The organism is Yaniella soli (assembly GCF_054782375.1).
In genome coordinates, this window is record NZ_BAAGSP010000011.1 from 1 (window position 1) to 56,928 (window position 56,928).

Consider the following 56,928-nt stretch of genomic DNA (forward strand, 5'->3'; position numbering starts at 1 on the left):
TCACGATGCAGCAGTTGCCATCGGCTAGGAGTTAAACCATCTTCTCCTCCAGAGGACTTCCACCTCCAAGTAAGTGCCCATGCCGGGCGTACAACAACGGATCCGCACCAGCCGGGCTGATGCGGATCCGTTGTACGTTTTGAGACGCGGTATCGTCGTTTACTTAGCGCGTTCGACGATGTCTGTCAGACGCCAGTGCTTTCCTTTGGAAAGTGGGCGGGTCTCGGCGAGACGAACGCTATCGCCGATGCCGGCGGTATTGTCTTCGTCGTGTGCTTTGACGCGCTTGGTCCGACGCATGATTTTGCCGTACAGGGCGTGCTGTTTGAAGTATTCGATTTCAACAACTATGGTTTTTTCCATCTTGTCGGAGACGACTACTCCGCGCAATGTTTTGCGGTAGTTACGCTCTGGAGCGGCTGTGGTGTCAACAGACTCAGTCACTGTGATTCCTCCTCAGCCTACTTGCGGCTTTTCTTTTTGTCTTTGAGGTCTTCTTCGCTGGCTTCGATTTCTTCACGGATGCCAAGATCGCGTTCGCGCAGCACGGTCATCACACGTGCGATGTCGCGCTTGACGACCTTGATGCGACCGGTGTTTTCAATTTGACCGGTAGCCGCTTGGAAGCGCAAGTTGAACAACTCGGCCTTGGCCTTTTCGAGTTCTTCACGCAGACGTGCGTTGTTGAAACCGTCCAAAGCATCGGTTGATAGTTCAGGTGTACCAAGTGCCATGTTTATTCACCACCCTCTCGGCGTACAACGCGGGCTTTGAGTGGCAGCTTGTGTGCGGCCAGACGCAGAGCTTCGCGGGCGACGTCATCACTCACGCCGGACAGTTCGAACATGACGCGACCAGGTTTGACGTTGGCTACCCAGAATTCTGGAGAGCCTTTACCTGAACCCATGCGAACTTCGGCTGGTTTCTTGGTGAGTGGACGATCTGGGAAAATGTTGATCCAAACGTGACCACCGCGTTTGATGTAACGTGTCATCGCGATACGAGCTGCCTCGATCTGACGGTTCGTTACGTATGCACGGCCGGTTGCTTGCAGACCCCATTCACCGAAGGCTACTTCGGTGCCACCTTTGGCCATACCTTTACGGCCTGGGCGGTGTTGTTTGCGGTATTTTACGCGACGTGGGATAAGCATTAGGCGTTGCCTCCTTGAGCGCCTGCGCGTGCACCCTGTGGTGCGCCACCGCGACGACGGCGGTTACCACCACGTCCACCGCGGCCACCACGACCGGATGGCTGGGCTGCTTCCTGAGCTGCCAATTCTTTATCGGTCAGGTCGCCTTTGTATACCCATACTTTGACGCCGATGCGTCCGTATGTGGTCTTGGCTTCGAACTGACCGTAGTCGATGTTGGCGCGCAAGGTGTGCAGCGGTACACGACCTTCACGGTAGAACTCGGTACGGCTCATGTCGGCACCACCAAGACGGCCGGATACCTGAATACGGATACCCTCTGCGCCTGCACGCATGCCGGACTGGATGGAGCGACGCATTGCGCGACGGAATGCCACACGTGCGGTGAGCTGTTCGGCAACACCTTGTGCTACCAATTGTGCATCGAGTTCTGGTTTCTTGACTTCTAGAATATTGAGCTGAATCTGCTTGCCAGTGAGCTTTTCGAGTTCACGGCGAATGCGATCAGCTTCCGCACCACGGCGACCGATGACGATACCTGGGCGAGCTGTGTGCACGTCTACGCGAACACGGTCACGGGTACGTTCGATCTCAACATTGGAAATACCGGCACGTTCCATGCCATCCTGCAGCAGGCTGCGAATGCGCACGTCTTCTTTGACGAAGTCCTTGTAACGCTGACCATCTACGTTGGAGTCAGCGAACCAGCGGGAAACGTGGTCTTTGGTAATGCCGAGGCGGAATCCGTGCGGGTGAATTTTCTGACCCATTTAGTTGGTCCCACCTTTCTGATCTTCATCGATCGCAACAACTACGGTGACGTGGCTGGTGCGTTTTTTGATTTCGAAGGCACGTCCTTGAGCGCGTGGCTGGAAACGCTTCATGGTTGGTCCTTCATCAACGAAGGCTGCACTGACGAACAGTTCTTCCTCGTTGAAGGCCAGTCCTTCGCGGTCGGCTTTGTCCCGTGCGTTGGATACTGCAGATGCAAGTACCTTGTAGACGGGATCTGAAGCGCCCTGTTGGGCGAACTTCAAGATGGCCAGGGCTTCATTCGCTTGCTTACCACGAACAAGGTCGACGACGCGCCGGGCCTTCATTGGCGTAACACGCAAATAGCGTGCAATTGCCTTGGCTTCCATTGCTTAATCCTCTCTAACGATCAGCCGTCCGCTACTAGCGGCGGCCTTTCTGGTCGTCCTTGGAGTGGCCGCGGAAGGTACGCGTTGGCGCGAATTCTCCCAGTTTATGTCCGACCATGGATTCGGTGATGAACACCGGCACGTGCTTGCGACCATCGTGGACTGCAATGGTGTGACCAAGCATGTCCGGGATGATCATCGAGCGACGAGACCAGGTGCGGATAACGTTTTTGGAGCCCTTTTCGTTCTCAGCAAGAACCTTCAGGTACAAGTGCTGATCTACGTAGGGGCCCTTCTTCAGGCTGCGTGGCATAAAGAGATCAGCTCCTATCGATTCTTCTTGCTTTTCGGACGACGACGCACAATGTACTGGTCGCTGGCCTTCTTCGGGCGGCGTGTACGGCCTTCCCTCTTACCATTCGGGTTGGACGGGTGACGTCCACCGGACGTACGACCTTCACCACCACCGTGTGGGTGATCCACAGGGTTCATTGCGGCACCGCGGGTCTGTGGACGGACGCCTTTGTGGCGCATACGTCCAGCTTTACCCCATGAGATGTTGATCTGTTCTGCGTTGCCGACTTCACCGATGGTGGCACGGCAGCGGATGTCAACGTTACGGATTTCGCCGGATGGTAAACGGAGTTGTGCGAATTTGCCTTCACGAGCAACGAGCTGGATGGATGCACCAGCTGAACGTGCCATTTTCGCGCCGCCGCCTGGACGGAGTTCCACAGCGTGGATCACGGTACCCAGCGGGATGTTGCGCATTGGCAAGTTGTTGCCCGGTTTGATGTCGGCGTTTGGGCCAGACTCCACCATGTCGCCCTGTTTCAAACGAGCAGGAGCGAGGATGTAGCGTTTGGCTCCATCGACGTAGTGCAACAGTGCAATGTTGGCAGTGCGGTTCGGGTCGTATTCAATTTCTGCGACCTTGGCAGCAATGCCATCTTTGTCGTGACGACGGAAGTCAACCAAACGGTATTGACGTTTATGTCCGCCACCACGGTGACGTGATGTGATGCGTCCGAGGTTGTTACGGCCACCGGATTTCGACAGTGGACGAAGCAACGATTTCTCGGGCTCATTTCGGGTGATTTGATCAAAGTCGGATACTGACGAGCCACGTTGGCCCGGGGTAACCGGCCTGTATTTACGAATTGCCATAGATATATTCCTCGATTAAGTGGTCTCCGGCCTTATAGGGCCGGACCTCCGAAGATGTCGATGGAACCTTCTTTGAGTGTCACGACTGCACGCTTGATGTCCTTGCGTGCGCCGTATCCAAAGCGGGTCCGCTGACGCTTACCCGGACGGTTCATGGTGTTGACTGAAGCCACTTTGACGTCGAAAATCTTTTCGATAGCCAGCTTGATTTCAGACTTGTTGGAGCGTGGATCAACGACGAACGTGTAACGTCCTTCGTCCATGTCCGCGTAGCTCTTTTCGCTCACGACGGGTGCAAAGATCACGTCGCGGGGATTCTTATCGATGTTGGTTGACATGTGGTCTCCTCCTACTTGGCGCTTGCAGCGGCCACGAAGGCGTCGTATGCAGGCTTGGTAAAGACCACGTCGTCAGCCTTGAGCACGTCGTACGTGTTGAGCTGATCAGCATACAGCGTGTGAACATGCTGCAGGTTACGGGTTGACAGTGCCACGACATCGTCGGAACGCTCGATGACAACTAGGAAGTTGCGACGTTCGTTCTGAACTTCTGCCAGGGCAGCCTTTGCAGCCTGAGTGGACGGGGTGTCCTGTGCCACGAGTGCTTCCACAACATGAATGCGGCCGTTGCGGGCACGATCAGAAAGTGCACCGCGCAGGGCTGCTGCTTTCATTTTCTTAGGGGTACGCTGCGAGTAATCGCGCGACTGTGGACCGTGTGCAATACCGCCGCCGGTCATCTGTGGTTCACGGATGGAACCCTGACGAGCGCGACCGGTACCTTTTTGACGAAACGGTTTACGTCCACCGCCGGAAACTTCAGCGCGAGTTTTTGTCGCGTGGGTGCCTTGACGTGCAGCAGCAAGTTGTGCATTGACAACCTGGTGCATGAGGGAAACGTTTGTTTCGACATCAAAGAGTTCAGCTGGTAGATCCACCGATACTTTCTTGACAGCCATGGGCTAGGCTCCCTTCACTGCATCGCGAACCAACACAACACGGCCACGAGGACCAGGTACTGCACCTTTGATGAGCAGCAGGTTGTTCTCTACATCGATACCGTGCAGAGTGAGGTTCTGGGTGGTTGTCTTGACGTTGCCCATACGACCGGGCAGCTTTTTGCCTTTGAAAACGCGGCCTGGAGTGGCGGCGCCACCAACAGAACCTGGTTTCCTGTGGTTCTTGTGCTGACCGTGCGATGCACCTGCACCACCGAAGTTGTGGCGTTTCATAGCACCGGCGAAGCCTTTACCCTTGGAGTTCGCAGTGACATCAATCTTCTGTCCTGTTTCGAACTGCTCAACGGTCAGATCTTGGCCGAGTTCGTATTCAGCTACGTCCGCGGAACGGAGTTCGACGATGTGGCGGCGTGGTGTAACACCGGCTTTGTCGAAGTGTCCGACCAATGGTTTGGAGACCTTGCGAGGGTCAATTGCACCGTATGCAATCTGGACGGCAGTGTAACCGTCAACTTCTTCGTTGCGCAGCTGGGTCACTACGTTAGGCTCAGCCTGAACCACAGTCACGGGAATGAGGTTATTGTTCTCGTCCCATACCTGGGTCATGCCGAGCTTCGTGCCCATCAGTCCCTTAGTTTTTGGGGATGTGGTCATAGTTCTCTCAGCACCTCCCTAGCTTAAAGTTTGATTTCAATATTGACGTCCGCTGGCAGGTCGAGGCGCATAAGCGAGTCAACAGCCTTTGGAGTTGGATCTACGATGTCGATAAGACGCTTGTGAGTCCGCATTTCGAAGTGCTCACGGCTATCCTTGTATTTGTGCGGAGAACGGATCACGGCGAACACATTCTTCTCAGTAGGTAGTGGAACCGGGCCAACTACCTGTGCGCCTGCGCGTGTGACCGTATCGACGATCTTCCGCGCTGAAGTGTCGATCACTTCGTGATCGTATGACTTCAGCCGGATGCGGATTTTCTGTCCCGCCATGGCGTCTGCCTCATTTCCGTACTAGTTGAGTACCTGTCCCTGTGTACATATCCACAGCATGATGCTGTCGTATGTGTTGTTTTCGCTCATATGGTCGAATCCGTGCAACCGGGTTCCTCGGCCGTATGAGACCATCAAGTATTCGTCACCAAGCTATGTAATGTTCATAGGTTGGAAAGATGATGTTTGCTCATCCAATACGCGCCTGAGGCCAACGAGGTCAGCAGTCCAGGCACAGCTGTTTTGAGCAACCTGTCTATTATGACAGAAAAGTATGTATAACGCGAATCCGAGCATGCTCTGTGTTTATGACCACAGACCCGGATTCGGAATGCTCACTTAGCCTAACAATATTCTGCGTGTTGTGCATCCGGGTCTTCAAGAAGGGTCCGCCGCTAAGCCGTCTGACCAAGAACTTTTGAGCATAACAAAACCCCCGCACATGGCGGGGGTTTTGCGTGATGAGACTAGCTCGTCGCAAGTATATGAGTACTTACTTGATAATGCTGGTTACACGACCGGAACCAACGGTGCGGCCGCCTTCGCGAACAGCAAAGCCGAGACCGTCTTCCATCGCGACTGGCTGGATCAGTTCAACAGTCATTTCGGTGGTGTCACCTGGCATGACCATTTCGGTACCCTCTGGCAGTGTGATAACACCGGTTACGTCAGTGGTACGGAAGTAGAACTGTGGACGGTAGTTCGAATAGAACGGGTTGTGACGTCCGCCTTCATCTTTCGACAAAATGTAGACGTTCGCTTCGAACTGGGTGTGTGGTGTGATCGAGCCTGGTTTTACGACAACCTGGCCACGTTCCACGTCATCACGCTTCAGACCGCGCAGCAGCAGACCACAGTTTTCGCCTGCCCATGCTTCGTCGAGCTGCTTGTGGAACATCTCGATACCGGTGACGGTGGTCTTCTGTGAGCCTTCTTTGATACCGACGATTTCAACATCGGAGTTGATTGCCAGGGTACCGCGCTCTGCACGACCGGTCACAACGGTACCGCGACCGGTAATGGTGAAGACGTCCTCGATCGGCATCAGGAATGGCTTGTCTCGGTCACGTACAGGCTCTGGGATGTAGCTATCTACAGCTTCCATGAGCTCTTCAACGGCCTTGACCCACTGCTCGTCACCTTCGATGGCCTTGAGAGCGGAGACGCGGATAACTGGAGCGTCGTCACCGTCGAATTCCTGGGAAGACAGCAGTTCGCGTACTTCCATTTCGACCAGTTCCAGCAGGTCTTCGTCTTCGACCATGTCGGATTTGTTGAGTGCAACGAGCAGGCTTGGGACACCAACCTGCTTGGCCAGCAGAACGTGCTCACGAGTCTGAGCCATTGGGCCGTCAGTGGCAGCAACAACGAGAATTGCGCCGTCCATCTGAGCAGCACCAGTGATCATGTTCTTGATGTAGTCCGCGTGACCTGGGGCGTCAACGTGTGCATAGTGACGCTTGTCGGTTTCGTACTCAACGTGGGAAACGTTAATAGTAATACCGCGCTGGCGCTCTTCTGGCGCACCGTCGATATCGGAGTAGTCGCGCTGTTCGTTGAACTCTGGGAACTTATCGGCGAGTACCTTAGAGATCGCAGCGGTCAGGGTGGTTTTACCGTGGTCAACGTGACCAATGGTACCGATGTTAATGTGCGGCTTTGTCCGCTCGAACTTTGCCTTCGACACAGATTCCTCCTAGAACCGTTCGACTGGAGAAGGACATGCAGCCGCTTGTGGCGGTCTGACTTTGGTCCAGTCTACGTCAGATGTTGTTTTGGTAATGTCCCCCGGTGGTTAGGACCGGTCCGTAGATTGTTACACAACCTTGGCCGCAAGTGCGGACCGGACCCTTGTCCTGGACCAAACCTCATGTTCGGGGATACATGGAGCTTGGTAGATGGTGAGGCTAAGGAGCTAGCCCCACCATCATAAATCTAGCCAGCAAACTATTCTAAATTATTCGCCAGAGTGTTTCTGAATGATTTCTTCAGAAACGGCGGCTGGTACCTCACCGTATGAGTTGAAGGCCATCGAGTAAACTGCACGACCCTGTGTGCGGGAACGCAGGTCACCAATGTAACCGAACATTTCAGACAGTGGGACCTGTGCCTTGATGACCTTCACACCGGTTGCGTCTTCCATCGTTTCGATGGTGCCTCGGCGGGAGTTGATGTCACCAATGACATCGCCCATGTACTCTTCTGGGGTACGGACTTCAACGGCCATGATCGGTTCCAGTAGAACCGGCTTAGCGCGTTTGATGCCTTCCTTGAATACCTGTGACCCTGCGAGTTTGAACGCCATTTCGGACGAGTCAACATCGTGGTACGCACCATCTTCCAGGGTGGCCTTGACCCCTACCATTGGGTAGCCAGCCAGGACACCAAATTGCATGGAAGCCTGAATACCTTGGTCAACAGATGGGATGTATTCGCGAGGAATACGTCCACCGGTGACAGCGTTTTTGAATTCGTAAATTTCGCCGTCTTCGGTATCCAGTGGCTCGAAGGTCACGATGACCTTCGCGAACTGGCCGGAGCCACCGGTCTGTTTCTTGTGCGTGTAGTCTACAGACTCAACCTTGCGACGAATGGTTTCGCGGTAGGAGACCTGGGGTTTACCCACGCTCGCTTCAACCTTGAATTCGCGCTTCATACGGTCGACCAGCACGTCGAGGTGGAGTTCGCCCATGCCACCGATTTCGGTTTGGCCGGTCTCTTCGTTCTGGCTGACGGTGAAGGTTGGATCCTCTGCCGAAAGACGCTGAATCGCGGTCGACAGCTTCTCCTGGTCACCCTTGGAGTTCGGTTCGATCGCTACCGAGATCACTGGTTCGGGGAATTCCATGGATTCCAGGATGATCGGCGCATCTTTTGCAGAAATGCTGTCACCGGTGGTGACGTCTTTCAATCCAACAACAGCGTAGATGTGACCTGCCTGAGCTTCATCAACAGGGTTTTCCTTGTTGGAATGCATCTGGAAAATCTTCGAGACGCGTTCTTGGCGCTGCTTCGTGGCATTCATGACCTGGTCACCGGACTTAATCTTGCCGGAGTAAACCCGAATGTAGGTGAGCGTACCAAAGAATGGGTGCGCTGCGATCTTGAATGCGAGTGCCGAGAATGGCTCATCAAGACGTGGCTCACGAGTCATTGCTTTGTCAGGATCATTCAGCGCATGCCCTGAGACCGAGTCGACGTCGAGTGGTGATGGCAGGTAATCAACGACGGCGTCGATGATTGGCTGCACACCACGGTTCTTGAAAGCCGAACCACAAAAGACCGGGTAGGCTTCGTCTGCAACGGTCAAAGCACGAATACCGGCTTTGATCTCGTCATTGCTCAGGTCGCCTTCGTCCAGGTACTTCATCATGAGTTCTTCAGATGACTCGGCGGCTGATTCGATCAGTTCGTTACGGTACTCTTGCGCACGTTCCTGAAGCTCCGCTGGAATCTCTTCGATTTCGTAGGTCGCACCAAGTTTGGTGTCACCCTTGGCATCGGCAGGCCAGATGAACGCCTTCATGCTGAGCAGGTCGACGACACCAATGAAGTCGTTCTCTGCACCGATTGGCAACTGCATAACCAGTGGCTTGGCACCCAGACGACCCTTGATGGTGTCAATGGTATGGTAAAAGTCCGCACCGAGTTTATCCATCTTATTCACGAAGCAAATACGAGGTACACCGTATTTGTCCGCTTGACGCCAGACGGTTTCAGACTGTGGTTCAACGCCTTCTTTCGCGTCAAAAACCGCAACTGCACCGTCGAGTACACGCAGGGAACGCTCAACTTCAACAGTGAAGTCAACGTGGCCTGGCGTATCAATGACGTTGATCTGGTTACCTTGCCAGAAGCTGGTGACAGCCGCTGAGGTAATGGTGATACCGCGCTCTTTTTCCTGTGCCATCCAGTCGGTGGTTGACGCGCCATCGTGGGTTTCGCCCAGCTTGTGGTTCACACCGGTGTAGAACAGGATCCGCTCGGTTGTAGTAGTTTTACCGGCGTCGATGTGCGCCATGATGCCGATATTACGAACTTTATTGAGGTCGGTAAGCACTTCTTGTTGTGCCACAGGGTCTCCCTTGATTGTTGCCTATTTCCTTGAGCCACAGACTCTTGGTGGAGGCAACGGCTCGAAATGAGTACTGAGTTGGTGTTTGGTTTACCAGCGGTAGTGGGCAAACGCCTTGTTAGCTTCAGCCATCTTGTGGACGTCTTCGCGACGTTTCACAGCTGCACCCAGTCCGTTGGAAGCATCCAGAATTTCATTAGTCAGTCGCTCAGTCATAGATTTTTCGCGGCGGGCCTTCGAGAAAGTCACCAGCCAGCGCAGAGCCAGAGCGGTTGCACGACCAGGTTTTACCTCAACAGGTACCTGGTAGGTCGCGCCACCAACACGGCGTGAGCGAACTTCGAGAGCCGGACGGACGTTATCCAGTGCTTTTTTGAGTGTTGCTACTGGGTCGTCGCCGCCTTTGTCGCGGGTGCCGTTGAGGGCACCGTAAACAATGCGTTCGGCTGTCGATTTCTTACCATCGACCAAAACTTTGTTAATCAACTGGGTGACCAAGGATGAACCGTAAACCGGGTCAACTACCAGTGGGCGCTTAGGCGCAGGTCCTTTACGTGGCATGAGTTACTTCTTCTCCTTCTTGGCACCATAACGGCTACGGGCTTGACGACGGTCTTTGACACCCTGGGTGTCCAGAGCACCGCGAACAACCTTGTAGCGGACACCTGGAAGGTCCTTCACGCCACCACCGCGTACGAGCACAATGGAGTGCTCCTGCAGGTTGTGACCTTCACCTGGAATGTAAGCGGTAACTTCGATACCACCGGCCAGACGGACACGTGCGACCTTACGCAGCGCTGAGTTGGGCTTTTTTGGGGTGGTGGTGTACACACGCGTGCACACACCACGGCGCATTGGGCGCGAGTCAAGCGCAGGCGCGCCAACACGCTTTGCCTTTGGTGTGCGGCCCTTACGGACCAGCTGCTGAATTGTTGGCAAAATAATCTCCGTATAATCTCATCTTCTTTCGAACGTCTCGATGCAGCATAAAATCACATCGATTCGAAAGAAAGCTTGGTCTTTTTCCGACGCCCTGAAGCATTTGCCTTTGGACGTGCAAAAAGGTGGCATTTGTTGCGCAAGATCCCCGCAACCCGGACAGAGTCCTACTGCCACTTTGAAACAATCGTTCTCAGTGTATCAGCATAGGTTACGCAAACACAATTCAGCGATTTAGTTCATCTGACCTGGAGTGTGCGCTACGTGAGCCGATGCTTTGGTGAGTTGGTAGAGCTGATAAGCCATGCGTAACGGGCGCTTATCTTTGGCATACATCAGTGGCCGCGTCAGTGTCCCGGCAGCTTTTGCTGCTTCGAGTTGGGACTTTTGGTCTGTGGTCGCATAGCGCTGTGCCACGGCAAGTGGAATCGTCAGTGAGGCTGCTGGGCCGTCCACGACTGTGTGCTGCGTGCGGGGTGTATCTTCTATAAGTTCGTCTACGAGGTACGTAGCTGGGTTCGCACCGGCTGCAGTGAGGTAGTAGTGATGCCGTCCCAGGCGGGGGTTCATCTCCAGAAAGTATGGTTCCCCGGTTTCGGCGTGGATTTTGATGTCGAACATTCCGAATCCATGCCAATTCAGGGCGTCCATCAGCAGGCGACCGTAGTGCTCGACTGCTTCATCGGGTCTGACGATGACTGCTCTTGAGCTGCCTTCCATATTGGCAGCGTGGTCTTCCACGATAACTTCTGACAGTCCTGTCAGTGTGATGTTGCCGTTGCGGTCGCGGAAGTGGTGCAGGATGCGAAGTTGTGAGTCGTTGCCGGGTACGAACTCTTGGATAATCAGCGTCTTGGCGTAGCCGGCGCCCATAGCCTTATGTATCACATCGATGAGTTCGTCAGGACCGTGGAAGTAGTGGACTTTCCGTCGGCCCTCGTACTTCGCTTCGCCCCATGCTCCCCCGTCGCCTGCTTTGAGAATGACTGGATACTGCATGCCGTCTTCGGTCAGTTGTTGGGCAAACGCTTCGGGGGTTTGGGCGGTGGAGTCTGCATCGAATACTGCCGTGCGTGGATAGGGCACACCGAGTTGGTCGCAGAGCTCATAGAAGTTTTCCTTCAGTGCTGCGTTGTCGAGTTGTTGGACTGTGTTGTCGACAAAGACGTAGCCCATATCCAGGAGTTCTTGTCGGTATTCGACACTGATCCGTACTAGATAGTCGAAGCCTGTGATCAGTACTAGCGGACGGTTTCGGGGGCCCCGGAGCTGTTGGGCGACTGATGCGAGATGCTTTAGCACGGTGGCGGCGTCGAACATCGGGCCTGCCGGAAACAGTTGGGTAATGCTGGAGCCACCAACCACGAGGTTGTGCGCGGTGGGGACCACTGCTGAAATCACGCCGTAGGCTTCATGGAATTCTCGCGCGAGACTGTAGGAGCCCAGATCACCACCGGTGATAACGGGGACGAAGGGTTGCTCGGCTGGGATGGTCGCATTCACAATTGCTAAGCCTACCAAGATCTACGCCTTGATCCACTTTTGGCAGCACGTCGACTTGACCCATTAGCGTTAACACCAGAGCCCATTTTGAAGGGTGACATTTGAAGGGATTGGTTGTTTTGGCTCCACAGGACACGCACGCAGCGACGCCACCATCAACGTCTTTGGTAATTATCATGACCGGTTTTGGTGCGCTGCTCATTGTCATCGGTGCAATTGCGGTATTGGCGATGGATCCGGTCAGCTGGTTTGGCGTGGGCATCGCGTGGTTGGCCGGTGTCTATAGCATAGTGATGGCACGCGTTATTCGGCGCCGGGCTTCCAAGCAGCGTTAGCTTTCTGCACCGCGTGTAGCGCGCAAAAGAGCCAGTGCGATGTGTTTCGCACTGGCTCTTTTGTATTTAGGCCGGGATTATTGACCTAGTGATTTAGCGGAATTCTCCACCCATGCCGTAGTCTTCCAGCGGAATTGCGTGGAAGTCGCCACCGATTTCGGTGTCCATACCCGGGTAATCAAAGTCCGGGAATGCTGCGGCACCGGTGAACATGTTGGCTTTGGCATCATCGGTTGGTTCAACGGCCACCTTGGTGTAGCGGTCCAACCCGGTACCGGCTGGGATGAGCTTACCAATGATGACGTTTTCCTTGAGGCCGAGCAGTGGGTCGCCTTTGCCTTCCATTGCGGCCTGGGTCAGGACGCGGGTGGTTTCCTGGAAGGATGCGGCCGAGAGCCACGAGTCCGTTGCCAGGGAGGCTTTGGTGATACCCATGAGTTCGTCACGGCCACTTGCTGGACGTTTGCCTTCGGCTACGGCAGCACGGTTGGCTGCAACGAAGTCGATGCGGTCGGTCAATTCACCTGGTAGCAGGCCGCTTTCACCGGAATCGATGATGGTAATGCGGCGCAGCATCTGGCGAACGATGACTTCCACGTGCTTGTCGTGAATGCCAACACCCTGGGACTGGTAGACCTCTTGGACTTCGTCGACCAGGAATTTCTGGGCGGCGCGTGGTCCGAGGACACGCAGTACCTGTTTCGGATCAATGGCACCGGCGACCAGCTGGGTTCCAACGTCAACGTGCTGGCCGTCATCAACGAGTAGACGTGAACGACGTAGGACCGGGTAGGCCATCTCTTCGGAACCATCATCTGGGGTAAGCACCAGACGGACCTGTTTGTCGTCCTCTTCGATGGTCACGCGACCGGCGACCTCAGAAATTGGGGCGACACCCTTCGGAGTGCGAGCTTCGAAGAGTTCCTGAATACGTGGCAGACCCTGAGTAATATCGTCAGCTGATGCAACACCACCGGTGTGGAAGGTACGCATGGTTAGCTGGGTACCTGGTTCACCAATGGACTGGGCTGCAATAATACCGACGGCTTCGCCGATATCGACGACCTTGCCGGTTGCCATGGAGCGGCCATAGCATTTGGCACAGGTTCCGACACGGGAATCACAGGTCAGGACGGAACGGACGCGAATGTCGGTCACACCGGAAGCCAGCAGTTCGTCGAGCTTGGTGCTGCCGACGTCTTCGCCTGCATACCCAACGACCTTGTCGTCGGCGTCTTTGACGTCTGTTGCAAGAACGCGTGAGTATGCCGAAGTTTCAACGTCATCGACCAGTACCAGCTCACCGTTGTCGTTTGGTTCAGCAATCGAGACGCTGAGACCACGGCGGGTACCACAGTCTTCTTCACGCACGATGACGTCCTGTGAGACGTCAACCAGACGCCGGGTGAGGTAACCGGAGTTCGCGGTTTTCAACGCGGTATCGGCGAGCCCCTTACGAGCACCGTGGGTTGCGGAGAAGTATTCCAGAACCGACAGTCCTTCACGGTATGAGGACTTGATCGGACGCGGGATAATCTCACCCTTCGGGTTCGCAACGAGACCACGGATACCGGCAATCTGACGAACCTGCAACCAGTTACCGCGGGCACCCGAGGTGACCATACGGTTGATGGCGTTCTGTTTGCCCATCCCGTTTTGCATCGCAGCAGCGACTTCGTCGGTGGCATTGTTCCAGATATCGATGAGTTCGGCACGACGTTCCTCGTCTGCGATCAGACCGGTTTCGTACTGGACTTGAACCTTGGCGGCCTGGTCTTCGTACGATTCCATAATCGAGGCTTTGTCGAAGTTCGACGTGATATCCGAGATCGCTACGGTGACACCCGACCAGGTACCCCAGTAGAAGCCGGCATCTTTGAGGTTATCCAGTGTCCGCGCTGTTTCGACCAGTGGGTAACGTTCTGCGAGATCGTTGACGAGTTCTCCCAGCGTGCCCTTGGTTGCGATCATTTCTACCCATGGGTAGTCAGCAGGTAGCAGCTGGTTGAACAACACACGGCCAGCGGTGGTTTCCAGGTTCGCGAGCTGTCCTGGTTCCCAACCTTCAGGTGCTGGCTGGGCCTCTGACGGGACAAAATTGTCCACGCCGATGGTGACGGTGGCGTTGAGGTGCAGCGAGCCGGCATCCATGGCCATGGTGGCTTCACCGAGGGTGGCGTAAGTATTACCGACACCCTCGACGTCATCCTGGACAGAGGTCATGTGGTTCAAGCCGATGACCATATCCTGTGACGGCACGGCAACGGCGCGACCATCGGATGGTTTCAGAATGTTGTTGGATGACAGCATCAGCACGCGTGCTTCAGCTTGCGCTTCGGGGCTCAGCGGCAGGTGGACTGCCATCTGGTCACCGTCGAAGTCAGCGTTGAACGCAGCACACACCAGTGGGTGCAACTGAATGGCTTTACCTTCGACTAGCTGTGGCTCGAATGCTTGAATACCCAAGCGGTGCAGGGTTGGTGCACGGTTGAGCATAACCGGGTGTTCGGTAATGACTTCTTCGAGCACGTCCCAAACCTGTGGGCGAGTACGCTCGACCATCCGTTTGGCTGACTTGATGTTTTGTGCGTGGTTGAGATCAACCAGGCGCTTCATCACGAATGGTTTGAAGAGCTCCAGGGCCATCTGCTTTGGCAGACCGGTCTGGTGCAGTTCCAGCTGTGGACCAACCACAATAACGGAACGGCCCGAGTAGTCGACACGTTTACCCAGTAGGTTCTGGCGGAAACGGCCCTGTTTACCTTTGAGCATGTCAGATATCGACTTCAGCGGACGGTTACCCGGTCCGGTCACGGCACGACCACGACGACCGTTGTCGAACAACGAGTCAACCGATTCTTGCAGCATGCGCTTTTCGTTATTGACGATGATCTCTGGGGCACCCAGTTCAAGCAGGCGCTTGAGACGTGAGTTGCGGTTGATGACACGACGGTAGAGGTCGTTGAGGTCAGAGGTCGCAAACCGGCCACCGTCAAGCTGAACCATTGGTCGCAGCTCTGGTGGGATGATCGGTACAGCGTCTAGAACCATGCCTTCTGGCGAGTTGTCGGTGGTCAAGAATGCGTTGACCACTTTCAAGCGCTTCAGGGCACGGGTTTTGCGCTGACCGCGTCCGGTCTGGATGATCTCGTGGAGCTTCTCTGCTTCACCGTGCAGGTCAAAGGTCTGCAGACGACGCTGAATCGATTCGGCACCCATGGAGCCTTCGAAGTATTCGCCGTACTTGTCACGCATCGAGCGGAAGACTTGCTCTTCGCCCTCGAGGTCACCGACTTTGAGGTTCTTGAACCGTTCCCAGACGTCTTCCATCTGGCTGATTTCTGCTTCAGAGCGCTTGCGAATTTGCCCCATGGTTTTTTCGGCCAGGGACTTCGCCTTTTCGCGTTCTGCTGCTTTCGCTCCCGATTTCTCCAATTCGGAAAGCTCTTCTTCGAGCTCACGTGAGACGGCTGCGATATCGGAGTCGAGCTGCTTCTTGAGGAAGTTGACTTCCTGGTCGTGTTCGGCCTGCAGGTTTGGCAGATCAGCGTGACGAGCTTCCTCGTCGACGGAGGTAATCATGTAGGCAGCGAAGTAGATGATCTTTTCGAGATCTTTCGGTGCCAGGTCCAGCAGGTAGCCGAGACGGGATGGCACACCTTTGAAGTACCAGATGTGCGTTACCGGTGCAGCGAGTTCGATGTGGCCGAGACGGTCACGGCGAACTTTGGAGCGAGTAACTTCTACACCACAGCGTTCACAAATGATGCCCTTGTAACGGACACGCTTGTATTTACCGCAGTAGCATTCCCAGTCGCGGGTTGGCCCGAAAATGCGCTCACAAAACAGGCCATCTTTTTCGGGTTTGAGTGTTCGGTAGTTAATGGTCTCGGGTTTCTTGACCTCGCCGTATGACCAGTTACGAATTTGGTCTGCGGTGGCCAGGCCGATGCGCATGAGGCCGAATGAGTTTTCTGTGGACATAGTCCTATGAACTCCTGGTTCTAAAAATGGATGAAAGACTGATTTGTGTTGTGAACTTAGACTTCTTCTACCGAGCTGGGTTCAGCACGGGAGAGGTCGATGCCTAGTTCTTCAGCAGCACGGAATGAATCTTCATCCGAGTCACGCATTTCAATGTTTTGACCGTCTGCGGAAAGTACTTCCACGTTGAGGCACAGTGACTGCATTTCCTTGATCAGAACCTTGAACGATTCTGGAACACCTGGTTCTGGAATATTTTCGCCCTTGACGATTGCTTCGTAGACCTTGACACGGCCGTGAATATCGTCAGATTTGTGGGTGAGCAATTCCTGCAGGGTGTACGCGGCACCGTATGCTTCCAGTGCCCACACTTCCATTTCACCAAAGCGCTGACCACCGAACTGTGCTTTACCACCCAGTGGCTGCTGGGTAATCATCGAGTACGGTCCGGTTGAACGGGCGTGGATCTTATCGTCCACCAGGTGATGCAGTTTCAGCATGTACATGTAGCCAACGGAGACGTGCTCTGGGAACGGCTCACCGGAGCGGCCGTCGAACAACAGAGCTTTACCGTCGTTACCCATGAGGCGTTCGCCATCGCGGGTCGGGTGCACGTGGTCCAGCAACCCGGTGACCTCTTCAGCTTCAGCACCGTCGAAGACCGGGGTGGCCACATTGACCGGACCGGTTTCGCGCGGCAAGTTTGGTAGCTTCTTGAGGAAGTCTGGTTCGCCTTCGATCTTCCAACCGTTGGCGGCAGCCCAACCGAGGTGAAGTTCCATGACCTGGCCCAGGTTCATACGTCCTGGAACACCCAGTGGGTTCAGGATCATATCGATCGGTGTGCCGTCTGCCATGAATGGCATGTCTTCCATCGGAAGAACCTTGGCGATGACACCCTTGTTCCCGTGACGCCCGGCCATTTTGTCGCCGTCGCTGATCTTACGTTTTTGCGCAACGTAGACGCGAACCAGCTGGTTGACACCCGCTGGTAGGTCGTCGTCTTCATCACGGTCAAAGATGCGTACGCCGATGACGGTACCGGATTCGCCGTGTGGGACCTTCAGCGAGGTGTCACGGACTTCCTTGGATTTTTCACCGAAGATTGCACGCAGCAAGCGCTCTTCTGGTGTGAGTTCGGTTTCACCCTTTGGTGTCACACGACCAACCAGAATGTCGCCGGCTTCTACTTCGGCACCGATGTGGATGATGCCGCGTTCGTCGAGCTGTGACAGGACTTCGTCGGAGACGTTGGGAATGTCACGGGTGACTTCTTCTGCACCGAGTTTGGTGTCACGAGCGTCGACTTCGTACTCTTCGATGTGGATCGAGGTCAGCACGTCGTCGGAGACCATGCGCTGAGAGACGATGATGGCGTCTTCGAAGTTCAGGCCTTCCCATGGCATGAATGCCACGAGCAGGTTCTTGCCGAGGGCCAACTCACCGTTATCGGTGGATGGGCCATCTGCGAGGATTGCGCCGTATTCAACACGGTCGCCTTCCGAAACGCGAACAACCTGGTTGTAGGCATTACCCTGGTTCGAGCGCTGGTATTTGTAGACCGGGTAGTGGCGGGTGGTGCCTTCATCTTCCATCACGGTGACCAGGTCTGCGGCCACTTCGGTAACGACGCCTGGTTTCAGTGCGATGGTTGAGTCACCAGCGTCGACGGCGATGGGTTTCTCCATGCCGGTACCGACCAACGGTGCCTCTGATTGGATGAGCGGGACAGCCTGACGCTGCATGTTTGCGCCCATGAGTGCACGGTTTGCATCGTCGTGCTCGAGGAAGGGGATCAATGCAGTAGCCGCAGAAACCATCTGGCGTGGTGACACATCCATGTAGTCAATGTCGGTTGGATCTGCCAAGATTGGTTCGCCGTCGCCACCGCGTTGACGGGACATCACGAGTTCTTCGGCAAATGAGCCATCGCCGTTGAGTACCGCGTTAGCCTGAGCGATCTGGACGTGGAGTTCGTCGTCGGCGGTCAGGTATTCAACAATGTCGGTCACCTTGTTGTCAATGACCTTGCGGTACGGGGTCTCGATGAAACCAAACGCGTTGATGCGGCCGAAGCTTGCCATGGAACCGATCAGGCCAATGTTTGGACCTTCTGGGGTTTCAATGGGGCACATACGACCGTAGTGTGATGGGTGCACGTCACGGACTTCCATGCCGGCACGATCACGCGACAGACCGCCCGGGCCAAGTGCCGACAGGCGACGCTTGTGTGTCAGACCGGCCAACGGGTTGCCCTGGTCCATGAACTGTGACAACTGCGAGGTTCCGAAGAACTCGCGGATAGCAGCCACGACCGGACGGATGTTGATGAGGGTCTGTGGGGTAATCGCTTCGACATCTTGAGTGGTCATACGCTCACGAACCACGCGTTCCATACGGGAAAGACCGGTACGGATCTGGTTTTCGATGAGTTCGCCGACCGCACGAATGCGACGGTTCCCGAAGTGGTCGATGTCATCGACTTCTACTGGCACGTCAACGACTTCGTCCTTGCGCTTGCCCTTGATGCTGGATTCACCAGCGTGCAGTGCAGCAATGAAGTGCACCATCTGGGTGACGTCTTCTTCGGTGAGGACCAGTGAGGACGGATCCGATAGTGGCGCGTCGACACCGAGCTTGCGGTTGAGCTTATAGCGACCAACTTTTGCGAGGTCGTAGCGGCGCTCGGTGAAGTACAGGTTGGCCAGCAGGCTTTGTGCGGCGTCAACCGACACGGGCTCACCCGGACGCAATTTGCGGTAAATGTCTTTGAGGGCTTCAGCCTGGTCTTCGATGCCATCTTTTTCAAGGGTCAACATCATGGAGTCGTAGTGACCGAACTCTTCGCGAATGCGCGCTTCGGTCCAACCCAGGGCTTTGAGCAGCACGGTGACAGGCTGTTTACGACGACGGTCCAGACGAACCGAAACCTGGTCGCGGCGGTCAATTTCCAGCTCGAACCAAGCACCCCGAGATGGGATGATCCGGGCACTGTAGATGTCTTTGTCGGTGGTTTTATCCGGTGTGCGCTCAAAGTAGGCGCCAGGGGAACGAACCAACTGGGACACGACGACACGCTCGGTACCGTTGATGATGAAGGTACCTTCATCGGTCATCAGCGGGAAGTCACCCATGAAGACGGTCTGCTGTTTGATTTCGCCGGTGTTGTAGTTCATGAACTCGGCTTTGACATACAGCGGGGCAGCGTACGAAGCGTCACGATCCTTGGCTTCCTCGGCGCCCATCTTCGGGTCCGAGAATTCCGGGTCGGTAAACGACAGAGACATGGTGCCCTGGTAATCTTCGATCGGTGAGATTTCTTCAAAAATCTCGCCCAGTCCCGACGTGGTGACTACCGAATCGTCGCCGATTTTTTCTGCGTGTGCGACCTGTGCAGCCCAGCGCTCATTGCCAACGAGACGGTCAAATGATTCCGTCTGTAGGGCAAGGAGATTGGGAATAGCCAGCGGCTCAGCAATCTTTGCAAAAGAAACACGACCGGCTGAAGAGCCATGTCGATAGTTTGTAGCGGTTGTGTTATCAGAGGTGCTAGAAGCGACCAACAGCGATCCTTTCACAGACCTTCCAAGTTTTATGTACGCGCATTGCCCGCAATACCTCCAAATACGCCACAAAGTGAAGACACGGGACCCACCGCTATATGAAGGCCAGCCGCTCTTGTGTATGATCCTGTGGTGATGGCGTCACTCGATATATAATGTACCGGGGGCACCAAAACGACCTGGAGACAGGGATACGCAAAGAATCAGCATAGCTTGACGTAGCCCCGTTTGTCCAGTAGGTTCGACCGCCTTTTCGAAATTGAACTAGTGTTTGTGATCTTTGCCGCGCACTTGGTCCACAATATGGTCAATCAACTCATCCAGCACGGCAATTCCATCTGCCACTCCCCCGGTCGATCCCGGCAGCGTAGCCACGAATGTTTCGCCCATGATCCCCGCAATGCCACGCGACAGTGCGGCGTGCGGGGTATTTTTGATGCCTTCTAACAGCACCGAGGTCATCACATTTGGCATGTCCTGGTCGAGGTACTCCCCGATGACTTCCACCGTTTGGTCTGTCGGTGAAACTCCGGTTCCGCCACTAGTGATCAACACATCTGGCAGCGGGCCATACTCTCCGGCGACGAGCCGTTCCATAGTGGCTTCCAGATCATGATCCGCCACAACCAACGCCTGGGGTGTGGCATAGTTTTTCGAATGCAGCCATTCGACAAGGTGGGGCCCGGCATCGTCGCTATATACACCCGCGGCCGCTCGGGTTGACGCGACGATCACCATTGCTGATTTTTCTGCGCTACGACGTTCGGTCTCGTAGCATGGCGATTGCGATGGCGTACCACCGGGGGTTGGATCAACCTTGGCATCCCACCGCGTATCGGCAAACAGGTGTGCGGTGATCGCTTCACCGGGTTGAATCCGAGCCAGGGGTGGGATTTCGACCAGCGCATTGGCGCCGACGGCCTGCGCTAACAGATGCGATCCAGCGGCCCCTTGAATTTGCGCGATCAACTGTCCATCGTGGAATCCGACCACTGCGCGCCGATACTGGGTTTTGCCGCGAATACCGGTGACGGCTCCATTGATGCGTGCCTGGATCGACACCGGCTGGTAACCGGATTTGAACGTCTGCCAGAGTGCGGGGAGCACCAGGGTACGCATGGACACCATGGTCGAGACAGGATTTCCCGGCACCGCAACGATCGGTGTCGAACCATAGATGCCGTAGCCTTGCGGCCCACCGGGCTGCTGTTCAATGCTGCCCACCCACGCGGTGTCGAGCCGCTGCAGCAGTTGGCGTACGACCTCATATTTGCCCTCGGAAATCCCACCCGAAGTAATGATGAGATCCGGCTTATGATCGCGGATGATCTGATCAACGACGTTGCGAAAATCGTTGACGTCATCAGTGGTGGTACCGGTCGCCACGATCTGGAGGCCGTGCGTGCGCGCAAGCCCCAAGACCAAAGGGGTGTTGGCATCGAACACTTTGGCCGCAACCGGTCGGTTGCCCTCAACAATTTCATCCCCGCCGGCGATGACGGCGATGCGAGGCCGCGCTCTGACGTGAAATTGCGTCATGCCCTGCGACGCGGCCGTTGCCACGAGTGCGGCATCAATGCCTGTGCCCTCCGGAGCTACCAGCACACCGGCCTTCATATCGCAGCCGGTTTTGCGAATGAAGCGCCCCACCTCCACCGGTGGTAGCTGCACATAGTCGCCCATCTCCACAAACTTCGCGGGGTCTGCTTCCTCGACCGGCACGATGGCGACCACATCATCTGGAATTTTAGCCCCCGTCATAATGGGCACCGCAGTGTCGTGGCCGTACCCGTTGACACCATAGTGATAGACCTCGGTTGGCTCAGTGCCGGCTGGCACATCGGGACCCACACGAAAGCGTCCCCCGGCCAGGTTGGCATAACCGATGCCGTACCCGTCCATCTGGGAGTTGTCGAAACTCGGTGATGGGTGTTGTGTGACAAGATCCGACGCTAGTCGCCACCCCACGGCCTCGCTAGCAGGGAGGGTAACAGCCGGGAGCACGCCGATTGTATCGTCGAGGAGTCGGGCCAACGTTGTTGCATAGATTTCCGACGACATCGTCACGTGGCATCACCTGGATTCTGCGCGACCCAGTCACCAGATTTGCCGCCGGTTTTTTCTAACACCTTGATGTCCGAGATCACGGCTCGCGGATCAACGGCTTTGACCATGTCATAGACGGTCAGGGCTGCGGTTGATGCAGCAGAGAGCGCTTCCATTTCAACACCGGTGACCCCTTGGGTTTTCACCATGGTGACGACTCGCAACGTGCCCGCTTCAGCGTCGGATTCAAAATTCACGGTGATCTTTCCCAATGGTATCGGGTGGCACAGCGGGATCGTCTCCCAGGTACGTTTGGCCGCCATGATTCCTGCGACCCGCGCTACCGGTAGCGCATCGCCTTTCGGTAACCCGGCATCCACGATCAGCTCCACCACATCAGGTCGGGTGGCCACAACGGCTTGGGCTCGGGAAGTTCTCGACGTCGTATCTTTGCTTGTTACATCCACCATGTGTGCCGAACCGTCGGCCCGGACGTGGCTGAGTTGGTGCTCCATCGCTCCCTTTCATCCACTCATCTGAGGGTCTACACTAACTATAAAGCGAAATACGACCTCATAGCCTCAACATTCCGCGCAATAATTCTCCGTTGCGACGGTAAGGAGCAGTCATTGACTGGCTTAATTGATCAATTTGGCCGCACCGCAACCGACCTACGCATGTCGTTGATCGATAAATGTAATCTGCGGTGCCAATACTGTATGCCTGCTGAAGGACTGGACTGGCTGAAAAAAGACGACATGCTCACCGCACACGAGGTCATTCGGTTGGCTGACATTGGGATCAGTCAGCTGGGTATCGATGAAATTCGTTTCACCGGTGGCGAGCCCCTCGTCCGTGCTGATCTGGTAGATATATTGGACGGCGTGCATTCGAAGCATCCCGACGTTGACCTGTCGATGACTACCAATGGCATCAATCTGGAACGGAAGGTCGATGACCTGGTGGCCGCCGGTCTGTCTCGGATCAACGTCTCGCTCGATACGGTGTGTCCGGAAACGTTTGCCAAGATCACCCGACGCGACCGATTGACCAAGGTGCTCTCAGGCCTGCATTCGGCAAAAGCCGCAGGCTTGGGTCCAATTAAGATCAACGCCGTCCTGCTTCGAGGTATCAATGACACTCAGGCTGCAGAGTTGTTGACATGGTCACTCGCGCACGGCTACAAACTACGTTTTATTGAACAGATGCCGCTTGACGCCGACCAGAATTGGAAGCGTGCCAATATGGTCACCGCTGCTGAAATCCGCGAACAAATTTCCCAGACCTATACTCTCACCCCGCATGAAGCACCACGCGGTTCGGCGCCTGCTGAACTGTTCAATGTGGCGGATCCGGCCACCGGTGAGGTGCTCGGAACAGTTGGCATTATTGCCTCGGTGACCGAACCATTTTGTGCTGAATGCACGCGTACACGGCTCACCGCAGATGCCAAGGTTCGCTCGTGTTTGTTCTCCCACACGGAGACGGATCTCATGGAACTGCTTCGCGATGGTTCATCGGATGAGGCAATTGCTGATGCGTGGCGTGAGGCCATGTGGCACAAGCCCAAAGCTCACGGACAAACCAAAACTGGGCTGGGCATGCCGGGCTTCGTCCAGCCCGAGCGCAGTATGAGTGCCATCGGGGGCTAATGGTGGACCCAAGCCAGGACCTTGAGCTGTTCGCCATGATTTTAGCCGGCGGGGCCTCGTCACGGTTGCACGCCAGTTCCCCGAAATCAACCGTGGATAAACCGCTGTTGGTCTTGGACGGAAAGCGCGTGCTCACCCGGGTTATAGAGGCTGCAACCCAGGCAGTGCGTCCTGAGCAACTCGTCGTCGTCGGGCCGGCCGCTCTGCCCACCGGAAACATCGCCACGGTATATGAAGAACCGCCACAATCCGGCCCCTACATGGCGGTGCGCGCCGGTCTGCAGTACTTTAGCCAACAGTTCGGTCCAGCGACGCAACACGCTGGCGTGTTCATATTGGGCGCCGACATGCCCTTCATCGGGCTCGGCATGGATCAACTGGTGGCCCATCATTGTGATTCACAGACACCGAAGGCTGTGATGGCTCAAGCTGGTGGACGACTGCAGCCACTGTTGTCGTATATCCCGCGTGGTCTGGCAGATCGTCTCTTTGCCGAACCGGCGCTCAACGCTGGTCTCATGCCAACGTTGCGAGACACGCACCATCACATACTCGAGGTGGATGAAATGGCCGTAGCAGATCTGGATACGTATCAAGATGCCCTCGACGCGGGGATCACATTCTAAGCATGTACCGCATGAGTCGTCATCGCCGAATCCTGGAACACATGCACCCGATCAAAGTGCACCGCTACCCGATCTGATATCTTCGGAATCATCGCGCCCACGGGAGCGTAGACTTCGAACTCGCCGCCGGACCAGGTAACGGTCAGCTCTGTCCCGAATCTCACGGCAAGAACTGAGGTCACAGTACCCACGGTTGTGTCAGCAGGCTGATGAGCGCCAATCGTTTCCAAACGGATATCTTCCGGAGCGACGGTCGCCACACACCGAACCCCAGTTATTTCCCGCTGGGGCTGGGAGGCTAGAGCATCCGGCTGGATATAGAGACCTTTGTCGTCAGGATAAAATGTTCCGTTGGTCCAGGACCCCTGCAGTACTGCTGCATCAGACATGAATGCGGCCACAAATGAATTTGCCGGCTTCGTCAGGATCTCTGCGGGTGACGCATCTTGCACAATACGCCCCCGATTTAGCACGATGACCCGGTCGGCAAGCGCCAACGCCTCGGAACGGTCGTGTGTGACGTGGACGGTCGTGAGACCTTCTTCCATCGTAAGACGTCGCAACTGCTGACGTAACCGTGCCCGCAGGGGTTCGTCCAGTGCTGACAGCGCTTCGTCTAACAGCAGGGCTTGGGGTTGGGCTACCATGGCGCGGGCTAATGCAACGCGCTGACGCTGGCCACCCGAAAGTGCGGTGGGTTTTTTCTTCATGTGCTCGGCCATCCCAACATCTTCCAGTACTGCTGTGACGTGTTGGGCGATATCGGCTGCGGCGAACCGCTTGCGTTTGAGCGGATAGGAGACATTTTGAAAGACCGTCATGTGGGGCCAGACTGCGTGTTCCTGAAACACCATGCCCAGATCGCGTCGCTCGGGGCTCACCCATGTTTTGTCGCCCGCAACGAGTGTGTCACCGATGTTGATGCTACCTGCGCTGGGCTGAAAAAAGCCGGCCAGGGTCCGTAGCAACGTGGTTTTCCCGGAGCCTGATGGCCCGACCAAGGTGATGAACTCCCCCGGTTGGATTTGTAGGTTAATGTCGATGAGTCCACGATGTCCATTGGGATAGACGTGTTCGAGATCTGACAGCGTCAGCTTGGCCATTATGCATTTCCTTGTCGTTTCGAAGCTACGGCAGCGGTGATGCTCAGCCCCACGATTCCCACTATGGCTACGAGTAGGGCCAATGCCGACGCCGCGTTATAGTTGCCTGCTTGTTGTAAATTGAAAATCGCGACACCCAGTGTTTGTGAGCCCGGTGCCACAAGCAAAATGGAAATGGTCAGCTCTCGCACGGCGGTGAGGAAGACCATCATCGCCCCCGTGATCACAACGGGCACCACAATCCGTCCGGTGATACCAATGAGGGCACGTAGCCGCGATGCGCCGGAGATTGTCGCGGCTTCTTCGAGTGTTGCTGACACGGTCGCTAACGGGCCACGCAGTTGTTGGACCACCAGCGCCAAAAAGGCCATCACATACGCCAGTAAGATCACGATCGGTGAGTTAAAGATCCCTAGCGCGGGTGCCACGAGGAGCCACCCGACCGCAATCACGAGTCCGGGCAGGGCCTGGGGCAGATTCGCAATCACATCGATCGATGGGTTCGTGGGGTGTGTGGTACGTGATAGCAACAGTGCGACGGCGAGCCCGAGAGCCGTGGCGATGACCGCGGCGCCACCGGCCAACATCACGGAATTCTGTATACCGGTCACGGCCGTCGGCGAGGTCACCGCCGACGTGATGTTGTCCAACGTGATGTTCTCGGGGGTAAACGCGAGCCCCGGTGCCGGGAGGAGCGCCTGTGTGGCAAGTGCAAACAGCGGCAGGATGGAGACCACGATAACCCACAGCCATGTCAACCCCATGGCCACGTAGCCGAACACACCGGTGTGATCTTGCCGGGCCGACGCGGAGGCGATGACCTGAGTGGCTCCGGAACGGCCTCGCCGGGCCAGAATCGCCACGAGTGCGACCACCATGAGCACCATGGCAATCGACGAAACCTGTGGCAACGGGTTTGTCGTGGCAGGCGATGAGAGCTCACGATAGACCAGTGTCGTCAAGGTTGTATACCGTTCCGGGAGTCCAATCAGCGCCGGAATGCCGAAGTCCGAGAGATTTGAGACAAAGGTCAGCATGAACGCGGCCGTCATGCCCGGCCTGATAAGTGGCAAGGTGACCGTGCGCAGTACGGTCCACGAACCGCCACCAGACATGCGGGCGGCTTCTTCCAAGTTGCCCGGCACTTGGCGCATGGCAGCTGAGACCACGAGATACGCCACAGGATAGGAATGCACCGTTAGCAAAAAGATGACGCCTGCCCCGCCAAATATCGAAAAGGTGTGGTCGATCCCCAGCTGTTCGAGCAATTGATTGGCGGGCCCGTTAACGCCCAGCAGCGCCATCCATGACATCGCCCCGATAAAGGGCGGAATGAGGAAGGGTATGAGCAGAAACCAGCGCAAAAGGTTTTGGCCGGGGAACGTGAACCGTTCAAAGATGATTGCAAACACCACACCCAAGCCGGTTGCTGCAAGCGCCGATACGGCCGAAGATACCAGTGAGTTCTGGGTGGCTTCGTGTACAGCGGGATCGGCGAGGAGCTGACCGAAGTCTGCCCTGGTTCCCATCGCCACTGTGGCGATCAAAGGAACAATGACGACTCCGATCAGTCCGACGATGACGGTAAGGCGGAACACACCCAGTCCGTCTGGTCCGCTGAATCGTGTCCGCGATCGGCCCGCGCGTGGTGCGTTGGACGGTGCTCGATTCTGCGAGGCACCGTGCACAGCGTGGTCTTGGGGTGTGGGTTTGGTTTCAATCATGTGGTGCTTAGTTCAGCAGTGAGTTGAAGTGATCGACGGATTCGGATTGGATCTCAGCGATGTGGTCGAGATCTGGATCGAGCAGTTCAAGATCGTCCATTTCTGGAGCACCTTCGGGGACGCCAACGTCCGAGCGGACCGGGAGGTAGGACTGTTCGACAGCAGTGGTCTGACCCTCTTCGGAGATCAGGTAATCGATGAATGCGTTGGCCACTTCTGGGTTTTCTGTATCCGAAAATACTCCGGCCGGCTGGGAAACATAGGGTGCACCATCGGTTGGGTACACCAGATCAATGGGTGAGCCCTGTTCGCCGAGTTCGCGTGCCAGATAATCGACCACCACACCGACACCGGTGGTGCCATCAGCCACTGCCTGTCCAACGGGACCATTGGATTCCAGGATGGTTGGGTCATTATCCATCACATCATCGAGCCAGTCTTCACCGAGATTTTCGTCATCGAGCCACACGGCAGCGTTGAAAGCGGCAGCACCCGAGACATCAGGGTTTGGCATGGAAATCTGACCTGCATACTCTTCGTCGGTGAGTTCCTGCCATGATTCCGGTGGGCTATCAACAACATCGGTGTTGTAGGCCAGCACCGTCGGGATCACACGAGTTCCCACCCAGTAGCCCTCGGAATCGACGTAGGTTTCGTCGAGTTCAGTGACGTTGTCGACTTCCAATGGTGCGAGCATGTCGTCTTCTACGTAGGCTTCAAATGTTGGTACATCTGCGGCAAGCAAGACGTCCGCCTGGACTTCACCGGTTTCTTGTTCTGTGGCGATACGTGCTGTGAGTTCACCGGTGCCCGCGCGGAAGGTTTCCACGGTGACGTCCGGGTGTTGCTCGGTGAAGCCTGCGATGATCTCATCGATCTTTTCTTGGGGCTCGGAAGTGTAGAGGGTGACCGTACCTGACAGTGCGTCTGAGGAGCCTTCAGCATTCGCGGTATCCGCGTCATCGGATGAACATCCCGCCAGTGCGAGCGCTGAGACAACAACGAATGGGAGGGCAGCTTTGGTAAAACGTTTCACGGTGTGCTCCTTGGTGAAATACGAGGGTGGGTGATCGGATTTATTGAGGGATGGGTCGGGTGAAAAGCGTTGCTGAGGTCATAAGTGGCACTGGTACAACAGCGTGCGTGTCTTCGAATACGTCTATAATGCTGATGCCGGGCTGTTGTAGTCCTTGCAGTGTTCCTGCTGGTGCGTAGGCGTTTTGTTGATAGGCCAGCGCCGGTCCGCTCCACACTGGGATGGAACCGAGCATCGCGGCAGTTTGAAAATGCAGGTGTCCGCTGACGATGAGTCGAACATCTGAGCTGTTGAGCACCTGCGCCAAGCACGAGGGGTCGGCAAGCCCAACCGTCGACAGAAACTCGTGTGCGGTTGGTACCGGTGGATGGTGCATGGCGATCACGGTGCCAGCGATCGCGGTCGTCTCCAGCTCGGCCCCAAGCCATCTGAGTTGTTCAGCAGTTAAATGTCCTTGCAGAACTTGTTGACCGTGGGTGTTGAGACTGATGATGCGTAGCCCGCGGATGGTGTGAATACTGTCCCCCGGTTCGGGTCCGACAGAATCAGCATTCACGTGCTCGAGTTGCCACGTGGGTGGGGTGTCATGATTGCCCGGCAGCAGGATCACCGGGCAGCCCAGTTCGTGCTGAGCCGTTTCGATCAACGTAGTGAACTGTGCCGTCATAGCCTGGTCTTTGTCATAGACGTCACCGGTCACAAGCACCCCGTCGGGGTTGAAATGTCCAGCTGCCGACAGTGCAGTGCAGAATTGTTGCCACGTATCAACACGGTCGAAGAGCAGCTGGTCGGGCCCGGTCAGGTGCACATCCGTGATCTGAACCAAGCGCACGTGTGGGGTTACCATGCTGCTGCGCTCCGTGACACAAAATGGTTGCTGAGTGTTGCCAGGTCGTCACCAGTAACACCGTGTGACGAGAGGTAGTGTGCCGCAGAACCGTGCTTCGTCTTGACGAGCTGCAGTGCTCGCTGGATGGCTGCGCCGGGCGATGCCATGTGGAGGTGCATTGCCGCCTGCAAGCCCGTCGGATTATCTGCCAATTCTACTTCCAGCTGCTGTGTCATGTGTTGTCGATACGTCGCAGAGAGATTACTCGCCGACTGCTCGTAGTCGGCGATGATCTCTGATTCAGCAATGCCCACGGCTGCCAGCACCAGTGCGACCACGAGCCCGGTACGGTCTTTGCCGGCTTTACAGTGCACGACAACGTGTTGGTCCAAATGTTGGCTGATGGTTTGAACTGCCATAGCGATTTGATGACCACGTTCCATCAGCAACACCCTGTAGACATCATCGATCGCAGCAGCCAGAGGCACCTGACCGCGATAAAGCGGCACATTCACATAGCGCATTTCGTGTGTCTGGTCAGGAGATGCTGCGATTTCATATGGTTCCCGCAGATCCACGACACAGCCGATGCCATGTCCTGCTAGCTGCTCGCTGCCAGCCTGGGTCAGCTCTGACAGCGCACCAGAGCGAAACACTTTGGCCGCCGATTGACCAGGTAGTGACCTAAAATTCGGCAAGTTCGCTACTTGCACTGTGGGCTGCAATGCTAAAACCTCACCTCGTTACAAGATTTCTTTTCGTTCGTAATCTGCTTACATACGTCATTGCAACGAATGAAGGTGAACGCTACATGTCGAGGCCCTCTAACCGAGGTGAAGTCTCAAGAAACTATGACTATAGCTGCGTGACGCGTACTACTTTTCTTGCTGTTCCTTGAGCGTCCGCGCGAACACGTCAGCGAGTGCATCGGATGGACCGAAGGCTTGTGGTTGCTGTCTGCGCAGAACCGCCTGATTGAGTCCATTCAGGACCAACGAGTGCGCTATGCGTCCGACCAACGGATCAGTCGATGTGGTGGGTGACGCCACCACTAATAAGGTGTTGGTGAGCTCAGCAAGTGGAGAGAGCGTGGTGCTGGTAATTCCTATCACTGGTACTCGAGTGATTTTTGCGGTCTCGACCGCTTCAAGGGTGTGTTTATTCGCACCACTGAAACTGACCGCGACAACGGCGTCTCGTTCGGTCAAAAGGCGTGCCCCGAATTGTTGTTGCAAGACGTCTGTGGGGGCAGATGCGTCACGCCCATACATCATGAAGCGCAGCGCTGCCTCTTGTGCGGGCATGGAAGATTCACCGGACCCAATGAATAGGATCTTCTTCGCAGCATCAAGCGTATCCACTGCTTGAGAAAATTGCTGACGGTCCAATGTGTCTGAGGCAGTCCGGAGTCCGTCTGTTGCCGTATCGAAAACCTCATCCATGACGTCATCGCTTGGTGGCGCCGAACTGTCGACACCGCTGCCCTGTCCGGGTTCCTGCATTCCCAATCTAATGACTTCGCTGCGCAGGTCGTTGTATCCGGTGTAGCCAAGTTTTTGTGCTGTTCTCACGACGGTCGCGGATGATGTGTTGGCCGTTTTCGCGATAGCCATGGCACTGCAGTGAGCGATGCGATCGATATCAAAGAGTAGAGCTTCGACGACGCGCTGTTCGGTGGGTGACAGTTGCGGGATAGCGGCACGCAGATGACCGATGAGTGACCGTCGAGTTTTTGGGGTGGTCTGTTGGAACATAGGTCTCATCATCGGCTAAATATTCTGAAACATCTCTGATGGAAATTCACAGATGTCACCGTTGAAAATCGGCGGGTGATCGTAGCCGAGAGCTGCCGAGAGGCCCAGCCGAAACAGCGCACCATGACCAACGAGGATTACGTTTTTGCCACGGTGACGTTCGGCGATATAGCGGAATGCGTGGAGCGCACGGTCTTGCACTTCTTGGTCGGTCTCAACGGCACAGATCAACTCGTTGCGTGTTTCATCGTCGAAGTCACCAAGGTGAATGCCTTCGGCGGGTCCGAAATCTCGTTCAACGAGATCGGCTTGTTTGTGCACCCTCGCGATTGCCAGGATCTCGGCGATCCGTTGGGCGGTTTGTACCGAACGCATCAGCGGGGAGGAATATACGGCGTGCCAATGGCCTATGCGTTGCAGACTTTGCGCTGCTTTGGTGGCTTCAAAGTAGCCTTCGGCACTGAGCGGGTTATCTGTACGCCCCTGCAGGAGTCGTTTCTTGTTCCACTCGGTGCGTCCGTGACGGACGAAGGCACATTTCATAACCATTCCTCGCCTAGAAGTTTGTTGGAATCTACCGTTTGTACGCGGCTGATGTTACCCGCACTGAAGTTGCTGACATCTATCTGGTGAATAATCGGCAACTAATAGGTAACGGCGACACATATCGCGCCTTACGGGCGGAGGAATGTGCTGGGTCGAGCAAGTATGAGGAATGAGAAAAACCTCGTCCCCGCTACATTATGCAGCGGGGACGAGGTTGAAATTCGATCAGAGCTGATGCTGACCGTAAGGGCCGGAAAACTACTTCACGGTTACGGTAGCGCCTGCGCCTTCCAGAGCTTCTTTGGCAGCGTCTGCGGCAGCCTTGTCAACGCCTTCGAGAACTTCCTTCGGAGCAGCGTCAACGAGGTCTTTTGCGTCTTTCAGACCCAGGGAGGTCAGAGCGCGTACTTCCTTGATGACACCGATCTTGGCATCGCCAGCGGATTCGAGGACGACGTCGAATTCGGTCTGCTCTTCAGCAGCGTCGCCTTCGTCGCCACCGCCGGCTGGTGCGCCAGCAGCGACAGCAACTGGAGCAGCAGCGGTTACGTCGAATTCTTCTTCAAAGGCCTTGATGAATTCGGAGAGTTCTAGCAGGGATAGCTCTTTGAACTGATCCAAGAGTTCTTCGGTGGACATTTTTGCCATGGTAGTGGCTCCTTTGCGATAAAAGTCTTGTATTTGGGTTAGCGGCACACAAGGTGCCAGTCGTTAGGCAGCTTGATCTTGCTTTTCGCGCAACGCTTCTGCGAGGCGAACAGCCTTCTCGATTGGTGCCTGGAATGTAGCGGCTGCCTTGGACAGGGAGCCTTTCATTGCACCAGCCATCATGGACAACAGAACCTCGCGAGATTCGAGATCTGCTAACTGGCGGACATCTGCTTCATCAAGTGCCTCGCCATCCATGTAGCCGCCCTTGATGACCAGTTTGTCGTGAGCCTTGGCGAAATCACGCACAGTCTTGGCAACGTCAACGGTTTCACCGGAGACGAAGGCGATTGCGGTAGGTCCGGTCAGTTTGCCTTCGAGGGCAGTGATGCCAGCCTTCTCTGCCGCAATAGCAGTCAGCGTGTTCTTCGCCACGGCGTAGGTGGCGTTCTCACCCAAAGAGCGACGCAAGGTCGTGATCTCTTCTACGGTGAGACCACGGTATTCAGTGATAACTGCTGCAGAAGAGTTGCGGAATAATTCCGTCAGCTCATCCACGGCTGCAGTTTTTTCAGCATTCGCCATGGCACTCCTTCCTTAGTGGATATGCCGGCGCTCAAACACAAAAACGCCCCGTGCAGGTGCACAGGGCGCAAAGAATCTAAAACTGCTTCAGACGCAGTAAGTCTATGCCTTCATGTATCACCTGCGCGGGCCGCTCATGTCATGAGCCTTTATAGTCTTACCTATTTAGCACAGGTAAATACGACCGGCGGTCTTCGGTAAGCTCAAGCATACCTAGGTCCGCCCGGTGTTTGCAAATTGAGCGATGAGAGGTCGCACGGCGAGCGACCTTTGGCTTGTCAGTTCGAATCGGGGATGTCTACCTGTGCTCGGCCGATCAGAAAAGCTAGCTGAGCGCCATTGTCGGCACCTGTTTTTTGCATCGCTCGGGTGACGGTTGACTTGACCGTATCGGGTGCGATGTTCAGGTCTGCTGCGATATGTTTATATGCCTTACCGTTGCCAATGAGGTTGGCAACCTGCAATTCCCGCTGTGACAGTGCGGATATACGCTGTCTGGCTTGGGCAATTTCTGGCGCAGTACTTGGTTTCAAAAAATTCTTGATGAGCCGGCTCGTGGTCTGGGGTGACACTATCGGGTCGCCGTTCGCAGCCGCATGGATAGCGGGATTCAAGAGGGATTCCGCGTCATTCTTCAAAATAAATCCCACCGCACCGGCTTCCAATGCGCCCCGAGTGTAGGACTCCAAATCGAAACTGGTGGCTGCGATCATCGTCGGCGGGTTCAGGAGATTCTGTACGCGCCGGATGGTTTCAACACCGTCGAATTCACCGGGTAAATATAAGTCCATGACCACGACATTCGGGCGGGAATCTCGGATGTGTGGGAGGGCATCGACTCCATTGTCCGCTGTGCCAACGACTTCTAGCTCCGGGTCGGCTTCAACGATCGCTACGAGATTCTTCAGCGTCATCGTCTCGTCGTCGACTATCAATACCCTCGTTGCCACAAGGAAAGTTTAGCACTACAGCTAGGTCCCGTTTAAGGTTGCGTTCGTTCGTCGGTGGGCCACGGAAGCGTGACGGTCAAGCGGAAATGTTCGTCTAAGATTTCTTCTTGAGCTGTTCCGCCGATGATTTCTGCTCGTTCTTTGATTCCAAGCAAACCTGTACCGCTGCCACCGGTGAAGTCTCGGCTGGGATCACGACGATTCGTGAATTCCAGGAGTAAGTCATAGCCGGGTTGTCCTTCAACGCGCAGCTGGACAGTCCTGTCAGGGCTGTACCGCATTACGTTGGTCAGTGCTTCTTGAGTAATGCGCAACACGGCGCGTTGGGTTTCGTCGGATGCAGTATCGTAACTGTCCAGAAGTACCTGGGGCTGAATCTTAAGCCCTTGATGGGCGGCATCATCGAAGAGGACTCTGAGGTCCTGGAAACCACCGGGAGCAACCGATGGGATTGACGCCTCCTTTTCGCCTTGATCCCGCAGAGATGTCACCAAGCTGCGCAAATCGCGGAGTGCCTGGTCTGAATAGTGTTTGGTTTCTTCTAACGCGCTGGATAATTCGTTGGGATCAGTGTCGTCCAAAGACTTCTGCATCTGGCCGGTTTGCAAGGACAACGCAGTCAGACGCTGCGCCAGAGTGTCGTGGACTTCCCGCGCCAGATATTCCCGTTCTGTTTGCCGAGTCATTTGGGTCGAGATGGCGTCGCGATCATGTTCGACTGCTTCCACTTCCGCGTGGGCCTCGTTGATACTGCGACGCTGGCGAGTGATAAGTGAGATCGACAAGACCGTGCCGATCGCAGCAAAACCAAGTGTCAGCACAGCCAGTATCGCCTCGGCGGTCGCAGCCTGCTCGCCCATGCGTTGTATTGCCAGAATGTGCCAGACCAGGTTGAGCACCATCGCTGCAAGACCGCCTGCTGCAATTGTCCATTGCCAGCGGTGTTGCGCTCGAACGATCCACACCGTTAATCCGACACCCAGCACGTAGGGGTCGCCCTGTGCAATCACTGCGTAGAAGCCGCCGGCCATGATGAGTGCCAAAGGGATTTTGCGATACCACGGGAGCAGACATAACAACAGCAGTGCGAGCAGGACGCGAAGTGCACCAAGATCTGTGAGCAGTTCGAACGAGCCATCAAAATTCTCCGGTGCAGTCAATATTGCCAGCAACGAGACGAAAAGACCGACAATCATCATCACCAGTACGGCCAATATGTTCAAGAGCACAGAGACGAGCCTGTGCTTCCTCGCGGTTGTCGTCATGGTAGTCGAGTCTATCGAGGCGCAGCTGTTCTGCGATCACACTTTCGGTGCGAGCTGCATACCTGATCGGGTATGCAGGTGTACCCGGTAGGTGCTGTGTACTCAGCTGCTTCATTCATAACGTAAGAAGTGTTCAGTTGTATATCACTCCACCTTTGAAAGGCCCCCATGACAACGACTCATCCTAAAACTCGCACCCAAGCTCCACCGCCTAAGACACGAAATACGGTTGGCATCATTGCGCTCATTACGGCAATCGTCGGTGCCGTGTTTGCCATGATCCCTGGCGCACTCATCCTGGGGTGGATTTTGTTACCGGTCGCATTCATCCTGTCAATCGTGTCGTTGTTTTTGAAGAACCAGAAACGCGGTCAGGGCATAGCTGCCCTCATCATCTCAATTGTGGGAACCATCATCGGTTTCATGGTGTTCTTCACCGTCGTTGCGACTTCCTTCGACGAGGCTTTCGACGAAGATACTCAAATCGAAGCGTCTACCGAAGGCGGCGATGTAGAAGAAAGTGTCACCGATGAGAATGCACAAGACGGATCAGATGATGATGCCGCTGGCGGTGAGGAAGGCACCCGCGATAATCCGCTTGCACTTGGGACCGCCGTGACTGCTTCGGACTGGGAAGTGACGGTCAATAGTGTTGATCTCAGCGCTACTGAGGCCGTCCTTGTGGAAAACCCGCTCAACGAAGAGCCAGCCGAGGGCAATGGCTTCATTACGGTGAACGTCACCGCAACGTATCTCGGAGATGATTCGTCCGGCGAAACGCCCATGGGCGTAAGCGTAGAATACGTCAGTTCGCAGGGGAACTCGTTTGATACCACCGCAAGTTTGATCGTTGTCCCTGAATCCTTCGACTCGATGGAAACGCTCTATGAAGGCGCCTCGACTACTGGCAACTTCGGTATCGAAGTGCCGATGGAGGATGTAGAGAGCGGCAACATTCTGCTATCACCGAGCATGTTGGGCGACAGTGTGTTCTATGAAGTCCAGTAGCTAACATTCACGCCGTCCGCAGTAGACGCCCAGCTCCGTCGTGGGAGCTGGGCATCTACGCTTATACCCCACCGACGTGCTCGGCAAAGCTGAGTGTTTCGGGTCCCGCAGCCTGTTCTTGAGTTTCGTTCCGGAAATGTGGATCCATGCGCATACTGTGGGCGGGCGTAACTACCTGTTGGTGCTCAGCGCGCTCCGAGTAGTCTTGATCAAACTGGAACAGAGTCGTATCTTCCTGTGACAAACATTCTCATCAAGTTATGTAAGGGGCAACAGTGTCCGGCCCAGACAGACGTTATGCTCAACCAGACGTGTATTTCCCTGCGCAATCGTATAAGTCCCGGAACACCGTTGGAGTCATCGCGCTCATAGTCTCAATTGCCGGTGCGGTGTGCATCATTATTCCACCGGTGATGCTCATAGGTTGGGCCTTGGTGGGCATTGCCTTCGTCCTGTCCATCGTCGCGATCTGTCTGAGGAACCGCAAACGGGGGCACGGTATCGCTGCATTGATCATCTCTGTTGTCGGCATGATCCTCGGCCTCGTGGTTGGCTTATTCGTCGCGGTGGCAGCTATGCAGGATTCTCTGCCCGACGTTGACATGCCAGAGTTTGATCCGGATACCGGGGAGTTCCAGCTGAAGGTGTTGACTCCCCCGGGAGGTTAGCTCCCTGTTTTCTGGCATGCAAAAAGCGGATCAAGAACATTATTCCTGATCCGCTCTTTGATAGCTACCCACGTTTGCGTGGGTAATTTTTACTCGTCGTCTTCTGGAAGAATGCGAGTGACGTTTGGATCGATCTGAACGCCCGGACCGAAGGTGGTCGTGACGGTTGCTTTCGTGATGTAACGACCCTTGGATGCGGATGGTTTCAGACGAATGACTTCATCGAGTGCCGTCGCGTAGTTTTCGGTGAGCTGTTCAGCGCTGAAGCTGGTGTTGCCGATAATGAAGTGCAGGTTTGAGTGACGGTCGACGCGGAAGTCGATTTTGCCGCCCTTGATCTCTTTGACTGCCTGTGCAACGTTTGGGGTAACGGTGCCGGTACGTGGGTTCGGCATGAGGTTACGTGGACCCAGAATTTTACCGAGGCGTCCAACTTGGCCCATCATGTCTGGTGATGCAACGGCGGCGTCGAAATCGGTCCAGCCACCCTGGATGCGTTCCACCAGGTCGTCGGAACCGACGTAGTCTGCGCCGGCTTCTTCAGCTGCGGCGGCGTTGTCACCGGTTGCGAAAACAACCACGCGGGCGGTTTTACCGGTACCGTGTGGCAGGTTGGCGGTGCCGCGGACCATCTGGTCTGCTTTTCGTGGATCCACTGAGAGACGCAATGCGATTTCTACAGTGGTGTCTTTCGAAGACGGGTTGACGTCTTTGGCCAAAGCAATTGCTTCGGCTGGTGCGTACTGGCGGTCTGCGACCTTTGCTGCGGCTGCCTTATATGCTTTGCTGCGCTTTGCCATCTGCGTTTTCTCCTTATGCAGTTGTGGTGTCGTCGGGCCGCGCTCGGCCCTACCACGGGGTTTTGAGAAGTGTTGAGTTAACCTTCGACGGTGATGCCCATGGAGCGGGCAGTTCCGGCAACGATTTTCGCTGCGGAGTCGAGGTCGTTGGCGTTGAGATCACGCATTTTGGTTTCAGCGATTTCTTTCGCTTGGTCCATGGTGATTTTGCCAACTTTGACGGTGTGCGGGGTTCCAGAACCCTTTGCAATGCCGGCAGCTTTTTTAATGAGCTGTGAGGCAGGTGGGGTTTTGGTGATGAAGGTAAATGAGCGGTCTTCATAGACGGTAATTTCTACCGGGATAATGTTGCCGCGCATGGATTCGGTTTCGGCGTTGTAGGCCTTGACGAACTCCATCATGTTGACACCGTGCTGACCAAGTGCTGGGCCAACTGGTGGAGCAGGTGATGCTGCACCCGCTTCGATCTGGAGTTTAATCAGACCGGAGACCTTTTTCTTTGGGGCCATTTTGGGGTCCTTTTCTTGTTCGGATAACGCCAACCACAGGAGCGTGGGTGACGGTGCGATCACCGTGGCGCGGTGACCTGAACACCACAGGCCCGAACAAAGCTTTCGGGCCTGGAGTGAAGTCTCATATGAGGTTATTCAACCTTGGTTACTTCGTTGAAGCCAAGGGTCACTGGGGTTTCGCGTTCGAAGATCGTCACGAGTACCACGAGCTGACGCGATTCGACCTTGACCTCGGAAATGGTCGCTGGCAAGGATTCGAATGGACCTTCCTTGACCGTGACAGATTCGCCGACTTCGTAGTCCACCGATACCGGTGGTGCCGTTTCTTGGGCTGCTTCGCCAGTGAGCGGAGCGCCAGCCTTTTCGGCTTCCTTCGCGGCTTCTTGCATCAGCGACGGGGCCAGCATGTCGAAGATTTCTTGTTGCGTCAGTGGCGTTGGATCATGCGCATTACCAACGAAGCCTGTCACACCAGGGGTGTGACGAACAGCAGCCCAGGCGTCTTCGGTCAGTTCCATCCGAACCAAAACGTAGCCGGGCACACGTACGCGGTTGATGACCTTGCGCACAGTGTTTTTGATTTCGACGACTTCTTCCATGGGAACTTCGATTTCGTAGATGTCGTCTTCGACTTCTAGTGTTTGGATTCGAGTTTCCAGGTTGGCTTTTACGCGACGCTCATAACCGGAGTAGGTGTGGACGACGTACCATTCGCCAAGTGCACGACGCAGGCGAGTCCGAAGCTCTTCAGCGACTTCTTCAGGATCTTTGGCGACGGGTCCGGGTGTAGGTTCAGGAGCGGTTGCCGATGGTTCCTCGAGGTTTTCCTCAACGGCGACGTCTTCAGCAACTTCGGCAGGAGCTTGAACGGCTACCTCGTCGGTCGCGCCATCTTCATCAACGGCTGGTACCTCGTCGCTATTTTCGACATCCGCAGCTGCTTCGGCTGGTTCCTGTTTTTCCTGTGCGGCATCGTCGTTGGCATCATGAACCGAGGCGGATGCGTCATTCGCCTCGGTTTCGATGTTTGGATCGAGTTCGTTCTCCGACACTAGGTATCCTGCTTTCTCAACGGTCAATCACGGGTATTTACTGGCATCTTCACTACGGGAAGCTCCCCGCGATACATGTGAAGTTCTAGAGGCCGTCAGAACTACCGAATACCCAGGATGCACCCATGCCGAACAGCCAGTCGAGCAGGCTTACCAGCCCAATCACGATGACAACGAAGACCAGTACCACGCCGGTCATTTTGATGAGTTCTTGACGGGTCGGTGTGACGACCTTGCGCATCTCGTCGATGACTTGGCGCAAGAACATCATGATGCGAGCAAAAAACCCACGCTTTTCAGCGTTTTGGGATGGTGTTGTTTCGCTCACTGATCCTCGCTCATTACGATTTTGCTGATAGGTTCTTCGATTCTTCCGAACCTCATGCGCAGGGCAGACAGGACTTGAACCTGCAACCTACGGTTTTGGAGACCGTTGCGCTACCAATTGCGCCACTGCCCTAGGGTTGACCGCACACAAAAACTGGTGTGCGACCTACACCAGAGTCCAATCATAGCTAATACGGACCGAGTCGACAAATCAGGCAGGCCTTCGAGCTCGCAACGCAATCTTGTAACCGCAATCAACCGTGTGATGGTCGCGATACTACAGTACTGTTAACCCACAGAATACTTCTTCCTCGCCAATGCGGTGAGACCCTATTCGAAAGGCTCAGGCCACCTATGGTTGACCCCGTACGTCGCGTTTCTGCCCGTCTGCAAGCAATCCCCGAATCTGCGACGCTGGCGATTACCGCGAAAGCCAAACAGCTCAAAGCAGCAGGCGAACCCGTCATTGGTTTTGGGGCTGGGGAACCAGATTTTCCCACACCAGACTATATTGTTGACGCCGCGCAGCAGGCTGCCGCCGACCCCGCCAACCACAAATACACCCCAGCGGCGGGTCTGCCTGAACTTCGGCAAGCTATCGCGGACAAAACGCTGCGTGATTCCGGCGTTACCGTGGATGCTTCCCAGATCATCGTCACCAACGGTGGAAAGCAAGCGGTGTACAACACGTTCGCTGCCCTCACCGACCCCGGCGATGAGATTTTGCTGCCCGCCCCGTATTGGACGACCTACCCAGAGTCCATAAAGTTGGCCGGCGGCATTGCCGTCGACGTTTTTGCGGGCGCTGAAGCTGACTACAAGGTGACCGTGGAGCAGCTCGAAGCCGCCCGGACAGAACACACCAAAGCCCTGGTCTTGGTGTCGCCCTCAAACCCCACGGGTGCTGTATACACCCTGGAGGAAACACAAGCCATTGGCCAGTGGGCGCTCGAGCACGGCATTTGGGTGATCACCGATGAAATTTATGAACACCTGACCTACGATGACGCCGAGTTCACCTCGATACTGAAGGCTGTCCCCGAGCTGGCGAACCAAACCGTGATCCTCAACGGTGTGGCCAAGACCTACGCTATGACGGGCTGGCGCGTCGGCTGGATGATCGGCCCGGCAGACGTGGTGAAAGCAGCCTCGACACTACAGTCACATGCCACCTCAAACGTCAACAATGTCGCGCAAAAGGCTGCGCTGGCCGCCATCTCCGGGCCGTTAGACGTGGTCCAGGAAATGCGCGGGGCATTCGATGACCGTCGCAAGACGATGGTCAAAATGCTCAACGACATTGAAGGGTTCCACTGCCCCACCCCCAAGGGCGCCTTCTACGCGTACGTCGATGTCACGCGTGCGTTGGGTAAGGACGTTGCAAGCCGTCGTGTCGACACCTCGACAGAACTTGCACAAGTGATTCTGGAGGAAGCCCAGGTCGCTGTTGTACCCGGTGAGGCGTTCGGTAAGACCGGATATCTCCGGCTGTCCTATGCGTTGGGTCTGGACGATCTCATCGAAGGTGTCTCCCGTATTCAAACCTTAATCAATGGACGCCCGTAATCACGGTATAAAACCTTTACCTTTCCCGCAAATACGTCATAGACTTCATGTTTATGACGTATTTGCGTATTTCCGAGACTGCCGGGTATCTCGGGGTCTCCGATGATTCGGTGCGGCGTTGGATCGCTCAAGGCAAGCTCACTGCCCACCACGATGACTCGGGACGACAAGTCGTTGCCGGTGCAGAAGTCGCCGCACTGGCTCAAGCCGCCGCAGAGGGCCGTGCCAGTGTCCCGGGCGAATTGCATTCTTCGGCCAGAAATAAACTCACCGGCTTGGTGACAAAAATCCAATCTGATCCGGTCATGTCCCAAGTCGAGCTACAATGCGGACCCTTCCGCGTGGTGTCGCTGATCTCCACGGAAGCAGTTCATGACCTAGGTTTAGTGGTTGGCTCTCCCGCGGTTGCCACTGTCAAAGCCACGAACGTTGTCATCGAAACGACCGGTCTCTCCTCATGAAACGTACTGGCACGGTGTTGATGACTGCCACTGCCTTGACGCTTGTCGGTTGCAGTGCCACCGATTCGACTCCAGAGACCACCATGGATGAGGTGACGATCGACGTTCTCGCTGCGGCCTCCCTGCAACAACCCTTTGACGACATCGCCCAAGCATTCACTGCGGAGCACCCGAACATTTCCGTGGATTTTAACTACGCAGGTTCCTCTACACTCGTCCAAAATCTTGCGGACGGTGCTCCCGCCGACGTGTTTGCCTCAGCGAATGAAACAACCATGGACACGGCCCAAAGCGACGAAACCGTCGAGGCCGACACGCGTCAATTGTTTGCCGCAAACTCACTGGTCGGTATTGTCCCTGCCGACAATCCAGCCGACATCTCTTCACTCGAGGATGCCAATGCCGAGGGGGTCAATCTCGTGGTCTGCGCCCAACAGGTGCCCTGTGGTGGGCTGTCACAGACGCTGGCAGAAGCCGCCGGGATCACTCTGAGTCCTGTATCAGAAGAACAACAGGTATCAGATGTCCTTGGCAAAGTACGCTCAGGACAAGCTGATGCGGGACTGGTATACGCCACGGACGCTGCACTCGCCCCCGACGAAGTGCAAACGTTTGACCTGGTCGGAGCCGACGAGCAGCTGAACCACTACCCCATTGCGCGGACCACCAACTCAACGCGTCCGGAAGCTGCCGATACATTCATTGAATATGTCCATTCCAAGGCAGGTCAGGCCATTTTAGAAGAACACGGCTTCACGGCCCCAGATCAGCACTCATCATGACAGCCACGAAACAAGTCACCACCGGCCGACGGCGAGCGCATCTGGCGACCGGCGTCCCCGCAGCGGCCATCGGTATCGCATGCTTGGCCGGCGCATTTTTTGTTCTACCCTTCATAACCCTGCTGGTGGATATCACGTGGTCGGATCTACCCCATCTACTGACCAGTCAAGCTGCGCTGGATGCGCTGTGGTTATCGCTTCGGACGTCGGTGGTGGCAACCATCCTTTGTGTCATACTCGGCGTGCCCTTAGCCCTGGTGTTAGCACGCACGGATTTTCCGGGCCGAACACTGATCCACTCGATTGTCCTCGTCCCGCTCGTGATCCCGCCCGTCGTTGCTGGGATTGTTTTGATAGAAGCGTTTGGGCGGCGCGGACTGATCGGTGAACACCTCTCCGCGATGGGCATTGATATTGCATTCACCACCGCAGCAGTGGTCATGGCTCAAACGTTCGTGGCCTTGCCATTTATGGTGACCTCGCTGGAATCACATCTGGCATCTGGCGGTGAGCACTACGAGCGCATTGCACAGTCGCTGGGCGCTTCGAAATGGCGGACGTTCAGCACCATCACGCTGCCGCTGCTGCGGCCCGGGTTGATCTCGGGTGCGGTACTCACCTTTGCCCGTGCACTGGGGGAATTTGGTGCCACCATTACGTTTGCTGGCTCATTGCAGGGCACCACACGGACCATGCCCTTGGAGATTTATCTGGCCCGTGAGACCGATCAGGATGCAGCCGTCGCATTATCGTTAGTGCTTATTGCGGTCGCGATCATTGTGATTGCTGTGGCCTACTTCCGTCCGACGAAGTCCCGGGAGGGCACTTCATGACGGCCCCAGGACTCTCGGTTGAGCTCACGGTAGCCCAGCGCAATGTTCAGCTCGCATTCGAGGTGAACGCCGGTGCAACGGTTGGTCTCCTTGGCCCGAATGGTTCGGGCAAGACGACGACGCTTTTGGCGTTAGCCGGGTGGCTGATCCCGGATACGGGTCGGGCCTACCTTGGTGACACGACGCTATTCAATTGCCCATCCCCAGCCAAGAGGCCCGTGACGTGGGTGCCGGCCAAAGACCGTGGTATCGGGTATCTTTCGCAGGATCACCACCTGTTTCCTCATCTGTCAGCACGCGAAAACATCATGTACGGCATGGAACGTGCGGGGATTACTGGGCGCAAAGCTCGTCGCGAAGCCGCCGAAGCATGGTTGGACCGCGTCGGGTTAGCCGGTCTTGGGAAACGCAAACCCGACCAGCTCTCCGGCGGGCAGGCGCAGCGTGTGGCCATCGCCAGGGTCTTGGCATCGGGTCCGCGTCTGGTCTTATTGGATGAACCGCTGGCTGCCCTTGATGTTGATGCGGCACCGGCCATCCGGGATGTTTTGGCCGAGGTCACCCGAGATCTGACGGTGGTGTTGGTGACCCATCACCACGACGATGTGGTAGCACTCGCCGATGAGGTAGTTCACATGAGACGGTAGACTTGCCCTCGGCTATCGCCCCGCACTTGCACTTTTATCACGCTGAGAGGCAGACTCCATGTTGCGCACTATGTTCCACGCCAAGATCCACCGTGCTACTGTCACCGAAGCGAATCTGCACTACGTTGGCTCAGTGACCGTGGATCAGAACCTGCTGGATGCTGCGAACATTCTGCCCGGTGAACTCGTCTCGATCGTGGATATTACCAACGGCGCTCGTCTCGAGACCTACACGATCGCCGGGGAACGCGATTCCGGGGTAGTTGGCATCAACGGGGCTGCAGCGCTTCTCGTCCATCCCGGTGACCTCGTGATTCTCATCGCCTATGCGCAGATGCAAGACGCCGAAGCCCGTAGCTACCAGCCCAACGTGGTGCACGTTGATGACTCCAACCGCATCATCGGTCTTGGCACAGACCCTGCGGAAGCAATTCAGGCGGGCACCCAGCGTCCACCACATGCTCACGATTTTGCTTAGCACCAGCGTCACTGCTGGTAACCAGCACGCGTAGTTTTTTCAAGTATTGAACGTTGCATACCCAGTGAGAGCCGAAACATCTCAAATTCATAAATTTTTTTGAGAATTCCACATATTGGCGCTCGAGCTGTTGAGGGTTCCCATTCAGCCTGCCCAGCAGGTGACATAAATCACTCGAAGAGGAACTGCGCACCAGGCCTACTCTCGGCAGTCATTGAAGATGTGTCCGACGGTGAGGTCGGTGCAGCATAAGGATGGTTATCTTTTATGGTTCGCAACACATCGAAAATAACAAAAGCTGCCGCGGTTTCAGCGGCAGCGCTGTTCGCGCTGACCGCATGTAGCGGCGAGGAAGCGGACAACGGTGGTGGAGCAGACGGCGGCGAAGAAGCCAGCGAGACGATTACGGTTGGCATTGCTGGCGAAATCCCTTACTCCTACCTCAATGATGAAGGTGAGCCCGAGGGTGCGACCGTAGCGTTGGCCGAACGGATCTTTGGCGATATGGGCTATGAAGTTGAGGCAGAGCTTGTGGATTGGGACAACCTCATCCCCGGGCTCAATGCAGAACGCTTCGATGCCATCTCGGCGGGCATGTCCATCACCCCGGAACGGTGTGAAGAAGCCGCTTTCGCTGAACCAGAAATCATGTACACAACCACGCTCCTCGTCGAAGAAGGCAACCCACACGGTGTAGAAGACCTCGACGATGTGCTAGAAGCGCAGGAAGCCGGTGAGGATATTACCTTGGCCACCCTGACCGCAGGTATTGAGGCGGGTTATGCCACGGATCTGGGACTCGACTATGACGGCGTGGGAAGCGCCGATGAGGGTCTCAAGATGGTTCAGGGTGGACGCGCGGATGTCTTCGCGATGACTGCTATCTCGCTCAACCAGATGGCCGAAGACGCTGAAGGCGTTGAGGTCACGGGGCCATTTGTGCAAGAAATTGACGGGGTCCTACAGTATGGGGCCGGGTCCACTGTCTTCCGCCAGGACGACACCGAAACACTCGATGAATACAACGAGCACCTTGCAGAGCTGAAATCCAACGGCGAACTTGGTGAGATTATCGGTGAATTCGGCTTCACCGACGCTGAGGTTCCACCCGAGGACATGACCGCTGAAGCACTGTGCAACGGCGATCTAGAAGCCCTCCAGGATATCGAGGAATAGTCACGTTCCTAGCCGTTGACTGTTCCTGATGGCTCCCTCCGACCGACCCGCTCGCTCGGAGGGAGCATCCCAAAGAATCCAGAAGGGAATCACGTCGTCTTGTGAATTATCTAGATGCCCTCTCCATGCACGGGCCCCGGTTACTGGAGGGCCTGCTGCTGACGGTCCAACTCACCGTGATCAGTGGTCTACTCGCATTCGTTGTTGCAGTGACCTTGGGCCTGATGGCGGGCAGCCCACGAAAACTGGTTCGCCTCCCGGCCCGCATCATCATCGAATTCTTCCGCGGTACATCATTACTGGTGCAGCTGATGTGGCTGTTCTATGTCCTGCCACTGTTCGGCCCAAGCCTGGGCGCCATGATGGTAGCCATCTTCGGGCTCACACTGAATTACGGTGCTTATGGCGCCGAAGCTGTCCGTGCTTCTTTGACCTCAGTACCACAGAGCCAATGGGAAGCCACCACCGCTCTATCGATGTCGTGGCCGCATAAAGTTCGCCGTGTAATTTTCCCCCAGGCATGGGCCCTGATGTTGCCTTCACTGACCAATCTCTGGGTGCACCTACTCAAAGGCAGTTCTATTGTCTATATCATCGGTATGAACGAATTCACGTTCGAAATGCTCCAGCTTCGGCGCACTACCGACTGGTTCTTCGCCCTGGCAGTTGTGGGGTTGGTGGTATATTTCCTCATCGCTTTGATCTTGACACAGCTCATGCGGATACTCGAGGCCCGGGCAAAGCATCGCCTGGGTCAGGGTCCAAGCCTGCTAGAGATTCTCTCTCCGCTCCCGAAGAAAAACCGCTCCCATAATGACGCGGTGACGGTAACGACGGGGTCAGGAGGATCGTCATGAACATGCTCGGACTTCTAGCCCACGTGGTGCCTGCAACGGTGGACACGCCAGATATCGATGACTCCACCAGTTTCTGGCGCTGGGACTTCGCGTGGGAAGTCTTGCCGCAGATGTTAAGTTCCTTTCTCCAGGTAACCCTGCTCGTCACGGTCGTTGGCACGATGATCGCAGTCGTTCTTGGGCTCGTGATTGCAATCCTGATTCGGCTGTTGCCAAAACCCCTGTCGTTGTTGGTTACCTGGATTGCGAATTTCATTCGGATGACGCCCATCGTCGTCCAATTATTGGTCCTGTTCTACGGTTTCGTATGGATGGAGCCAATGACCATAGCCCTACTGGTGTACGGTGTGCACTATTCCACGTATATGTCCGAGGTGTATCGTGCGGGCATTGATTCGGTCCCGACCGGCCAGTGGGAAGCAACCACCGCCCTATCCATGCCTGCTACGCGCACATGGCGCCGGGTAATCATCCCGCAGGCGTTACGTTCCACGGTGCCCTCACTGGGCAACTATGCGATCTCAATGTTCAAAGACACGCCGTTTTTGATCTCCATCTCTGTCATGGAGATGGTGACCACGGCATTGGAAATCGGCGGCTTCACCTACCGATATATTGAAACCATTACGATTGCCGGCCTTATCTTTTTGATCGCCAGTTACGGCACCGCCGTCCTCGTCAACCGATTGGAGAAGGCACTTGCCTACGCCCACTGATCCGCACAGCACCCACCCCGTGATTGAATTCCGCGATGTCGAAAAGCACTTCGGCGATAAAACGGTCCTGAAGGATCTCAATTTCTCAGTGGAACGCGGCGAGCGAGTGACTCTCATTGGACCTTCCGGTTCTGGTAAGACGACCATCTTGCGTCTGGTCATGACCCTTGAAGAGCTCAGTGCCGGTTACATCTACATTGATGGCCAACCGCTGGCGTATGAACAGCGCAACGGCAAGCGGATGCCGGTATCCAGCCGGGAACAGAAAAAGATCCGTACTCGTATCGGGATGGTGTTTCAACAATTCAATTTGTTCCCAAACATGACGGTCATGCAGAACATCACCGAAGCACCCATTCACGTGTTGGGCAAGTCCAAAGACGAGGCCACTGCCCGGGCCCGTGAATTGCTTGAGCAGGTCGGTGTGCCGGACAAAGCCGATGCGCACCCTACCCAGCTCTCCGGTGGTCAGCAGCAGCGTGTGGCGATCGCCAGGGCCCTGGCAATGGACCCCGAAATCCTCTTGCTGGATGAAGTCACCTCGGCACTGGATCCCGAAGTGGTCGGCGACGTGTTACAAGTGCTGCGCGATGTTGCAGAAAATACGAACGTCACGATGTTGATTGTCACCCACGAGATGAGTTTCGCCCGAGATGTTTCGCACCGAGTGATGATGTTCGACGGGGGCAAGGTCGTCGAGTCCAACGACCCTGAAACCATCTTCACCAACCCGTCCAATGAGCGGACCAGGCAATTCCTTTCGGCGGTGCTGCGCGACAGTTAATGCTGCTCCTCCTCCGGCTGCGGCAACCCCGTGCTGCTGGCAATCCCCCGTTCGGCCGCCGCCGTGCGCATCGCGTCAACCACCAGATCCAACGGGGCACGCGGTGTTGGAGTGCTGCGCCAAGCGATTGATACTGTGCGCATGACCGGCTGGTCCAGCGCCACGATCCCCACGCCATCGGGCACCATATCTAACGCGAGATCAGACACCAACGACACGCCCAAACCACCGGCGACCATCACCAGTGCGGTCGACTGTTCCTCCACGGTGTGCATAATCTGTGGTTCAAATCCTTGGCGTCGGCAGGCCAGCCGAATCGCTTTGCCCAAATGCGAGCGCGAACCAGCCAAGATCCAGGGGTGCTCGCTCAGATCGGTCAGCGATACCGTGGCGCCGGGGATGCTCCCGGCCGGAGCTGCAGCGTAGAGCCGTTCCACTGCGATCACTTCGCGACTCAACGCAGGGTCCCACACCATCGGATAGTTCGTATAGTCAATCACGAACGAAAAATCCAAAGTACCGTCCAGCACGGCTTCTGCCATCGATTCGGGTGCCAGTTCGACGGTGCGCACCTCGATGCCCGGGTGCTGCTTGGCCAACGCGCCCAATGCCGGGGTCACCAGACCGGAAGCAACCGAAGCCCACACCCCGGCCGTCAGTCGGGCAGTAACGCCACCTTGGACCTGTTCCAGCGCCATGGAAGCGCGTTCCACCGCGCCCAGAATTTCTTCGGCGTGCTCGGCTAATACCAGTCCGAGCTCAGTGAGCCGGACACGGCGACCGACGCGTTCTACTAACACCACCCCGACGTCGCGCTCCAACTGGGTCAACTGCTGAGAAATCCCGGAAGGACTGTAATGTAACGACTCAGCTGCGGCAGTCACAGTGCCACGCCGGTGCAGCTCCCGCAGCATCTTCAGGCGGCGAAGTGACAGGTCCATGGCAATTAGTGTAGTCCAGCTCACACATAATCGTGCAGGTTCAGTGAATTCCACCGTGCATGAATTGTAACTAGACGCTTCCGCGGCCGGTGATTCACACTGTAGTCACAGCACATTTCCCGACCGAGGACGGAAGTGGGACGCATGACTACGATACACAACCCCTGGAGTTTCCAAGAGCGCCCGCTGACCCAGCACGTCGACCACTTCGCTCCGCCTGCCAGCATCGACGGACCACCCGTACACGAACACGTGTGGACCGATCCGGTGACCGGCGCCCGCGGGTTTTTCGTCGTCGATAGTATCGTCGGAGGCCTCACCACCGGGGGCACTCGGATGCGGGCTGGTTGCACGCTGTCGGAAGTAGCTGACCTGGCTCACCGCATGACCCTGAAAACTGCAGCCTTCGGCCTACCTGTGGGCGGCGCAAAAGCTGGCATTGATATGGATCCGCATCATCCAGCGGCTCTTGAGGTCTTGGAACGGTTCTTTATGGCGATGTTGCCCTGGCTCGAAGAACACTGGGTAACAGCCGAGGATCTGGGCGTCAGCCAGACCGATCTCGACGGTGTCTTCCAACGGCTTGGCTTACACCATTCGTACCACGCGGCGATTGAACGATCAGAACACCCGGATAAGACACTGAAGCGCATCCGCAACGCGATGGCGATGCGATCCTCGCTTGGTCCACCAGTAGCGGATCTTATCGGTGGGCACGGGGTGGCCCAGGCATGCTTAGCGGCGGCGAACTCCTTTGGCTGGACCTTGTCTCACACCACGGTAGCCATTCAGGGAATCGGCACGATGGGCGGCAGCACCGCCAGGTTCCTCCACGCAGCTGGCGTAGCAGTCGTTGCCATCGGTGACGCAGCCGGGACCCTCTATGACCCGCAGGGCTTGAATATTCCCGAGCTATTGGCCCTACGGGATTCCTATGGTGAAATTGACCGTTCCCGCGTACCGGCCGGCATAGAGCATCTGCCGTGCGCATCAGTTTTGACCGTGGCCGCGGATATTCTGGTCCCGGCGGCATTCTCGTACGCTATTTCTGCGCAAGCAGTACCCAGCATCACCGCGTTGGCCGTGGTCGAAGCAGCGAACTCCGCCACCACGCCGGAGGCCGAGGAGCTGCTGGCGGTACGTGGTATTCCCGTGATCCCCGACTTCGTGGCGAACGCGGGCGCTGCCGCCTGGACCTGGTGGCTCTTGGCCGGACTGGTGGGCAGCGACCCTGAAGAGTCATTCCAGAAAATGCGCAGCCACATGGAGACCAAGGTCGCGTTCATGTTGGCACAGTGGCGTGAATCGGCGATACTCCCCCGGCGCAGCGCATGGAATTTCGCAGCCATCAACCAGCGGGCGGTAGCCGACACGCAATTGAGCGTGCCGTAGCCACCGGCTAGGGAGCAAAGAGCGTGCCGAGCCTGGCATCGTGTCGCGGTGCACCGGCGAGCCGAAGCCCGTGCCAGATCGTTATTTGATTCGCTGTGAGCACCGGTTTGCCAAGCTGCGCTTCAAGTTCGGGCAGCAGTTGAACAGTTCGCATCGCGGTGTCGGGGATCAGCAGCGCGTCCGCGGCTGGGTGATCATTGGACAGGGCCAGGTCCAACACATAGTCTGGAGTTAGACCACCAACTTCGGCAGCCGTGTCAATTCCAGCACTGGACATTGCGGTGATGTCGATGCCAGCACCCACCAGATACTCGACGAATAATGTCGCAACCGGTTGCGGATAGCTGGCAGCGACGGCCACCCGATGCACACCCAGCTCGCCCAAGGCGGCCACGAAGGCCTGCGAGGTACTGGCCGCGGGCACGCCGGTAGCCAGTGCCAGCTGGTCGGCTTGTTGTTGCGCTCCTGCCAATCCGTAGACGAAACTGCCCGACGTGCAAGCCCACATAACCGCCTGCGGGCGGTGTACGGCAAGTTTCTCGGCCGCTTCGGCAAGACGCTCCGGTCGGCCCAGGTCAAGGAGCTCGGGTACCGCGTGCAGATCTGTGCCATAGACGTGGACCACGGGCAGGTGGACATCGAGCCAAGCGGCAGCTCTAGGGTAATCATCTTCGGCGGCGTGGTCTGGGTAGATCATGCCGACGGTGGTTTCAGGTCTGCTGACCGTGGTCATCGCTGTGTTCCTCCTCGAAGACTCCCCGCAACCACCGACCCGGCCCCACCATGGCGAGGTCCATGCGGCCTAAACAGGCCCACACTGTGAGTTGGTTGGCGGTGAGTACCGGTTTGCCCAGTCGTGCCTCCAGCGGGGCGATAATGTCATAGGTTGGTAGATTGGTGCAGGCAACGAATACCGCGTCGGCGTCGTCAACGTCGGCTTTTAAGATAAGTTCGGCTACGGTGCGATAGTTGACCCGCCAGATCCCGCCGCCCAGGCCCATATATTCGGACCGGACCACGGTCACGCCCAGCTCGGCAAGGAAGGCGATCAAGACTTCGGTGAGCTCGGCGTCGTAGTGCGTGATGACCGATATCCCAGTCAGCCCAAGTTCCTGGATTGCTTCTGCCAAGGCTCCGGAGCTGGTGACCGCGCTCGGAGCTCCTGCATCCACCATCGCCTGACGCAATTCGGCTTCACCGGCCACGCCCCGGATGAAGCTGCCGGAGGTGCATAGGTAGGCCACCAGCTCGGGGTTGACCCCCAACAGATCTCGGGTCGCCGATTGCATGTGCTGGGGTTTCGAAACCAGCTCGGCCATGGCCAAACTAACCGAGATCTCCTCGTAGGGGGTGCGCGCCAAGTGGAGACTCACATCCAGTGAGGCCCAGCGCCACAGCTCGCGCTCGAGGGCAAGGTCAAAGGGCGCGATGATGCCGATGCCTCGTTGGGCCAGTGGTCCCTCGAAGTCAATTTCTGGTAGGTCTACATCCACTCGGGGCCTCCCCTTGGGACAAGGATAGCGGGACGCTTGCGGTGGCTATCCAACCATGATCTCAAGCCGATGACCGATTGACAATAGCTTGACTCAATTATACGTTGTCAACATATCCGGGCAGTCTGGCGCTGCGGCTCCATACGTTTCACGACTGAGCATCAAGCATCGGGAGCTACGATGAATCCTACTGAGATGACCGCCACACAGTTAGTCACCGCCTATGCAGCCGGTGAGCTATCGCCCGTCGAGGCCACCACGTCGGTGTTGGACCGCATCGACGCCGCCGACGACGAACTCGGGGCGTACTGCTACCTGGACCCGGACACCTCTGTTGAGCAGGCCCGGGCCTCTGAAGCCCGCTGGCAAGCAGGCTACCCGCAGGGATTGCTCGACGGCGTTCCGGTGTCAATCAAAGATATTTTTCTGACCGATGGCTGGCCCACACTGCGCGGTTCCAAAGCAGTCGACCCCAACCAGCCCTGGACAGTGGACTCACCGGTTGCCGCCCGAATGCGCTCTGACGGGATGGTGTTTGTTGGCAAGACCACGACGCCGGAATTGGCCTGGAAAGCCGTCACGGATAGCCCACTGACCGGCATTACCCGCAATCCGGTGGATCCACGCTTGACCGCTGGTGGTTCTTCCGGTGGGGCAGCCGCGGCTGTGGCCGCTGGAATGGGCCCGTGCGCCGTGGGCACCGACGGCGGTGGGAGCATACGTATCCCGGCCGCGTTTTGCGGGATCGTGGGTTTCAAACCCACTCACGGACGGGTCCCGATGTTCCCCGCCAGCCCCTTCGGGCCGCTGGCCCATGCGGGTCCGATGACGCGCACCGTTGAGGATGCCGCCGTGCTCATGGACATCCTGTCCCTGCCGGATTCCCGGGATCCAACCTCGCAGGCTCCCCCGCAGGGCACCTACCGCGATGAATTCAACCGAGAAGTGCTCGGCATGCATGTCGCCTACTCCCGCGATCTCGATTTCGCCTCCGTGGACCCAGAAGTCGCCCAAATCGTAGAAGATGCTGTCGCCCGCATCGATCGCGCCGGGCTGCACGTGACCGCTGAAGATCCCGGATTTACCGATCCGCTTGAGGCGTTCGAGGTGATGTGGTCCGCCGGGGCGGCTACGCTGTTGGATACGATGCCGGGTGCTCGCGACACCGTTGATGACGGGCTCGAGCAGGTGTGGGACCAGGGCGAGCGACACACCGCGACCGAGTATCTGCAGGCACGTGGAGTTGCCGCACAAGTGGGGATCACCATGGGGGCATTCCACGAGCGCCACGACGTGTTACTCACCCCGACCGTTTCCATCCTGGCTTTCGGCGCGGGCTATGATGTGCCGCCGGGCAGTGGACTGGATCGCTGGCCGCAGTGGGCGCAGCTCAGTTACCCGTTTAATCTCACACAGCAGCCGGCCATCAGCATCCCGGTGGGCGCCACCGCGGCTGGACTGCCGGTCGGGCTCCAGATCATCGGGCCACGTCACTCCGACGATCTGGTACTGGCGGTCGCTCGATTCGTGGAGGGGCTCTTAGCCTGACGGCTCAGTCCCGGGCAAAGGTCAAGTGCTCGCCGACAAAGCCATTGCGCCATAGATCATTGCAGGCGACCGCCATCTGTTCAAAGCCGTCCACCACAGTGCCAAACACATTGCCGGGGACCCAGCCGACGTCGCCATTGATCAACAAGTTATTCCGTCCATAAAACAATGCCAAATCGGTGGCACCTTGTGCGGCGTATGCTTCCGAGCCTGGTTCATAACCAAACGCCGGGTTGTTGATCTCCCAGGGTTCGAAGTCGAAAAGACACACGTCACCAGGGATCGGAGTGACCGTGGGATTCTCCCGACGCGGTGCCTGCGTGATCCGCGGAACCAATGCGTAGACTTCATTGCGGGCGAATTTGGCGTGTACTGCGTCCCCAGTCACGGGCAGCACCTCCCACACGGCGTCGCACGTCACCGGTGCCTGGGCGTCCAGCAGTTCAACCCGACAGCTGACGGCCCGCTGCTGCAAAGTCACGGTCACATATCGTGCCATGCTGTGCTCCTTCCTCGGGGGTGCTGCCGTTTAAGCAGCCTCGAGGACGTCGGACCAGATGGCCAGGCCCTCGTCAATTTCTTCGGCGGTGATCACCAGCGGTGGGATCATTCGCACCACATTCATGTGTGCCCCACAGGTCAGCAGGAGCAAGCCACGACGCGCGGCTTCTTGCTGAGCACGTTGGGCCCGTGCCGTGTCCGGAGAGCCGTCGGGCGCGGTGAACTCATTTCCAAGCATCAAACCCAGCCCACGGACATCACCGATACCTTCCACCGCTCGGGCGGTCGCTCCGGCAAGGAGCTGGGCACCGCGCTGTGCAGCATTGCCGACCAGCTGTTCGTCGGCGATGACATCGATGGTGGCGACCGCGGCCGCACAGGACACCGCATTGGCACCATAGGTGCCGCCCTGCGAACCAGGCCAGGCTTGGCTCATCAACTGTTCGGATGCGGCAATTCCCGATAGGGGGAACCCCGACGCAATGCCTTTGGCAAACGTGATGACATCCGCCTCCACGTCGAAATGCTGGTGGCCAAAATACTGGCCTGTCCGTCCAAAGCCGGTCTGAATCTCATCGATCACCAACAGGATGCCATGCCGATCTGCCCGCTCACGGAGCCCGGCGAAGAAGCGCGCATTCCCCGGAATATATCCGCCTTCACCAAGCACCGGTTCGACGACAAAGGCTGCAACCTCGTCGGGGCTCGTAACCGTAGCGAAGAGGTAGTCCAACTCTTGTAGCGCAAAATCAGTCGCCTCGGATTCAGTCCAACCGTAGCGGTATGCACTGGGGAACGGCGAGACGTGGACGCCGGGCATTAGCGGTGAGAATCCGGCGGAAAATCTGGTGCCCGAAGTCGTCATCGATGCCGTCGCAACGGTGCGACCGTGGAAACCACCGTGAAAGACGACCACGTTGGGCCGCCCGGTGGCCTGGCGGGTCAGGCGCAGGGCTGCTTCAACCGCCTCACTGCCCGAATTGGCAAAGAACAGTGAATCGAGATGCTCCGGCAGAACATGCGATAATCGCTCGGTCAGTTCCCCCAGCGGCCGATGTTTCACTGTTGTGTATTGACCGTGGATCAGCGACCCGACCTGCTGTTGCGCGGCCGCGACGACGCGTGGGTGGCAGTGTCCCGTGCTCACGACGCCGATGCCCGCCGTGAAATCGAGATATCGGCGACCTTCCACATCATAGACCGAGCTGCCAAGTGCATGATCGACGGTCACGGGAGTGGCTTGTTTCAGATGGGGCGACAACGATGTCATGGCGTACCTCACATTAATTCGCTCGTCTCGTTGACCGTACCTCCAGTTCGGCCGAGACTGCAAGGAAGCGACAATCGCACAGAAGCCTCACGGCTATACGTCAGTCGTTGGCTGCACGCGAGGACGCAACGGGCGCATGTTCAGTTTCGCCGGACGGGGTCCGTCGCTTGATGATGGCACGTCGGAGAGTTACGACCACCATGATGGCCAGCAGCACTGCACCGACATAACCGTTGAGTACATATACGATGTTGACCATTTCGTCGAAGGGCAACCAGAGTCCGATCACCGTGCCAAGGAGAGCCAGACCGATGGTCAGGAACTTGTACTTTCGTGTCCCGTCGGGGAAGAACCGCGACGACACCGTCCACAGCAGTGGTATCGCTGTGGTGTAGATTCCGGCGAGGATCATCACCGAGATGAGCGACGCCACGACGGGTGCAATGTCGTTTGCCAGCGCAAGCATTGGGATCTGCATGCCGGCAATCCGTTCGATGTTGGCCAGCAACCCCATACCCACGATGATGCATGCCAGCGAGAAGATCGCACCGCCGGCGAGACCACCGGCGCGAGCCTCCCGATGCGTTGGCACAGTCCTTCCAAGAGCCGTCAGAAACGCTGCGAGCCAGAGCATACAGAAGCCGACGTAGCTGAGCCCGGCGATGGCCCAGTGGTTCGAAGCTTGTTGGAGCTCTAGGTCATCGACCATATTATGGCCGGCTAATATCCCGGTGTCGGCGTTGACAATACCGACGATGCCTAGACCGATCGCGACGACAACGATCACCGGGCCAATCTTGCCGATGACATCAACCAGAGAATTGAGGCCGAACACGACCGTGATGGCCACCAGTATGGTCAAACCGAAGCCTCCTACCCAGGTGGGAAGGTTGTAGTGTTCGTCGAAGACTGCACCGGCACCTGACACCATGACCGTGAATGACAGGAACACGAACAGGATCGAGAAGTAATCGAAGAATTTGCCGACGTATTTGCCTGCATAGTATTCAAAGATCTGCGAGGGTTTTTCAAATTGCTCTCGACGCCCAACAGTCAGAAATTGGACGGAAACAAAACAGATCAACAGCAGCACGATCGCGCCGGTGCCAAAGAGCCCCCAGAATCCATATGACGCGTAGTACTGCATGATTTCCTGACCGGTGGCGAAACCAGAACCAATCAAAAACGCCATAATTGCGCCCCCGTAGGTCAGGACCCGCATCATGCTCGACCGATTCGTAGAAAACAAATGTGTTTTCTTTTCTCGCTGTATTTTTTCCATAACAATGCCTTCAACGCTCGAGTGACACCTGACATATAAAGGTGCGCTGGTGAGATATATCACTAATCATGAACTCTAAGGCAGGCCCCTGGACGCGTCAATACTTTCGCTTCCAATCCTGCCCAGAATGTTGGTTCGATGCCGCTGGCCGACCGTCCGGCAACCCTATAAAGACCATCGGTTCTCGCGTTAGGCTATAGCCATCGCTGGAGCAAGGCGATTGACGATTGAGCATATTGACTTGGCGTACTGGAGGTGCTCGTGTCGAAAAACTACCTCAATTCTCCCGGCTTATCGCAAGCCAATCAGAAAGTGGTGCTATCAGCTTGGGCACGCTCCCTTCAGCTTGAGGAATCGGCATTACACCGAGCAAATGACGATGCCACAACCGTGCGTCGCTTCGAGATTGCGGCCGAAAAAGATGTGGCCGATTGGGATCCGAATACCGCGACGTTTATTCAGCTGTTTAACATCTCGATACTCTTTGCACCAACGTGGTTCTTGGATGCCGCACGGGACATCGACGATGAAGCGCTTGGGTTGGAATCCACCATGTTAGAACTGGGCTACGCGGCTGATGCCCGTTCATTGGGTGAAGAAACCATTTTTTACGCCGAAGATATCCCGTTTTATGATGATGCCCGCCTCAACGTCACGTCACAGAGCCGCGATGCTCGACGCCTCGAATCCGCCTGTCCTCCAGATGATACGGCTGCGATGCCCCTGGATTCGCTAGATCATTTCTTCACCATTTCGGCTTTTACCCAAAATACCGAGCCCATTGCTGGTGCTGGTTATGACGTCTTCTCGTCAACCGTGGGGCAATTAGCCGTCTTGGTGGCCGCAGAACACCGCACCAAGGGGTACGGCACGTTTATGTTGGCGCGTGCAGCAGAAGAATGCATGTTCGACGGGCTGATCCCTCAGTGGGTGACTCCGGTAGGCAATGAAGTGGGCGAAAAGATGGCCCACGATGTGGGCTTTTTACTATCTGGTTTTCGCATCAGCGTGACCTTCGCCTAGCGACGCAGGTTCGTCAACCCTTGCACGCGGCCCACGACTTTGCCGGCACTGGGTGAAGTCAGCGTTTCTTGAGCCGCAGCTGTGAAGTTTGGTTTCTCATCGTCTGCAGACCCCGCGGGCGGCATCTCACGAATAATCAGCTCCGCCTCGGGTTTGGTATTACGACGGATGATCGCAGTGCCAATCGCACCCATCTCGTGGTGCATTGCCACAGACTTGAGGGTGCCGATGGAACGCGCAGC

At 56.5% G+C, this 56,928-nt stretch carries 61 protein-coding genes and 1 tRNA gene (1 of these 62 only partly in view); 18 read left to right on the forward strand and 44 right to left on the reverse strand.

Features of this window, described 5'->3' with window-relative positions:
* Positions 1–159: 159 nt before the first annotated feature.
* From rpsQ to ACYVJT_RS07340, 16 genes are all read right to left on the reverse strand, one after another.
* Entirely contained in the window at positions 160–444 is a 285-nt protein-coding gene (gene rpsQ / locus ACYVJT_RS07265; protein WP_343956728.1) for a 30S ribosomal protein S17, read from the reverse strand.
* Between the two features lie 17 nt (positions 445–461).
* On the reverse strand, positions 462–734 hold the full coding sequence (gene rpmC / locus ACYVJT_RS07270) for a 50S ribosomal protein L29 (RefSeq protein ID WP_343956727.1): 273 nt from the start codon (positions 732–734) through the stop codon (positions 462–464).
* A gap of 2 nt (positions 735–736) precedes the next feature.
* A complete protein-coding gene (rplP, locus tag ACYVJT_RS07275) occupies positions 737–1,153 on the reverse strand; it encodes a 50S ribosomal protein L16 (protein ID WP_343956726.1) in 417 nt (138 codons plus the stop codon).
* Positions 1,153–1,923, reverse strand: a complete 771-nt coding sequence (gene rpsC, locus ACYVJT_RS07280) for a 30S ribosomal protein S3 (protein WP_343956725.1) — start codon at positions 1,921–1,923, stop codon at positions 1,153–1,155. The genes rplP and rpsC overlap by 1 nt, the downstream gene beginning before the upstream one ends.
* Positions 1,924–2,295: a 50S ribosomal protein L22 gene (rplV, locus tag ACYVJT_RS07285; RefSeq protein WP_343956724.1), complete on the reverse strand. Its 372-nt coding sequence runs from the start codon at positions 2,293–2,295 to the stop codon at positions 1,924–1,926.
* Positions 2,296–2,329: 34 nt separating this feature from the next.
* Complete coding sequence (rpsS, locus tag ACYVJT_RS07290) at positions 2,330–2,608, reverse strand: 30S ribosomal protein S19 (RefSeq protein WP_343956723.1); 279 nt, start codon at positions 2,606–2,608, stop codon at positions 2,330–2,332.
* Between the two features lie 14 nt (positions 2,609–2,622).
* Positions 2,623–3,462 (reverse strand): 50S ribosomal protein L2, encoded by an 840-nt coding sequence (rplB, locus tag ACYVJT_RS07295; RefSeq protein WP_343956722.1) that lies wholly within the window; start codon positions 3,460–3,462, stop codon positions 2,623–2,625.
* A gap of 32 nt (positions 3,463–3,494) precedes the next feature.
* Complete coding sequence (gene rplW, locus ACYVJT_RS07300; RefSeq protein ID WP_343956720.1) at positions 3,495–3,800, reverse strand: 50S ribosomal protein L23; 306 nt, start codon at positions 3,798–3,800, stop codon at positions 3,495–3,497.
* A gap of 11 nt (positions 3,801–3,811) precedes the next feature.
* The gene (rplD, locus tag ACYVJT_RS07305) at positions 3,812–4,420 is read right to left on the reverse strand and encodes a 50S ribosomal protein L4 (RefSeq protein WP_343956719.1); all 609 of its coding nucleotides are present in this window, start codon (positions 4,418–4,420) and stop codon (positions 3,812–3,814) included.
* Between the two features lie 3 nt (positions 4,421–4,423).
* Positions 4,424–5,074: a 50S ribosomal protein L3 gene (rplC, locus tag ACYVJT_RS07310; protein WP_343956718.1), complete on the reverse strand. Its 651-nt coding sequence runs from the start codon at positions 5,072–5,074 to the stop codon at positions 4,424–4,426.
* Between the two features lie 23 nt (positions 5,075–5,097).
* The gene (gene rpsJ, locus ACYVJT_RS07315; protein ID WP_022871386.1) at positions 5,098–5,406 is read right to left on the reverse strand and encodes a 30S ribosomal protein S10; all 309 of its coding nucleotides are present in this window, start codon (positions 5,404–5,406) and stop codon (positions 5,098–5,100) included.
* 493 nt (positions 5,407–5,899) lie between these two features.
* Positions 5,900–7,093: an elongation factor Tu gene (gene tuf / locus ACYVJT_RS07320; protein WP_343956717.1), complete on the reverse strand. Its 1,194-nt coding sequence runs from the start codon at positions 7,091–7,093 to the stop codon at positions 5,900–5,902.
* A gap of 270 nt (positions 7,094–7,363) precedes the next feature.
* Complete coding sequence (gene fusA / locus ACYVJT_RS07325; RefSeq protein WP_343956716.1) at positions 7,364–9,481, reverse strand: elongation factor G; 2,118 nt, start codon at positions 9,479–9,481, stop codon at positions 7,364–7,366.
* 90 nt (positions 9,482–9,571) lie between these two features.
* The gene (gene rpsG / locus ACYVJT_RS07330; protein WP_343956715.1) at positions 9,572–10,042 is read right to left on the reverse strand and encodes a 30S ribosomal protein S7; all 471 of its coding nucleotides are present in this window, start codon (positions 10,040–10,042) and stop codon (positions 9,572–9,574) included.
* Between the two features lie 3 nt (positions 10,043–10,045).
* Positions 10,046–10,420, reverse strand: a complete 375-nt coding sequence (rpsL, locus tag ACYVJT_RS07335) for a 30S ribosomal protein S12 (protein ID WP_343956714.1) — start codon at positions 10,418–10,420, stop codon at positions 10,046–10,048.
* 234 nt (positions 10,421–10,654) lie between these two features.
* Positions 10,655–11,923 carry a carboxylate--amine ligase gene (locus tag ACYVJT_RS07340; RefSeq protein ID WP_343956713.1) on the reverse strand — a complete coding sequence of 423 codons (1,269 nt, stop codon included), beginning with the start codon at positions 11,921–11,923 and terminating at the stop codon, positions 10,655–10,657.
* Between the two features lie 164 nt (positions 11,924–12,087).
* Here ACYVJT_RS07340 and ACYVJT_RS07345 point away from each other — a divergent pair, with 164 nt between their 5' ends.
* Positions 12,088–12,258 (forward strand): hypothetical protein, encoded by a 171-nt coding sequence (locus ACYVJT_RS07345; protein ID WP_343956712.1) that lies wholly within the window; start codon positions 12,088–12,090, stop codon positions 12,256–12,258.
* A 93-nt stretch (positions 12,259–12,351) separates the two neighbouring features.
* On the opposite strand, the gene ACYVJT_RS07350 is transcribed toward ACYVJT_RS07345, so the two are convergent.
* From ACYVJT_RS07350 to moaC, 4 genes are all read right to left on the reverse strand, one after another.
* A complete protein-coding gene (locus ACYVJT_RS07350; protein ID WP_343956711.1) occupies positions 12,352–16,242 on the reverse strand; it encodes a DNA-directed RNA polymerase subunit beta' in 3,891 nt (1,296 codons plus the stop codon).
* A 56-nt stretch (positions 16,243–16,298) separates the two neighbouring features.
* A complete protein-coding gene (gene rpoB / locus ACYVJT_RS07355) occupies positions 16,299–19,805 on the reverse strand; it encodes a DNA-directed RNA polymerase subunit beta (protein WP_343956710.1) in 3,507 nt (1,168 codons plus the stop codon).
* A 264-nt stretch (positions 19,806–20,069) separates the two neighbouring features.
* Positions 20,070–21,866, reverse strand: a complete 1,797-nt coding sequence (locus ACYVJT_RS07360; RefSeq protein WP_343956733.1) for a molybdopterin-binding protein — start codon at positions 21,864–21,866, stop codon at positions 20,070–20,072.
* A gap of 2 nt (positions 21,867–21,868) precedes the next feature.
* Entirely contained in the window at positions 21,869–22,366 is a 498-nt protein-coding gene (moaC, locus tag ACYVJT_RS07365) for a cyclic pyranopterin monophosphate synthase MoaC (RefSeq protein ID WP_343956709.1), read from the reverse strand.
* 114 nt (positions 22,367–22,480) lie between these two features.
* Here moaC and moaA point away from each other — a divergent pair, with 114 nt between their 5' ends.
* Together moaA and mobA are read left to right on the forward strand one after the other, a co-directional pair.
* Positions 22,481–23,503, forward strand: coding sequence for a GTP 3',8-cyclase MoaA (gene moaA / locus ACYVJT_RS07370; protein ID WP_343956708.1), 1,023 nt, complete (start codon positions 22,481–22,483; stop codon positions 23,501–23,503).
* Entirely contained in the window at positions 23,503–24,129 is a 627-nt protein-coding gene (gene mobA / locus ACYVJT_RS07375) for a molybdenum cofactor guanylyltransferase (protein ID WP_343956707.1), read from the forward strand. The genes moaA and mobA overlap by 1 nt, the downstream gene beginning before the upstream one ends.
* Here mobA and ACYVJT_RS07380 read toward each other — a convergent pair.
* The 11 genes from ACYVJT_RS07380 to ACYVJT_RS07430 form a co-directional block, all read right to left on the reverse strand.
* Entirely contained in the window at positions 24,126–25,232 is a 1,107-nt protein-coding gene (locus tag ACYVJT_RS07380) for an ABC transporter ATP-binding protein (protein ID WP_343956706.1), read from the reverse strand. The two genes, mobA and ACYVJT_RS07380, sit on opposite strands and share 4 nt — an antisense overlap.
* A complete protein-coding gene (locus ACYVJT_RS07385) occupies positions 25,232–26,956 on the reverse strand; it encodes an ABC transporter permease (RefSeq protein WP_343956705.1) in 1,725 nt (574 codons plus the stop codon). The genes ACYVJT_RS07380 and ACYVJT_RS07385 overlap by 1 nt, the downstream gene beginning before the upstream one ends.
* 7 nt (positions 26,957–26,963) lie before the next feature.
* Positions 26,964–27,992, reverse strand: coding sequence for an ABC transporter substrate-binding protein (locus tag ACYVJT_RS07390; protein WP_343956704.1), 1,029 nt, complete (start codon positions 27,990–27,992; stop codon positions 26,964–26,966).
* Between the two features lie 40 nt (positions 27,993–28,032).
* Positions 28,033–28,839 (reverse strand): metallophosphoesterase, encoded by an 807-nt coding sequence (locus tag ACYVJT_RS07395; RefSeq protein WP_343956703.1) that lies wholly within the window; start codon positions 28,837–28,839, stop codon positions 28,033–28,035.
* Positions 28,833–29,519: a tyrosine-protein phosphatase gene (locus tag ACYVJT_RS07400; protein ID WP_343956702.1), complete on the reverse strand. Its 687-nt coding sequence runs from the start codon at positions 29,517–29,519 to the stop codon at positions 28,833–28,835. The genes ACYVJT_RS07395 and ACYVJT_RS07400 overlap by 7 nt, the downstream gene beginning before the upstream one ends.
* 177 nt (positions 29,520–29,696) lie before the next feature.
* On the reverse strand, positions 29,697–30,575 hold the full coding sequence (locus ACYVJT_RS07405) for a MurR/RpiR family transcriptional regulator (protein ID WP_343956701.1): 879 nt from the start codon (positions 30,573–30,575) through the stop codon (positions 29,697–29,699).
* A gap of 15 nt (positions 30,576–30,590) precedes the next feature.
* Entirely contained in the window at positions 30,591–31,118 is a 528-nt protein-coding gene (locus tag ACYVJT_RS07410; protein ID WP_343956700.1) for a histidine phosphatase family protein, read from the reverse strand.
* A 261-nt stretch (positions 31,119–31,379) separates the two neighbouring features.
* Entirely contained in the window at positions 31,380–31,769 is a 390-nt protein-coding gene (gene rplL, locus ACYVJT_RS07415; RefSeq protein WP_343956699.1) for a 50S ribosomal protein L7/L12, read from the reverse strand.
* A 63-nt stretch (positions 31,770–31,832) separates the two neighbouring features.
* Positions 31,833–32,354 (reverse strand): 50S ribosomal protein L10, encoded by a 522-nt coding sequence (rplJ, locus tag ACYVJT_RS07420; protein WP_343956698.1) that lies wholly within the window; start codon positions 32,352–32,354, stop codon positions 31,833–31,835.
* 278 nt (positions 32,355–32,632) lie between these two features.
* Entirely contained in the window at positions 32,633–33,304 is a 672-nt protein-coding gene (locus tag ACYVJT_RS07425) for a response regulator transcription factor (RefSeq protein WP_343956697.1), read from the reverse strand.
* 32 nt (positions 33,305–33,336) lie between these two features.
* Positions 33,337–34,569, reverse strand: a complete 1,233-nt coding sequence (locus ACYVJT_RS07430; RefSeq protein WP_343956695.1) for a sensor histidine kinase — start codon at positions 34,567–34,569, stop codon at positions 33,337–33,339.
* A gap of 168 nt (positions 34,570–34,737) precedes the next feature.
* Between ACYVJT_RS07430 and ACYVJT_RS07435 the strand changes: the two genes are divergently transcribed.
* Positions 34,738–35,577, forward strand: coding sequence for an ABC-2 transporter permease family protein (locus ACYVJT_RS07435; RefSeq protein WP_343956694.1), 840 nt, complete (start codon positions 34,738–34,740; stop codon positions 35,575–35,577).
* Positions 35,578–35,638: 61 nt separating this feature from the next.
* Here the strand turns inward: ACYVJT_RS07435 and ACYVJT_RS07440 are convergent, their stop codons facing one another.
* Entirely contained in the window at positions 35,639–35,821 is a 183-nt protein-coding gene (locus ACYVJT_RS07440) for a hypothetical protein (RefSeq protein WP_343956693.1), read from the reverse strand.
* Between the two features lie 31 nt (positions 35,822–35,852).
* Here ACYVJT_RS07440 and ACYVJT_RS07445 point away from each other — a divergent pair, with 31 nt between their 5' ends.
* The gene (locus ACYVJT_RS07445; protein WP_343956692.1) at positions 35,853–36,245 is read left to right on the forward strand and encodes a hypothetical protein; all 393 of its coding nucleotides are present in this window, start codon (positions 35,853–35,855) and stop codon (positions 36,243–36,245) included.
* 89 nt (positions 36,246–36,334) lie between these two features.
* Here the strand turns inward: ACYVJT_RS07445 and rplA are convergent, their stop codons facing one another.
* The 5 genes from rplA to ACYVJT_RS07470 form a co-directional block, all read right to left on the reverse strand.
* On the reverse strand, positions 36,335–37,045 hold the full coding sequence (gene rplA, locus ACYVJT_RS07450) for a 50S ribosomal protein L1 (protein ID WP_343956691.1): 711 nt from the start codon (positions 37,043–37,045) through the stop codon (positions 36,335–36,337).
* Between the two features lie 77 nt (positions 37,046–37,122).
* Positions 37,123–37,554 carry a 50S ribosomal protein L11 gene (gene rplK, locus ACYVJT_RS07455; RefSeq protein ID WP_343956690.1) on the reverse strand — a complete coding sequence of 144 codons (432 nt, stop codon included), beginning with the start codon at positions 37,552–37,554 and terminating at the stop codon, positions 37,123–37,125.
* Positions 37,555–37,688: 134 nt separating this feature from the next.
* Positions 37,689–38,609, reverse strand: a complete 921-nt coding sequence (nusG, locus tag ACYVJT_RS07460; protein ID WP_343956689.1) for a transcription termination/antitermination protein NusG — start codon at positions 38,607–38,609, stop codon at positions 37,689–37,691.
* Positions 38,610–38,694: 85 nt separating this feature from the next.
* Positions 38,695–38,880, reverse strand: coding sequence for a preprotein translocase subunit SecE (secE, locus tag ACYVJT_RS07465; RefSeq protein WP_343956732.1), 186 nt, complete (start codon positions 38,878–38,880; stop codon positions 38,695–38,697).
* 116 nt (positions 38,881–38,996) lie between these two features.
* Positions 38,997–39,069: transfer RNA gene (locus ACYVJT_RS07470), tRNA-Trp, on the reverse strand.
* 221 nt (positions 39,070–39,290) lie between these two features.
* On the opposite strand from ACYVJT_RS07470, the gene ACYVJT_RS07475 reads away from it, so the two are divergent.
* From ACYVJT_RS07475 to ehuA, 10 genes are all read left to right on the forward strand, one after another.
* The gene (locus ACYVJT_RS07475) at positions 39,291–40,502 is read left to right on the forward strand and encodes a pyridoxal phosphate-dependent aminotransferase (RefSeq protein ID WP_343956688.1); all 1,212 of its coding nucleotides are present in this window, start codon (positions 39,291–39,293) and stop codon (positions 40,500–40,502) included.
* 53 nt (positions 40,503–40,555) lie between these two features.
* Positions 40,556–40,963, forward strand: coding sequence for a TOBE domain-containing protein (locus ACYVJT_RS07480; protein WP_343956687.1), 408 nt, complete (start codon positions 40,556–40,558; stop codon positions 40,961–40,963).
* A complete protein-coding gene (gene modA / locus ACYVJT_RS07485; RefSeq protein ID WP_343956686.1) occupies positions 40,960–41,745 on the forward strand; it encodes a molybdate ABC transporter substrate-binding protein in 786 nt (261 codons plus the stop codon). The genes ACYVJT_RS07480 and modA overlap by 4 nt, the downstream gene beginning before the upstream one ends.
* Complete coding sequence (locus ACYVJT_RS07490; RefSeq protein ID WP_343956685.1) at positions 41,742–42,578, forward strand: ABC transporter permease; 837 nt, start codon at positions 41,742–41,744, stop codon at positions 42,576–42,578. Before modA ends, ACYVJT_RS07490 begins: the two co-directional genes overlap by 4 nt.
* Entirely contained in the window at positions 42,575–43,225 is a 651-nt protein-coding gene (locus ACYVJT_RS07495) for a sulfate/molybdate ABC transporter ATP-binding protein (protein ID WP_343956684.1), read from the forward strand. The genes ACYVJT_RS07490 and ACYVJT_RS07495 overlap by 4 nt, the downstream gene beginning before the upstream one ends.
* A 58-nt stretch (positions 43,226–43,283) precedes the next feature.
* Positions 43,284–43,703, forward strand: coding sequence for an aspartate 1-decarboxylase (gene panD, locus ACYVJT_RS07500; RefSeq protein ID WP_343956683.1), 420 nt, complete (start codon positions 43,284–43,286; stop codon positions 43,701–43,703).
* Between the two features lie 267 nt (positions 43,704–43,970).
* Positions 43,971–44,879 (forward strand): transporter substrate-binding domain-containing protein, encoded by a 909-nt coding sequence (locus ACYVJT_RS07505; RefSeq protein WP_343956682.1) that lies wholly within the window; start codon positions 43,971–43,973, stop codon positions 44,877–44,879.
* 101 nt (positions 44,880–44,980) lie between these two features.
* A complete protein-coding gene (locus ACYVJT_RS07510; RefSeq protein WP_343956681.1) occupies positions 44,981–45,736 on the forward strand; it encodes an amino acid ABC transporter permease in 756 nt (251 codons plus the stop codon).
* Positions 45,733–46,452 (forward strand): amino acid ABC transporter permease, encoded by a 720-nt coding sequence (locus tag ACYVJT_RS07515; protein WP_425579861.1) that lies wholly within the window; start codon positions 45,733–45,735, stop codon positions 46,450–46,452. The genes ACYVJT_RS07510 and ACYVJT_RS07515 overlap by 4 nt, the downstream gene beginning before the upstream one ends.
* A complete protein-coding gene (gene ehuA, locus ACYVJT_RS07520) occupies positions 46,436–47,236 on the forward strand; it encodes an ectoine/hydroxyectoine ABC transporter ATP-binding protein EhuA (protein ID WP_343956680.1) in 801 nt (266 codons plus the stop codon). The genes ACYVJT_RS07515 and ehuA overlap by 17 nt, the downstream gene beginning before the upstream one ends.
* Here ehuA and ACYVJT_RS07525 read toward each other — a convergent pair.
* Positions 47,233–48,177 (reverse strand): LysR family transcriptional regulator, encoded by a 945-nt coding sequence (locus tag ACYVJT_RS07525; protein WP_343956679.1) that lies wholly within the window; start codon positions 48,175–48,177, stop codon positions 47,233–47,235. The two genes, ehuA and ACYVJT_RS07525, sit on opposite strands and share 4 nt — an antisense overlap.
* A 144-nt stretch (positions 48,178–48,321) precedes the next feature.
* Here ACYVJT_RS07525 and ACYVJT_RS07530 point away from each other — a divergent pair, with 144 nt between their 5' ends.
* Positions 48,322–49,569 carry a Glu/Leu/Phe/Val dehydrogenase dimerization domain-containing protein gene (locus tag ACYVJT_RS07530; protein WP_343956678.1) on the forward strand — a complete coding sequence of 416 codons (1,248 nt, stop codon included), beginning with the start codon at positions 48,322–48,324 and terminating at the stop codon, positions 49,567–49,569.
* A gap of 7 nt (positions 49,570–49,576) precedes the next feature.
* Here the strand turns inward: ACYVJT_RS07530 and ACYVJT_RS07535 are convergent, their stop codons facing one another.
* Together ACYVJT_RS07535 and ACYVJT_RS07540 are read right to left on the reverse strand one after the other, a co-directional pair.
* Positions 49,577–50,302 carry a maleate cis-trans isomerase family protein gene (locus ACYVJT_RS07535; protein WP_343956677.1) on the reverse strand — a complete coding sequence of 242 codons (726 nt, stop codon included), beginning with the start codon at positions 50,300–50,302 and terminating at the stop codon, positions 49,577–49,579.
* Positions 50,280–51,062: a maleate cis-trans isomerase family protein gene (locus tag ACYVJT_RS07540; protein ID WP_343956676.1), complete on the reverse strand. Its 783-nt coding sequence runs from the start codon at positions 51,060–51,062 to the stop codon at positions 50,280–50,282. Before ACYVJT_RS07540 ends, ACYVJT_RS07535 begins: the two co-directional genes overlap by 23 nt.
* Before the next feature lie 180 nt (positions 51,063–51,242).
* Here ACYVJT_RS07540 and ACYVJT_RS07545 point away from each other — a divergent pair, with 180 nt between their 5' ends.
* Positions 51,243–52,610 (forward strand): amidase, encoded by a 1,368-nt coding sequence (locus tag ACYVJT_RS07545; protein WP_343956675.1) that lies wholly within the window; start codon positions 51,243–51,245, stop codon positions 52,608–52,610.
* A gap of 4 nt (positions 52,611–52,614) precedes the next feature.
* Here ACYVJT_RS07545 and ACYVJT_RS07550 read toward each other — a convergent pair whose 3' ends face one another.
* The 3 genes from ACYVJT_RS07550 to ACYVJT_RS07560 form a co-directional block, all read right to left on the reverse strand.
* Positions 52,615–53,109: a DUF3830 family protein gene (locus ACYVJT_RS07550; RefSeq protein WP_343956674.1), complete on the reverse strand. Its 495-nt coding sequence runs from the start codon at positions 53,107–53,109 to the stop codon at positions 52,615–52,617.
* Between the two features lie 30 nt (positions 53,110–53,139).
* A complete protein-coding gene (locus tag ACYVJT_RS07555) occupies positions 53,140–54,381 on the reverse strand; it encodes an aspartate aminotransferase family protein (protein WP_343956673.1) in 1,242 nt (413 codons plus the stop codon).
* Between the two features lie 100 nt (positions 54,382–54,481).
* A complete protein-coding gene (locus ACYVJT_RS07560; protein ID WP_499418268.1) occupies positions 54,482–55,573 on the reverse strand; it encodes a YkvI family membrane protein in 1,092 nt (363 codons plus the stop codon).
* A gap of 351 nt (positions 55,574–55,924) precedes the next feature.
* Between ACYVJT_RS07560 and ACYVJT_RS07565 the strand changes: the two genes are divergently transcribed.
* The gene (locus tag ACYVJT_RS07565; protein ID WP_343956671.1) at positions 55,925–56,686 is read left to right on the forward strand and encodes a GNAT family N-acetyltransferase; all 762 of its coding nucleotides are present in this window, start codon (positions 55,925–55,927) and stop codon (positions 56,684–56,686) included.
* Here ACYVJT_RS07565 and ygfZ read toward each other — a convergent pair.
* Positions 56,683–56,928: the final stretch of a CAF17-like 4Fe-4S cluster assembly/insertion protein YgfZ gene (gene ygfZ / locus ACYVJT_RS07570; protein ID WP_343956670.1), read on the reverse strand. Its footprint extends 951 nt past the window's final position; 246 of the gene's 1,197 nt are visible here — the last part of the coding sequence; the start codon falls outside the window, past its right edge; its stop codon occupies positions 56,683–56,685. The genes ACYVJT_RS07565 and ygfZ overlap by 4 nt on opposite strands.

What these genes read in the sequence shown, in the direction of transcription:
- rpmC (WP_343956727.1), bottom strand. Translation starts at nt 734, where the DNA reads ATGGCACTTGGTACACCTGAACTATCAACCGATGCTTTGGACGGTTTC.
- rplP (WP_343956726.1), bottom strand. Translation starts at nt 1,153, where the DNA reads ATGCTTATCCCACGTCGCGTAAAATACCGCAAACAACACCGCCCAGGC.
- rpsC (WP_343956725.1), bottom strand. Translation starts at nt 1,923, where the DNA reads ATGGGTCAGAAAATTCACCCGCACGGATTCCGCCTCGGCATTACCAAA.
- rplV (WP_343956724.1), bottom strand. Translation starts at nt 2,295, where the DNA reads ATGGAAGCCAAGGCAATTGCACGCTATTTGCGTGTTACGCCAATGAAG.
- rpsS (WP_343956723.1), bottom strand. Translation starts at nt 2,608, where the DNA reads ATGCCACGCAGCCTGAAGAAGGGCCCCTACGTAGATCAGCACTTGTAC.
- rplB (WP_343956722.1), bottom strand. Translation starts at nt 3,462, where the DNA reads ATGGCAATTCGTAAATACAGGCCGGTTACCCCGGGCCAACGTGGCTCG.
- rplW (WP_343956720.1), bottom strand. Translation starts at nt 3,800, where the DNA reads ATGTCAACCAACATCGATAAGAATCCCCGCGACGTGATCTTTGCACCC.
- rplD (WP_343956719.1), bottom strand. Translation starts at nt 4,420, where the DNA reads ATGGCTGTCAAGAAAGTATCGGTGGATCTACCAGCTGAACTCTTTGAT.
- rplC (WP_343956718.1), bottom strand. Translation starts at nt 5,074, where the DNA reads ATGACCACATCCCCAAAAACTAAGGGACTGATGGGCACGAAGCTCGGC.
- rpsJ (WP_022871386.1), bottom strand. Translation starts at nt 5,406, where the DNA reads ATGGCGGGACAGAAAATCCGCATCCGGCTGAAGTCATACGATCACGAA.
- rpsG (WP_343956715.1), bottom strand. Translation starts at nt 10,042, where the DNA reads ATGCCACGTAAAGGACCTGCGCCTAAGCGCCCACTGGTAGTTGACCCG.
- ACYVJT_RS07350 (WP_343956711.1), bottom strand. Translation starts at nt 16,242, where the DNA reads ATGTCCACAGAAAACTCATTCGGCCTCATGCGCATCGGCCTGGCCACC.
- ACYVJT_RS07360 (WP_343956733.1), bottom strand. Translation starts at nt 21,866, where the DNA reads ATGTCGTCGGAAATCTATGCAACAACGTTGGCCCGACTCCTCGACGAT.
- moaC (WP_343956709.1), bottom strand. Translation starts at nt 22,366, where the DNA reads ATGGAGCACCAACTCAGCCACGTCCGGGCCGACGGTTCGGCACACATG.
- mobA (WP_343956707.1), top strand. Translation starts at nt 23,503, where the DNA reads ATGGTGGACCCAAGCCAGGACCTTGAGCTGTTCGCCATGATTTTAGCC.
- ACYVJT_RS07380 (WP_343956706.1), bottom strand. Translation starts at nt 25,232, where the DNA reads ATGGCCAAGCTGACGCTGTCAGATCTCGAACACGTCTATCCCAATGGA.
- ACYVJT_RS07385 (WP_343956705.1), bottom strand. Translation starts at nt 26,956, where the DNA reads ATGATTGAAACCAAACCCACACCCCAAGACCACGCTGTGCACGGTGCC.
- ACYVJT_RS07395 (WP_343956703.1), bottom strand. Translation starts at nt 28,839, where the DNA reads ATGGTAACCCCACACGTGCGCTTGGTTCAGATCACGGATGTGCACCTG.
- ACYVJT_RS07405 (WP_343956701.1), bottom strand. Translation starts at nt 30,575, where the DNA reads ATGTTCCAACAGACCACCCCAAAAACTCGACGGTCACTCATCGGTCAT.
- ACYVJT_RS07410 (WP_343956700.1), bottom strand. Translation starts at nt 31,118, where the DNA reads ATGAAATGTGCCTTCGTCCGTCACGGACGCACCGAGTGGAACAAGAAA.
- rplL (WP_343956699.1), bottom strand. Translation starts at nt 31,769, where the DNA reads ATGGCAAAAATGTCCACCGAAGAACTCTTGGATCAGTTCAAAGAGCTA.
- rplJ (WP_343956698.1), bottom strand. Translation starts at nt 32,354, where the DNA reads ATGGCGAATGCTGAAAAAACTGCAGCCGTGGATGAGCTGACGGAATTA.
- ACYVJT_RS07430 (WP_343956695.1), bottom strand. Translation starts at nt 34,569, where the DNA reads ATGACGACAACCGCGAGGAAGCACAGGCTCGTCTCTGTGCTCTTGAAC.
- ACYVJT_RS07435 (WP_343956694.1), top strand. Translation starts at nt 34,738, where the DNA reads ATGACAACGACTCATCCTAAAACTCGCACCCAAGCTCCACCGCCTAAG.
- rplA (WP_343956691.1), bottom strand. Translation starts at nt 37,045, where the DNA reads ATGGCAAAGCGCAGCAAAGCATATAAGGCAGCCGCAGCAAAGGTCGCA.
- rplK (WP_343956690.1), bottom strand. Translation starts at nt 37,554, where the DNA reads ATGGCCCCAAAGAAAAAGGTCTCCGGTCTGATTAAACTCCAGATCGAA.
- secE (WP_343956732.1), bottom strand. Translation starts at nt 38,880, where the DNA reads ATGATGTTCTTGCGCCAAGTCATCGACGAGATGCGCAAGGTCGTCACA.
- ACYVJT_RS07475 (WP_343956688.1), top strand. Translation starts at nt 39,291, where the DNA reads ATGGTTGACCCCGTACGTCGCGTTTCTGCCCGTCTGCAAGCAATCCCC.
- ACYVJT_RS07480 (WP_343956687.1), top strand. Translation starts at nt 40,556, where the DNA reads ATGACGTATTTGCGTATTTCCGAGACTGCCGGGTATCTCGGGGTCTCC.
- modA (WP_343956686.1), top strand. Translation starts at nt 40,960, where the DNA reads ATGAAACGTACTGGCACGGTGTTGATGACTGCCACTGCCTTGACGCTT.
- ACYVJT_RS07490 (WP_343956685.1), top strand. Translation starts at nt 41,742, where the DNA reads ATGACAGCCACGAAACAAGTCACCACCGGCCGACGGCGAGCGCATCTG.
- ACYVJT_RS07495 (WP_343956684.1), top strand. Translation starts at nt 42,575, where the DNA reads ATGACGGCCCCAGGACTCTCGGTTGAGCTCACGGTAGCCCAGCGCAAT.
- panD (WP_343956683.1), top strand. Translation starts at nt 43,284, where the DNA reads ATGTTGCGCACTATGTTCCACGCCAAGATCCACCGTGCTACTGTCACC.
- ACYVJT_RS07505 (WP_343956682.1), top strand. Translation starts at nt 43,971, where the DNA reads ATGGTTCGCAACACATCGAAAATAACAAAAGCTGCCGCGGTTTCAGCG.
- ACYVJT_RS07515 (WP_425579861.1), top strand. Translation starts at nt 45,733, where the DNA reads ATGAACATGCTCGGACTTCTAGCCCACGTGGTGCCTGCAACGGTGGAC.
- ACYVJT_RS07525 (WP_343956679.1), bottom strand. Translation starts at nt 48,177, where the DNA reads ATGGACCTGTCACTTCGCCGCCTGAAGATGCTGCGGGAGCTGCACCGG.
- ACYVJT_RS07530 (WP_343956678.1), top strand. Translation starts at nt 48,322, where the DNA reads ATGACTACGATACACAACCCCTGGAGTTTCCAAGAGCGCCCGCTGACC.
- ACYVJT_RS07535 (WP_343956677.1), bottom strand. Translation starts at nt 50,302, where the DNA reads ATGACCACGGTCAGCAGACCTGAAACCACCGTCGGCATGATCTACCCA.
- ACYVJT_RS07545 (WP_343956675.1), top strand. Translation starts at nt 51,243, where the DNA reads ATGAATCCTACTGAGATGACCGCCACACAGTTAGTCACCGCCTATGCA.
- ACYVJT_RS07550 (WP_343956674.1), bottom strand. Translation starts at nt 53,109, where the DNA reads ATGGCACGATATGTGACCGTGACTTTGCAGCAGCGGGCCGTCAGCTGT.
- ACYVJT_RS07555 (WP_343956673.1), bottom strand. Translation starts at nt 54,381, where the DNA reads ATGACATCGTTGTCGCCCCATCTGAAACAAGCCACTCCCGTGACCGTC.
- ACYVJT_RS07560 (WP_499418268.1), bottom strand. Translation starts at nt 55,573, where the DNA reads ATGGCGTTTTTGATTGGTTCTGGTTTCGCCACCGGTCAGGAAATCATG.